General features: G+C 67.2%; 49 protein-coding genes (1 of these 49 only partly in view). 28 read left to right on the forward strand and 21 right to left on the reverse strand.

Annotated elements, in window-relative coordinates; genetic code table 11:
* Positions 1–71: 71 nt before the first annotated feature.
* Positions 72–1,877, reverse strand: coding sequence for a DUF885 domain-containing protein (locus tag XaplCFBP3123_RS11440; protein ID WP_104534256.1), 1,806 nt, complete (start codon positions 1,875–1,877; stop codon positions 72–74).
* A gap of 97 nt (positions 1,878–1,974) precedes the next feature.
* On the opposite strand from XaplCFBP3123_RS11440, the gene XaplCFBP3123_RS11445 reads away from it, so the two are divergent.
* A complete protein-coding gene (locus XaplCFBP3123_RS11445; protein ID WP_104534135.1) occupies positions 1,975–2,331 on the forward strand; it encodes an aldehyde-activating protein in 357 nt (118 codons plus the stop codon).
* On the forward strand, positions 2,328–3,125 hold the full coding sequence (locus XaplCFBP3123_RS11450; protein WP_104534136.1) for a DUF4349 domain-containing protein: 798 nt from the start codon (positions 2,328–2,330) through the stop codon (positions 3,123–3,125). Before XaplCFBP3123_RS11445 ends, XaplCFBP3123_RS11450 begins: the two co-directional genes overlap by 4 nt.
* A 200-nt stretch (positions 3,126–3,325) precedes the next feature.
* Here the strand turns inward: XaplCFBP3123_RS11450 and XaplCFBP3123_RS11455 are convergent, their stop codons facing one another.
* The gene (locus tag XaplCFBP3123_RS11455; RefSeq protein ID WP_104534137.1) at positions 3,326–3,619 is read right to left on the reverse strand and encodes a hypothetical protein; all 294 of its coding nucleotides are present in this window, start codon (positions 3,617–3,619) and stop codon (positions 3,326–3,328) included.
* 462 nt (positions 3,620–4,081) lie between these two features.
* Complete coding sequence (locus XaplCFBP3123_RS11460; protein WP_104534138.1) at positions 4,082–5,074, reverse strand: LysR substrate-binding domain-containing protein; 993 nt, start codon at positions 5,072–5,074, stop codon at positions 4,082–4,084.
* A gap of 170 nt (positions 5,075–5,244) precedes the next feature.
* Between XaplCFBP3123_RS11460 and XaplCFBP3123_RS11465 the strand changes: the two genes are divergently transcribed.
* Positions 5,245–6,132, forward strand: a complete 888-nt coding sequence (locus XaplCFBP3123_RS11465) for a DMT family transporter (RefSeq protein ID WP_104534139.1) — start codon at positions 5,245–5,247, stop codon at positions 6,130–6,132.
* 52 nt (positions 6,133–6,184) lie between these two features.
* Here the strand turns inward: XaplCFBP3123_RS11465 and XaplCFBP3123_RS11470 are convergent, their stop codons facing one another.
* The 3 genes from XaplCFBP3123_RS11470 to trxA form a co-directional block, all read right to left on the reverse strand.
* A complete protein-coding gene (locus XaplCFBP3123_RS11470) occupies positions 6,185–7,090 on the reverse strand; it encodes a peptidylprolyl isomerase (protein WP_104534257.1) in 906 nt (301 codons plus the stop codon).
* Between the two features lie 180 nt (positions 7,091–7,270).
* Positions 7,271–7,720: a DUF4442 domain-containing protein gene (locus XaplCFBP3123_RS11475; protein ID WP_104534258.1), complete on the reverse strand. Its 450-nt coding sequence runs from the start codon at positions 7,718–7,720 to the stop codon at positions 7,271–7,273.
* Between the two features lie 99 nt (positions 7,721–7,819).
* Positions 7,820–8,677, reverse strand: coding sequence for a thioredoxin (gene trxA / locus XaplCFBP3123_RS11480; protein WP_104534140.1), 858 nt, complete (start codon positions 8,675–8,677; stop codon positions 7,820–7,822).
* Between the two features lie 190 nt (positions 8,678–8,867).
* Between trxA and XaplCFBP3123_RS11485 the strand changes: the two genes are divergently transcribed.
* The 7 genes from XaplCFBP3123_RS11485 to XaplCFBP3123_RS11515 all read left to right on the forward strand — a co-directional run bounded on the left by XaplCFBP3123_RS11485 (position 8,868) and on the right by XaplCFBP3123_RS11515 (position 16,941).
* A complete protein-coding gene (locus XaplCFBP3123_RS11485; RefSeq protein WP_104534141.1) occupies positions 8,868–9,479 on the forward strand; it encodes a DUF998 domain-containing protein in 612 nt (203 codons plus the stop codon).
* A gap of 72 nt (positions 9,480–9,551) precedes the next feature.
* Positions 9,552–12,194, forward strand: a complete 2,643-nt coding sequence (gene leuS, locus XaplCFBP3123_RS11490) for a leucine--tRNA ligase (RefSeq protein WP_104534142.1) — start codon at positions 9,552–9,554, stop codon at positions 12,192–12,194.
* A 412-nt stretch (positions 12,195–12,606) separates the two neighbouring features.
* Positions 12,607–13,248: an LPS assembly lipoprotein LptE gene (lptE, locus tag XaplCFBP3123_RS11495; RefSeq protein WP_104534143.1), complete on the forward strand. Its 642-nt coding sequence runs from the start codon at positions 12,607–12,609 to the stop codon at positions 13,246–13,248.
* Positions 13,249–13,433: 185 nt separating this feature from the next.
* Complete coding sequence (gene holA, locus XaplCFBP3123_RS11500) at positions 13,434–14,462, forward strand: DNA polymerase III subunit delta (RefSeq protein ID WP_104534144.1); 1,029 nt, start codon at positions 13,434–13,436, stop codon at positions 14,460–14,462.
* A complete protein-coding gene (nadD, locus tag XaplCFBP3123_RS11505) occupies positions 14,459–15,346 on the forward strand; it encodes a nicotinate-nucleotide adenylyltransferase (RefSeq protein ID WP_172453209.1) in 888 nt (295 codons plus the stop codon). The genes holA and nadD overlap by 4 nt, the downstream gene beginning before the upstream one ends.
* A gap of 57 nt (positions 15,347–15,403) precedes the next feature.
* A complete protein-coding gene (gene rsfS / locus XaplCFBP3123_RS11510) occupies positions 15,404–15,814 on the forward strand; it encodes a ribosome silencing factor (protein ID WP_024939731.1) in 411 nt (136 codons plus the stop codon).
* 11 nt (positions 15,815–15,825) lie between these two features.
* Positions 15,826–16,941, forward strand: a complete 1,116-nt coding sequence (locus tag XaplCFBP3123_RS11515; RefSeq protein ID WP_104534145.1) for a J domain-containing protein — start codon at positions 15,826–15,828, stop codon at positions 16,939–16,941.
* A 219-nt stretch (positions 16,942–17,160) separates the two neighbouring features.
* Here the strand turns inward: XaplCFBP3123_RS11515 and XaplCFBP3123_RS11520 are convergent, their stop codons facing one another.
* A complete protein-coding gene (locus XaplCFBP3123_RS11520) occupies positions 17,161–18,702 on the reverse strand; it encodes an alkaline phosphatase PhoX (protein ID WP_104534146.1) in 1,542 nt (513 codons plus the stop codon).
* A 121-nt stretch (positions 18,703–18,823) separates the two neighbouring features.
* Here XaplCFBP3123_RS11520 and rlmH point away from each other — a divergent pair, with 121 nt between their 5' ends.
* Entirely contained in the window at positions 18,824–19,294 is a 471-nt protein-coding gene (gene rlmH, locus XaplCFBP3123_RS11525) for a 23S rRNA (pseudouridine(1915)-N(3))-methyltransferase RlmH (RefSeq protein WP_104534260.1), read from the forward strand.
* A gap of 237 nt (positions 19,295–19,531) precedes the next feature.
* On the opposite strand, the gene XaplCFBP3123_RS11530 is transcribed toward rlmH, so the two are convergent.
* Complete coding sequence (locus XaplCFBP3123_RS11530) at positions 19,532–20,140, reverse strand: energy transducer TonB (RefSeq protein ID WP_429001626.1); 609 nt, start codon at positions 20,138–20,140, stop codon at positions 19,532–19,534.
* Between XaplCFBP3123_RS11530 and XaplCFBP3123_RS21695 the strand changes: the two genes are divergently transcribed.
* Positions 20,028–20,267, forward strand: a complete 240-nt coding sequence (locus XaplCFBP3123_RS21695) for a hypothetical protein (RefSeq protein ID WP_253254194.1) — start codon at positions 20,028–20,030, stop codon at positions 20,265–20,267. The genes XaplCFBP3123_RS11530 and XaplCFBP3123_RS21695 overlap by 113 nt on opposite strands.
* Positions 20,268–20,504: 237 nt before the next feature.
* Here XaplCFBP3123_RS21695 and XaplCFBP3123_RS11535 read toward each other — a convergent pair whose 3' ends face one another.
* On the reverse strand, positions 20,505–21,239 hold the full coding sequence (locus XaplCFBP3123_RS11535; RefSeq protein WP_104534261.1) for an SIMPL domain-containing protein: 735 nt from the start codon (positions 21,237–21,239) through the stop codon (positions 20,505–20,507).
* A 122-nt stretch (positions 21,240–21,361) separates the two neighbouring features.
* Here XaplCFBP3123_RS11535 and XaplCFBP3123_RS11540 point away from each other — a divergent pair, with 122 nt between their 5' ends.
* The 3 genes from XaplCFBP3123_RS11540 (at position 21,362) to XaplCFBP3123_RS11550 (ending at position 27,529) form a co-directional block, all read left to right on the forward strand.
* Positions 21,362–21,934: a Maf-like protein gene (locus tag XaplCFBP3123_RS11540; protein WP_104534148.1), complete on the forward strand. Its 573-nt coding sequence runs from the start codon at positions 21,362–21,364 to the stop codon at positions 21,932–21,934.
* On the forward strand, positions 21,934–23,433 hold the full coding sequence (gene rng, locus XaplCFBP3123_RS11545) for a ribonuclease G (protein WP_104534149.1): 1,500 nt from the start codon (positions 21,934–21,936) through the stop codon (positions 23,431–23,433). Before XaplCFBP3123_RS11540 ends, rng begins: the two co-directional genes overlap by 1 nt.
* Before the next feature lie 169 nt (positions 23,434–23,602).
* The gene (locus XaplCFBP3123_RS11550) at positions 23,603–27,529 is read left to right on the forward strand and encodes a YhdP family protein (protein ID WP_104534150.1); all 3,927 of its coding nucleotides are present in this window, start codon (positions 23,603–23,605) and stop codon (positions 27,527–27,529) included.
* Positions 27,530–27,640: 111 nt separating this feature from the next.
* On the opposite strand, the gene XaplCFBP3123_RS11555 is transcribed toward XaplCFBP3123_RS11550, so the two are convergent.
* Positions 27,641–28,396 (reverse strand): DUF6065 family protein, encoded by a 756-nt coding sequence (locus XaplCFBP3123_RS11555; protein WP_104534151.1) that lies wholly within the window; start codon positions 28,394–28,396, stop codon positions 27,641–27,643.
* A 99-nt stretch (positions 28,397–28,495) separates the two neighbouring features.
* On the opposite strand from XaplCFBP3123_RS11555, the gene tldD reads away from it, so the two are divergent.
* Positions 28,496–29,941 (forward strand): metalloprotease TldD, encoded by a 1,446-nt coding sequence (tldD, locus tag XaplCFBP3123_RS11560; protein WP_104534152.1) that lies wholly within the window; start codon positions 28,496–28,498, stop codon positions 29,939–29,941.
* 151 nt (positions 29,942–30,092) lie between these two features.
* Here the strand turns inward: tldD and yjgA are convergent, their stop codons facing one another.
* Positions 30,093–30,674, reverse strand: a complete 582-nt coding sequence (yjgA, locus tag XaplCFBP3123_RS11565; RefSeq protein WP_104534153.1) for a ribosome biogenesis factor YjgA — start codon at positions 30,672–30,674, stop codon at positions 30,093–30,095.
* A gap of 107 nt (positions 30,675–30,781) precedes the next feature.
* On the opposite strand from yjgA, the gene pmbA reads away from it, so the two are divergent.
* Together pmbA and XaplCFBP3123_RS11575 are read left to right on the forward strand one after the other, a co-directional pair.
* Complete coding sequence (gene pmbA / locus XaplCFBP3123_RS11570; protein WP_104534154.1) at positions 30,782–32,149, forward strand: metalloprotease PmbA; 1,368 nt, start codon at positions 30,782–30,784, stop codon at positions 32,147–32,149.
* A gap of 90 nt (positions 32,150–32,239) precedes the next feature.
* Complete coding sequence (locus XaplCFBP3123_RS11575) at positions 32,240–32,704, forward strand: DUF4870 domain-containing protein (RefSeq protein WP_172453210.1); 465 nt, start codon at positions 32,240–32,242, stop codon at positions 32,702–32,704.
* A gap of 70 nt (positions 32,705–32,774) precedes the next feature.
* Here XaplCFBP3123_RS11575 and XaplCFBP3123_RS11580 read toward each other — a convergent pair whose 3' ends face one another.
* The 5 genes from XaplCFBP3123_RS11580 to XaplCFBP3123_RS11600 all read right to left on the reverse strand — a co-directional run bounded on the left by XaplCFBP3123_RS11580 (position 32,775) and on the right by XaplCFBP3123_RS11600 (position 38,795).
* Positions 32,775–33,863 carry a M35 family metallo-endopeptidase gene (locus XaplCFBP3123_RS11580; RefSeq protein WP_104534155.1) on the reverse strand — a complete coding sequence of 363 codons (1,089 nt, stop codon included), beginning with the start codon at positions 33,861–33,863 and terminating at the stop codon, positions 32,775–32,777.
* A gap of 663 nt (positions 33,864–34,526) precedes the next feature.
* Positions 34,527–35,402, reverse strand: a complete 876-nt coding sequence (locus XaplCFBP3123_RS11585; RefSeq protein WP_104534156.1) for a polyprenyl synthetase family protein — start codon at positions 35,400–35,402, stop codon at positions 34,527–34,529.
* A gap of 1 nt (position 35,403) precedes the next feature.
* Positions 35,404–35,667: an exodeoxyribonuclease VII small subunit gene (locus tag XaplCFBP3123_RS11590; protein WP_104534157.1), complete on the reverse strand. Its 264-nt coding sequence runs from the start codon at positions 35,665–35,667 to the stop codon at positions 35,404–35,406.
* Between the two features lie 31 nt (positions 35,668–35,698).
* Positions 35,699–36,994: a tRNA lysidine(34) synthetase TilS gene (tilS, locus tag XaplCFBP3123_RS11595; RefSeq protein WP_104534158.1), complete on the reverse strand. Its 1,296-nt coding sequence runs from the start codon at positions 36,992–36,994 to the stop codon at positions 35,699–35,701.
* Between the two features lie 94 nt (positions 36,995–37,088).
* Positions 37,089–38,795 (reverse strand): alkaline phosphatase, encoded by a 1,707-nt coding sequence (locus XaplCFBP3123_RS11600; RefSeq protein ID WP_104534159.1) that lies wholly within the window; start codon positions 38,793–38,795, stop codon positions 37,089–37,091.
* A 141-nt stretch (positions 38,796–38,936) separates the two neighbouring features.
* Between XaplCFBP3123_RS11600 and XaplCFBP3123_RS11605 the strand changes: the two genes are divergently transcribed.
* From XaplCFBP3123_RS11605 to XaplCFBP3123_RS11615, 3 genes are all read left to right on the forward strand, one after another.
* Positions 38,937–40,277, forward strand: a complete 1,341-nt coding sequence (locus XaplCFBP3123_RS11605) for a dicarboxylate/amino acid:cation symporter (RefSeq protein ID WP_104534160.1) — start codon at positions 38,937–38,939, stop codon at positions 40,275–40,277.
* A 9-nt stretch (positions 40,278–40,286) separates the two neighbouring features.
* Entirely contained in the window at positions 40,287–41,123 is an 837-nt protein-coding gene (locus tag XaplCFBP3123_RS11610; RefSeq protein WP_104534161.1) for a class I SAM-dependent methyltransferase, read from the forward strand.
* Positions 41,124–41,229: 106 nt separating this feature from the next.
* Entirely contained in the window at positions 41,230–41,721 is a 492-nt protein-coding gene (locus XaplCFBP3123_RS11615; protein ID WP_104534162.1) for an acyl-CoA thioesterase, read from the forward strand.
* Between the two features lie 225 nt (positions 41,722–41,946).
* Here the strand turns inward: XaplCFBP3123_RS11615 and XaplCFBP3123_RS11620 are convergent, their stop codons facing one another.
* Both XaplCFBP3123_RS11620 and XaplCFBP3123_RS11625 read right to left on the reverse strand, forming a co-directional pair.
* Positions 41,947–42,696: a C40 family peptidase gene (locus XaplCFBP3123_RS11620; RefSeq protein WP_104534163.1), complete on the reverse strand. Its 750-nt coding sequence runs from the start codon at positions 42,694–42,696 to the stop codon at positions 41,947–41,949.
* Positions 42,697–42,805: 109 nt separating this feature from the next.
* Positions 42,806–43,387 carry a C40 family peptidase gene (locus XaplCFBP3123_RS11625; protein WP_104534263.1) on the reverse strand — a complete coding sequence of 194 codons (582 nt, stop codon included), beginning with the start codon at positions 43,385–43,387 and terminating at the stop codon, positions 42,806–42,808.
* A 73-nt stretch (positions 43,388–43,460) separates the two neighbouring features.
* Between XaplCFBP3123_RS11625 and XaplCFBP3123_RS11630 the strand changes: the two genes are divergently transcribed.
* The 6 genes from XaplCFBP3123_RS11630 to XaplCFBP3123_RS11655 all read left to right on the forward strand — a co-directional run bounded on the left by XaplCFBP3123_RS11630 (position 43,461) and on the right by XaplCFBP3123_RS11655 (position 49,654).
* On the forward strand, positions 43,461–43,940 hold the full coding sequence (locus XaplCFBP3123_RS11630; protein ID WP_104534164.1) for an FKBP-type peptidyl-prolyl cis-trans isomerase: 480 nt from the start codon (positions 43,461–43,463) through the stop codon (positions 43,938–43,940).
* Between the two features lie 207 nt (positions 43,941–44,147).
* A complete protein-coding gene (locus XaplCFBP3123_RS11635) occupies positions 44,148–45,392 on the forward strand; it encodes a DUF418 domain-containing protein (RefSeq protein WP_104534165.1) in 1,245 nt (414 codons plus the stop codon).
* Between the two features lie 7 nt (positions 45,393–45,399).
* Positions 45,400–46,650 carry an NAD(P)/FAD-dependent oxidoreductase gene (locus tag XaplCFBP3123_RS11640; RefSeq protein ID WP_104534166.1) on the forward strand — a complete coding sequence of 417 codons (1,251 nt, stop codon included), beginning with the start codon at positions 45,400–45,402 and terminating at the stop codon, positions 46,648–46,650.
* Positions 46,647–48,017, forward strand: a complete 1,371-nt coding sequence (gene gorA, locus XaplCFBP3123_RS11645; protein ID WP_104534167.1) for a glutathione-disulfide reductase — start codon at positions 46,647–46,649, stop codon at positions 48,015–48,017. The genes XaplCFBP3123_RS11640 and gorA overlap by 4 nt, the downstream gene beginning before the upstream one ends.
* Before the next feature lie 490 nt (positions 48,018–48,507).
* Complete coding sequence (locus XaplCFBP3123_RS11650; RefSeq protein ID WP_104534168.1) at positions 48,508–48,915, forward strand: MGMT family protein; 408 nt, start codon at positions 48,508–48,510, stop codon at positions 48,913–48,915.
* A gap of 40 nt (positions 48,916–48,955) precedes the next feature.
* Positions 48,956–49,654: a rhomboid family intramembrane serine protease gene (locus tag XaplCFBP3123_RS11655; RefSeq protein ID WP_104534264.1), complete on the forward strand. Its 699-nt coding sequence runs from the start codon at positions 48,956–48,958 to the stop codon at positions 49,652–49,654.
* Positions 49,655–49,877: 223 nt separating this feature from the next.
* Here XaplCFBP3123_RS11655 and XaplCFBP3123_RS11660 read toward each other — a convergent pair whose 3' ends face one another.
* Together XaplCFBP3123_RS11660 and XaplCFBP3123_RS11665 are read right to left on the reverse strand one after the other, a co-directional pair.
* The gene (locus XaplCFBP3123_RS11660) at positions 49,878–51,890 is read right to left on the reverse strand and encodes a M13 family metallopeptidase (protein ID WP_104534169.1); all 2,013 of its coding nucleotides are present in this window, start codon (positions 51,888–51,890) and stop codon (positions 49,878–49,880) included.
* Between the two features lie 335 nt (positions 51,891–52,225).
* Entirely contained in the window at positions 52,226–54,328 is a 2,103-nt protein-coding gene (locus XaplCFBP3123_RS11665) for a M13 family metallopeptidase (protein WP_172453212.1), read from the reverse strand.
* Between the two features lie 353 nt (positions 54,329–54,681).
* Between XaplCFBP3123_RS11665 and XaplCFBP3123_RS11670 the strand changes: the two genes are divergently transcribed.
* The gene (locus tag XaplCFBP3123_RS11670; protein ID WP_104534170.1) at positions 54,682–56,277 is read left to right on the forward strand and encodes a phytoene desaturase family protein; all 1,596 of its coding nucleotides are present in this window, start codon (positions 54,682–54,684) and stop codon (positions 56,275–56,277) included.
* 108 nt (positions 56,278–56,385) lie between these two features.
* Here the strand turns inward: XaplCFBP3123_RS11670 and XaplCFBP3123_RS11675 are convergent, their stop codons facing one another.
* On the reverse strand, positions 56,386–56,670 hold the 3' portion of the coding sequence (locus XaplCFBP3123_RS11675; protein WP_104534171.1) for a TonB-dependent receptor. Its footprint extends 2,790 nt past the window's final position; the window shows 285 of its 3,075 coding nt (coding positions 2,791–3,075); its start codon lies beyond the right edge, outside the window; its stop codon occupies positions 56,386–56,388.

Raw genomic sequence — 56,670 nt, forward strand, 5'->3', positions numbered from 1 at the left:
ATCCGCCCCTGCGGGGCACCTTCTCCCGAGGGGAGAAGGGTCACTCGTTCTCCCGCTAGGAGAAGGATCAATCACTCGATCGGCTGGTCCAGCATCAGCTCGCGCGCAAAGCGTACCGGTGGGGCGCCGTAGGACAGCATCTGGTCGTGGTACGCCTTCAGGTTGAACGTGTCGCCCAGTTTGTCCTGCACCGCCTTGCGCGTATCCAGATGCTCCTGCACGCCGACGAAGTAGGTCGGCAGCTGCGCGGACGACAGCTGCGCACGCACCCACTTGCCCGCCGCTTCGCTTTCCTGCTGGAAGGTGTCGTGGGTCATCAGGTGCATCGCCTTGTCGCGTTCCCAGCCATCCACATGCACGCCTTGATCGAGGATGGCGTTGGCGATGGTGCGCAGGTAGAACTTGAGCTGCACCAGGTGGAACAGCGGGTCGTTATCCAGATAGCCCTGTTCCTGCATCATGCGTTCGGTGTACACCGCCCAGCCTTCGGCGAACATGCCCGAGCGCAGCACCGCGCGCAGCGTGGAGGGGAACTTGGCCGAATGCCAGCCTTCCAGGTAATGGCCCGGGGTGCCTTCGTGGATGCTGAGCAGGTGGATCATGCGGCTGTTGTATTCGCGCAGGAACGAATCGACCTGCTGCTCGTTCCAGTCGTCGGGAATCGGCGAGACCGCATAGAAGGTCTTGAGATTCTTGTCGAGCGGGCCGGGCGAATCGCAGTACGCCACCGCCACGCCGCGCTGGAATTCCGGCATCAGGATGATGTCCACCGGCGAATCGGGCAGCGTCATCAGATCCTTCTGGCGCACGAACTCGGTGGACTGCGCCAGTGCGGCCTTGGCGTTATCGACGACCTTGTCGCGTGCCGGCTTGTCTGCATAGGCCAGTTCCAGCGCCGCCTCGATGGCGGCCTGCTGCTGGTCGTCGTTGGGCGTCTCGGGCAGTTTGGGTGCGCCGGGCTTGTCCTTGAGCACCGTGCGGGCAATGCCGTACATCTCGCTGCGGACGCGCTTGAGCTCGGACTCGGCGCGCTGTTTGATCTCGGCGCGCGACAGCGACGACAGCAGCGCGAATTTCAGCTTCTGATCGTAAATCTGCGCACCGACGCGGAAATCGCCCTTGGCATTGGGCACCAGCACGGTATCCAGCCAGGTCTGCTGCTCGGCCACGGCCTTGCGCAGATTGTCGATGGCGGCCTGCGCGCGGGCCGCTTCGATCGGGCCGAGCTGGCCGATGTTCGGCGCGATGAAGGTGTCGACGATGCTGAGGATGCCCTTGTTCTGCTTGGCCACCGTTTCGGCATGGATCTTGGGCACGCGGGCCGGGTCCAGGTTTTCGCGCGCCTGCGCGAAGATGCCGGGAATCTTCTCCATGCGCTGCGTGGCCGAGGTCAGGCGCTCGGGCAGCGGCGCGAAGTCGCGCGCCATCAGGCCATACAGCGCGCTGCCGGCCAGGCCGTTGTAGACCTGCGGGTCCCAGGCCCAGCTCTGCAGCACTTCGGTGTTCCAGATTTCCGATTGCAGCTGGTTGCGCAAAATGGCCGCATCGACCTGGTTCTCGCGCGACAGCTTGGCCACCTCGATGGCGTCCAGGTCGGACAGCAATGCCTTGCCGGCCTCCAGGCTGCGCTGGCGGCCGGCGCTGCTCAGATCGTCGATCTGCGTGTCGAAGCGGTGATCGCCGGTCTGGGTGGCGGTGACCGGTGACAGCTGCATCCAGGTGTCGAGCGCGCGCTTGGACAGCGCCGCAAAGCGCGCATCCGGCGTCTGCGCATCCTGCGTCGCGGCATCAGGGGTGCCGGCGCGCGGCGATTGGGGCTGTTGCTGGCAAGCGCCGAGGCCGGCGAGCAGGGCGAGGACAAGCAGACGTTGACGCATGGTGGATTCCGATGGAAGCAATCGGCCAGCATAGGCATGTGCGCGCTTGTCCGCATCCGCCATTGGTTTAGAGTGGCCGCTTCCAAGGAGGATCACCATGCACGACGCCGGTAGCTGTCATTGCGGACGCATTGCGTTCGACCTGGAGAGCGATGCGCCAATCACCGAGGCGTACGACTACGATTGTGGGTCATGCCGTCGCCGTGGCGGCCTGCGGCGGTTCGGCATGCGTGCCCAATTGCGCACGCCGGCTGAGCCCGACGCGCTGGGAATCTACCGCCTCAATCGACAGCATATCGATCACCATCACTGCCCGCAGTGCGGCAGTGCGCCCCTCGGCGAGAGTCTGAATCCCGACACTGGCGAGGCCGGCATGGCGGTCAGCTCGCGCTGTGTGCCGGGGCTGGATCTGGCCGCGCTAAGCGTGCACGCGGTCGCTGGAGCCAGCCGATGAGGCGCGGGATGCAGCGGTACGCGGCCGGATTGCTGCTGAGCTGGGCGCTGAGCGGATGTGCCAGGCCGTCGGCGGAGATGGCGGCAGACGGCGGCGCGCCGGCGCCACCCGTCGCGCAGGGCAACGCCCTGGCGTATGAGCACGATGTGCGCATCGTGCTGCCGGCCGATCAGATCGGTCAACGCATTGCGGCGGTGCGCACTGCCTGCCAGTCGGCGCAATTCGGCGACTGCGCGCTGCTGGCGGTCGAGCAGACCGGTGGGCGCGACCCCAGTGGCAGCGTCAGCGTGCGTGTGGTGCCCGACGGCATCGAGCCGCTGGTGCAATTGGCCGGCCAGCAGGGCGATGTCGCCGCGCGCAGTACGCGTGCCGAGGATCTGGCACAGCAGATCGCCGACACCGGCCTGGCGCGGGCGCGCCTGCAGAAAGAACACGCACGCCTGCTCGAACTGCAGCAACGCCGCGACCTGGCCGTGACCGATCTGCTCGCCCTGTCCAAGCGGCTGGCCGAGATCGAAGCCGAAGCGCAACAGGCCCAGCAGGACGCCGCGCAGCAGCAACGGCGCGTGCGCACGCAGCTGCTGACGCTCAATTTCCGTGGGACCGGGGGCGAGCAGGGCAGGGGCGAGATTGCCGGGGCGGCGGCCGAGTTCGGCCAGGTCTTCGCGTCCAGCGTGGCCTTCGTGATCCGCGCAGTGGCGGCGTTGCTGCCGGTGGCGGTGGTGGGTCTGATCGTCGGCTGGCTGCTGCTGCAGGCATGGCGCTGGCGTGCGCGGCGGCGCCGGATGTCCTGATCGACCGCGCGGCTGGTCGGCGATGCCGCACCAGCCGCGCGTGTTTTGGAAAGGCGCTTACGTCAGGCAGTTACTGGATGCGTTGCGGGGGCGTACGTCGCGATAAGTTACGCCGTTCGTATGCGATGGCAGTGCAGCGCGTCGCGTGCAACATCTCCAGACACCGACTGCACGGGCAGCGCAGTCGGTAAGAAGCGCGTTCAACCTTCGTCGAGTTCGTACTCGACAAACACGTCCAGCTGCAGGGCCAGTTCCTGCACGGCGTCGCGCACCTTCTGGGCAGTGGCGTCGTTGCCGGCTTCCACTTCGAATTCGTGGCTGCCCGGACCTTCATCGTCGGACAGGCCGGCCGAGCTGGAATCGTCGTCGTCCAAATGCGGCATCAGATCGTCGACTTCTTCCACGTGCTCGATGCCTTCGATGCTCTGCAGCAGGTTGGCGATGGCACGCGCGTCGTCGTCGGTGCCGGTGATACGCATGCGAAGAGTGGGCATGGGAACGTCCTGGGGATTGGGGAGCTAAAGCCTAGGCACCGACAGGACAACACGAGGTGATGGTGTACGTTAGATGCTCCATCGAGTATGTAACCCCTCGAGCGCTTTTGCCGCTCGAGCTAAAGCCCCTTTCCTGTGGGGTGCCAAGGCAACGCGTGCGCGCCACTGACGCGCGCGTCTTCAGATCCCCCCCCCCGGCGCAACCAAAAACCCCTCTCCAGCGGGAGAGGGGTGGAGGGTACGAGGCGAAGCGACACGTGCACTCAAACTCCGCCAGGCTTCGCTCGTACCCTCATCCGCCCCTTCGGGGTCCCTTCTCCCGGAGGGAGAAGGGACAGCCGCTCCAGGCTTTGCTGCTCCCTTCGGATACCTTCTCCCCGTGAAGGGGACAATGTCCCGGAGGCAGAAACGCAGAAGTAATGCGCGCGCAGGGGTGTATGCAAGGATGATTCCTGCGCAACCTCATTCCGTTGCCGACGCCTTGCGCGATCGTGGACGCACACGCGGTTCACGCAATGTCTCGCTCGCCGGCAACGCCACCAGCTCCGCCGGCAGTGCCGGCATCGGGGTGCGCTCGTCCAGGGCCTCGCGCTTGAGCCAGTCGATAAACGCCGTTGCCGCAGGTCCAGGGACGCGGTGGCTGGGGTGCACGATGTAGTAGGCGTAGCGTGCCTTGAGGGTGGGGCCTGGCAGGCGCACCAGCTCGTAACGCTGCAGATACGGTTGGGCGATGTGCTTGCGCGCCAGGACCGCGCCCAGGCCATAGACCGCCGCGCGCATCGCGTCGGTGCTGTCGTTGAAGGTGTGCATCGGCGGCAGCGTGGTGCCGCGTACCTGCGCGGCGCGGAACCAGTCGCGCCAGCCCTGCGGCGACATGTCGGTCAGCAACGGCAATTGTGCGATCTGCGCCGGCGTGCGCAGCGCGGCGACCTCCGGCAGCGACGGCGAGGCCACCGGAAACAGTTCGTCGTCCATCAGATGATGCGAGGTCAATCCGGGCCAGGCGCCCTGACCATAGCGGATGCCGAGATCCGGGCCGCCTTCTTCGAAGCGCGAAAATGCCGCATCCGATTGCAGATCCATGCGGATATGCGGGTGCGCGCGACAGAAGCGCGGCAGCCGCGGCAACAGCCAGCAATACGACAGCGAGCGCAAGGTGGTCACGCGCAGCGGGATGGCGTCTTCGCGCGGATGCAGGTTGCCGGCCACGGAGGCGATGTCGGCCAACGCTGCGGTGGCGGCATCGGCGAGCTGGCGGCCCTCGGCGGTGAGCTTGACCCCGCGCGGCAAGCGCTGGAACAGGGGCACGCCAAGCAGCGCTTCGAGCTTGCGCACATGGTGGCTGACCGCACTGGCGGTCAGATGCAGTTCTTCGGCGGCATGCGCGAAGTTCTGGTGACGCGCGGCGGCGGCGAACACGCCCAGCGCGGGTAACAGGGTGGGGCGCAGGTTCATCGAGGCATGAGTGAGATTTGTGGCTCGCCTCGATACTACGCGCTTGTCGCGCCTGCGGTTGCAATCGATGCTGCGGTACCCCATCGCGATGATCGTGCCATGTCCGTCTGCCTGCCTGATGTTGTCTTTAGCGGTCTCAGCACATCGCGGCAGCTTGCGCAGGTGGGCCGATGAGCGTGCAACCGGCGACGCAGCCGGCGGTTACGACACGCGAATGGCGCACCCCACTGGAGCTGGGGTTTCTCGGCATCGTCTGGGGCTGCTCGTTCCTGTTCATGCGCGTAGCTGCACCCAGGTTCGGCACCGTGGCGCTGGTGGAGATCCGCCTGGCGCTCGGGGCGTTGGTGCTGTTGCCGTTCCTGTGGCTGGCGCGTGAGCGCTTCCCCCTGCGTCGCTGGCCGATGCTGGCAGCGATCGGCGTGCTCAATTCCGCGTTGCCGTTCCTGCTGTTCGCCTGGGGCGCGCAACACGCGCCGGCCGCGATCGGTGCGATCTGCAATGCGATGACCGTGTTGTTCACCGCATTGATCGCCTTCCTGTTCTTTGGCGAGAAGATCGGCACGCGTCGCGCGCTGGCCTTACTGATCGGTTTCATCGGCGTGCTGGTGCTGGCCACCGGCAAGTCGGCAGGGTTGAGCGTGGGACCGGCGGCACTGGCGGGCGCCACCGCGTCGCTGCTGTACGGCATCGGCTACAACCTGGTGAAGCGCCACATGGGCGATTTGCCACCGGCTGCATCGGCGGCGTCCACGCTGGGCTGCAGCGCGCTGCTGCTGGCACCGCTGGCCTGGTGGCAGTGGCCGACCGCGCCGGTACCGGCAGTGGCCTGGGTCTGCGCCACCGCGTTGGGCGTGGTGTGCACCGGATTGGCGTTCCTGATGTACTACCGCCTGATCCAGCGCATCGGCCCGGCGCGCGCCTCCACGGTGACCTATCTGGTGCCGGTGTTCGGTGCATTGCTGGCCTGGTCGCTGCTGGGCGAACCGTTGACCTGGACCATGCTGGTGGCCGCGGTGCTGATCCTGGGCAGCGTCGCCTTCAGCCAGCGCGCCCGCTAAGCCAGCGCGCCCCGCTTTTACGATTCCCGATTCCCGATTCCCGATTCCCGATTCAGCCCGCCGGCGGCGCCCGCACCGGCAACGGCACATTGCACAGATCGATATGCCCGGCCGGGCGCTTGTAGAAATCGTCCTTGCGATTGCGGCGCGCTTCGGCCACATCGCGGAAGGTCCGGCTGTCGGTACGCAGCAACTGCAGTGGCGTGCGTTCGGGCGAGGGCACTTCGCTGGCCAGGCGAATGGCGCGGATCGGCGAGCGCTGCGCGGGGTCTTCGTAGAAACCCATCGGGTCCGGGCCACGCGGGATCACGCTGAGCAACTCCATGCCCTTGACCACGCGGCCGACCACGGTGATGTTGCGGTCAAGCTGGCGCGGCGATTGCCCGGTGACCACATACAGCTCGGCGCCGATGCTGCTGTCTTCGTCGTTGTTGCGGCCGGCGCCCAGGGTGCCGTAGCAATGCGCCAGCCAGGTCTTGCCGCTGGCGCTGTCGCGCCCGACCGGGAAGCCGTCGACAAAGCCCACCTGCGCTGCCCAGCCATCGCTGTCGGGCAGGCGCTGGAAGTCCAGCCCCTGCGATGGGCGTTCAAATTCGGCCGGCAGGTGCGTCTTCGCCGAGCCCAGCGACTTGGCCTTGGCCGCCGTCTCGCCATCCGGGTCGCCGAACTGCACCACGAAGTTGTCCTGCGAGCGATAGATGCTGAGCCCGTCCCAGAAGCGTTCGTGTGCCAGCGTGCGGATATTGCCCACGTGCGCCGGCGTAAACTGCGGCGCCAGCTCGATGATGACCCGTCCGCCATCCAGCTCCAGGTACAGCGTGCGCTCGGGGTCGAGCACGCGCCATGCGCTGGCCGGCGAGGCGTCCAGGATCTGTTGCGGGCTGCGATAGGCCGCGTTGGCGGCAATCGGTAACACCAGGGCAAGCAGGCAGGCGGAAGCAACAGTGCGCAGCAGCATGAAGGCAGCCAGTCGGGAAGAAGCCTGATTCTTGACCAATGCGCGCAGGGGCGCAAAGCGTGGGTTCGCAACGCGCGGCATCGACGACGTATGCGCCGTGAATGCCGGCCGACCCATGCCTGCCCACAGAAGTCAGTGCCCAGCATGCGCCGGCGCTGCAATCGCGCGCCGGTCTGCCGGTCAGCGCGCCGGCTTGCGTTTGACGTAGAGCTGTTTGCGCACGCGTGCCACCACCTCGCCATCGCGGTTGTGCACGCTGTTTTCGAACCAACGCAGGTACTTCTCGCCAGTGGCGGTGGCATCGCGCAACTCGTTCAGCACGCTATCGTCGATGACGAAATCCGCGCTCACCGTGCCGCGCCCGGGTTTGACGAACTCGATGCTGCCGGCCTTGTCCCACACGTAGTAGTCGCGCCCCAGATTCTGCATGGTCAGCAGCATCCAGAACGGGTCGGTCATCGCGAACAGGCTGCCGCCGAAATGGGTGCCGACGTAATTGCGATTCCACGGCCGCTGGCGCAGCTCCACGCGGGCATGGCGATAGTCGGCCGACAACGCGGTGACGTGGATCCCGGCGAACAGGTACGGCGGCCACAGGTTGAGACCGAGCGTGAACAGGGAAGCGCGCATGCGGCCAGGGTCCATGTCAGGGCGGGTCTGCAGCATGCCATTTGCATACGTATGGTGGTTGTTGCGGTGCCGGCAGACCGGGGGCCGTGCCGGCCGCGCTTAAAACACCAGCGACGACATCTTGCGGCGGTAGCGGCCGACCAGGTCTTCGTCTTCGATCACCCGAAACGCATCGATCAGGCTACGTCGCGGCAGGTTGTCGTCGAAGGCACGGTCCTGCCGCAGCATTTCCAGGAACTGCTCCAGCGCGGCCTCGTCGTGGCCGTCGAGCAGGTGGCGCACGCCAAGCAGATGGCGCGCGCGCAGGTCGGCGCCGCTGGCGGCAACGGCGGCCTGCAGGGCGTCGGCATCCGGCGCATCCTTGAGCACATTGGCAAAGCTCAGCCGGGCCTTGGCGCGCACCGCACGGTCGTCGGTGGCCAGGTTGGCGGGCAGCGCGTCGATCAACTGCTCGGCCTCGGCGGTGTCGCCGGTCTTGAGCAGCGCCAGCGCCAGATCCAGCTTGAGCTCGTCCTTGTCCGGCTCGGCGGCGATCGCCTCACGCAGCGCGGCGACCTGGTCCTGCGGCTCGAGCGGGGCCGGCGGCAGTTCTTCGGCGACCTGCGGCTCGGCCGGCAGCACACCGTGCTGGGTCAGGAATTCGCGCACCTGGCCTTCCGGCATCGCGCCCGGGAAGCCGTCGACCAGCTCGCCGCCCTTGACCAGGAATACCGTCGGCACCGAGCGGATCTGGAACGCGGCGGCGATCTGCTGCTCCTTGTCCACATCGACCTTGGCCAGCTCGAAGGCGCCGTTGTAGTCGGCGGCGAGCTTTTCCAGGATCGGCGTCAACGACTTGCAGGGGCCGCACCAGGTGGCCCAGAAGTCCACCAGCACCGGTGTCGTCAACGATTTCTGCAGGACCTCGGTCTCGAAGGTGTCGGTGGTGGCATCGAATACGTGCGGCTTGTCGGACATGGGCTTCCAGAAGTGATGGCGGCAACAGTGGGAGGTAATGGTGGCAAACCGGGCCGACACAAGGCTGGCCAGGCCAGGCGCACCGGCGTGCGGTCGGCTGCCATGCCGGAAGGGGTTCACGTCACGCGCGCCCGGCACGACAATGCCGCGTCCTGGCGGCGCAGCCTGCGCCCGGCGTTGGAGCAAGGCAATGACAAGCATCGATGGCACCCAGCGCTACCTGGGCCTGGTCGCCGCAACCGTGTTCGTGCTGGCGGTGGCCGGCTTCGGCGTGGCCCTGCCCGGTTACCTGCAGGCCAGCCATCCTGTTGCGCTGCTGGGTGCCAACGGGGTGCCGCATGCGTTGGGCTTCAACCTGCTGGCGTTCGTGCTGGTCGGTGCGCTCGGAATGGCCACCGGGGTCAGCCTGTTGGCGCGCATGCCGCCCAGGGCGAGTTGGAGCCTGCGCGTGGGCGGCCAGCTGGTCGTGCTGGCCGGCCTGGCCTTCGTCGGCATGGGCATGCTGCCGCTGGACCCCACCGACCTGGATGGCCGCGCCAGCCAGGCCCATGCCACTGCCTGGCTGTTGTGGGCGGTGGCGTTCGTACCCGGCATGTTGTTGCTCGCCGCCGCGCTGCTCAACCAGCCCGGCGCCCGCGCACTGGCGTGGCTGAGCCTGGGCGCGGGGCTGCTGGTGGCGGTGCTGGCGTTCGGCCCGCCTGGCCTGCTGCGGCAGGCGATCGCCCAGCGCCTGGCGTTCCTGGCCTGGGTCGGCTGGCTCGCCGTGGCGGCCTGGCGCTGGCCGGCCAGACCCGCCAGCTGAGGCCAGCGTTTGGAGCACCTGCTGCACTGCGGTACCCTGTGCCGCTTTGCACCGCCCGAGCATCCGCTCCCAATGTCCACCGTCGAACCGAACGCCTACGACCCGCAGCAGGTCGAAACCTCCGCCCAGCAGTTCTGGGATGCCGCCCGCGCCTTTCAGGTCGACGAAACTTCGGACAAACCGAAGTTCTATTGCCTGTCGATGCTGCCGTACCCGTCCGGTGCGCTGCACATGGGCCATGTGCGCAACTACACCATCTCCGATGTGGTCAGCCGCTACAAGCGCATGACCGGCCACAACGTGCTGCAGCCGATGGGCTGGGATGCGTTCGGATTGCCGGCGGAAAACGCGGCGATCAAGAACAAGACCGCGCCGGCCAAGTGGACCTACGCCAACATCGACCACATGCGCGGCCAGCTCAAATCGCTGGGCTATGCGATCGACTGGTCGCGCGAGTTCGCCACCTGCACGCCCGAGTACTACGTGCACGAGCAGCGCATGTTCACCCGGCTGATGCGCAAGGGCCTGGCCTATCGCCGCAACGCGGTGGTGAACTGGGACCCGATCGATCAGACCGTGCTGGCCAACGAGCAGGTCATCGACGGCCGCGGCTGGCGCTCCGGCGCGCTGGTGGAAAAACGCGAGATCCCGCAGTGGTTCCTGCGCATTACCGACTATGCGCAGGAACTGCTCGACGGCCTGGACCAGCTGGACGGCTGGCCGGACTCGGTCAAGACCATGCAGCGCAACTGGATCGGCCGCTCGGAAGGGCTGGAGATCCAGTTCGACGTGCGCGATACCGACGGTGCTGCGCTGGACCCGCTGCGCGTGTTCACCACCCGGCCGGATACGCTGATGGGCGTGACCTTCGTATCGATCGCCGCCGAGCATCCGCTGGCGTTGCATGCGGCCAGGTCCAACCCCGAGCTGGCGGCGCTGCTGGAAACGCTCAAGCACGGCGGCGTCTCCGAAGCCGAGCTGGAAACCCAGGAAAAACGCGGCATGGCCACCGGCCTGACCGCGGTGCATCCGATCAGCGGCGAGCAGGTGCCGGTGTGGGTGGCCAACTTCGTGCTGATGGGCTACGGCACCGGCGCGGTGATGGCGGTGCCCGGCCACGACCAGCGCGATTTCGAGTTCGCCAACAAGTACACGCTGCCGATCGTGCAGGTGGTCAAGCTGCGCGAGCCGCGCAACGACGACGAGCAGAGCTGGGACGCCACCCAATGGCGCGACTGGTACATCGACAAGAGCCGCCCGCTGGAGCTGATCAATTCGGCCGAGTTCGACGGCCTGGATTTCGGTGGCGCCTTCGAGGCATTGGCCGAGCGCTTCGAGCGCAAGGGCCAGGGCCAGCGCCGGGTCAACTACCGCCTGCGCGACTGGGGCGTCAGCCGCCAGCGCTACTGGGGCTGCCCGATCCCGGTGATCTATTGCGCCAAGTGCGGCGCGGTGCCGGTGCCGGAAGACCAGCTGCCGGTGGTGCTGCCGGAGAACGTGGAATTTGCCGGCACCGGTTCGCCGATCAAGACCGACCCGACCTGGCGCCAGACCACCTGCCCGGACTGCGGCGGCGCGGCCGAGCGCGAGACCGACACCTTCGACACCTTCATGGAGTCGAGCTGGTACGTGGCGCGCTACACCAGCCCCAACGCACGCGACATGGTCGACCGCCGCGCCAACTACTGGATGCCGGCCGACCTGTACGTGGGCGGCATCGAGCACGCGATCCTGCACCTGATGTACTTCCGCTTCTATCACAAGCTCATGCGCGACGCGCGGCTGGTGGACAGCGACGAGCCGGTGACCAACCTGCTCACCCAGGGCATGGTCATCGCCGACACCTTCTATCGCGATGCCGACAACGGCGGCAAGGACTGGATCAACCCGGCCGATGTCGAGATCCAGCGCGACGAGCGCGGCCGCGTCACCGGCGCGGTGCTGATCGCCGATGGCCAGCCGGTGCACATCGGCGGCACCGAGAAGATGTCCAAGTCCAAGAACAACGGCGTGGACCCGCAGTCGATGGTGGCCAAGTACGGCGCCGACACGGTGCGGCTGTTCTCGATGTTCGCCGCACCGCCGGAGCAGTCGCTGGAATGGAACGAGGCCGGCGTCGATGGCATGGCGCGCTTCATGCGCCGGCTGTGGGTGCAGGTGCACAAGCATGTGGGCGAGGGCGCTGCCGCCGCACTGGATGCCGCCGCGCTGAGCGCCGAGCAGAAGGCGATCCGCCGCAAGACCCACGAAACCATCGGCAAGGTCAGCGACGACTACGGCCGCCGCCACAGCTTCAACACCGCGATTGCCGCGGTGATGGAGCTGTCCAACGCGCTGGCCAAGTTCGACGATGCCAGCGCCCAGGGCCGTGCGGTGCGCCAGGAAGCCCTGGAAGCGATGGTGCTGCTGCTCAACCCGATCACCCCGCACGCCAGCCACGCCTTGTGGCAGGTGCTGGGCCGCGGCGAGACGCTGCTGGAAGATGTCGCGTTTCCGCAGGTGGATGCCGCCGCGCTGGTGCGCGACGCGCTGACCCTGGCGGTGCAGATCAACGGCAAGCTGCGCGGCACCATCGAGGTCGCTGCCGATGTCGGGCGCGAGCAGATCGAAGCGCTGGCCCAGGCCGAGCCGAACGCGGCCAAGTTCCTGGACGGCCTGAGCGTGCGCAAGATCATCATCGTGCCCGGCAAGATCGTGAATATCGTGGCGGGCTGATCGTTGCTGAGCGGTCGGGTCGCCATTGCCGATCCGGGCAGGTTCCCGGAGCGGCGTGGCCACCCGGTGCAAGCTCGCTGCGGCGGTTTTGGCACTGTGTGGCATTGGCGCGTGGTGCTGCGCCGGTAGGGTTGCCGCAGCGGTGTTTGGCAAATCACTACATCGGCGCAGCGCGACGCGCGGGTGAGGTTTCCGCGATGGTTCCTGGCAGTTCATTGCAATGGCGCATGGCGATGCGCAGGTGAGATTGCCGGGGTGGCTTGTGGTCATTCATTTCACTGGCGCGTGGCGACGCGTTTGTCATTCCTGGGCGCCGCGTTTTTTCGCGGCGCCCTCTCAAGCCCCGTTCACGCGGCGTCGGGCAGGCTAGCCGCCTGTTGCCGCCGCCGGGGCGCTCATCCAGACTGTGCCCATGATTCGATTTCCTACTGCCTTCGCTGCGTCCCTCGTGCTCGTCTCGAGCCTCACCGCCTGCGGCTTCCATCTGCGCAACTCGCTGGCGCTGCCGCCGGATACGCCTGCGGTGAAGGTGCAGTCCGCGGTGCAGTACAGCGAGCTGGCCAAGTTGCTGCGGCGTGGCCTCAAGGCCGCCGGCGCCACCCTGGCCGACGAAGATGCCAAGACCGGCTTTGCGCAGGTGCAGGTGTTGTCCGAGCGTTGGGGCGATCTGCCGATCGCCATCGACAGCCAGGGCCGCGCGCAGGAATACAGCCTGCGCTATGCCGCCATCTTCACCGTCACCACCGCCAACGGCTCGGTGCTGGTGCCGCAGCAGGTGATCGAGCTGTCGCGCGACTACGTGTCGCCACCGGTGGATGCCACCGGTACTGCCACCGAGCGCGAGATCCTCGCCAACGAATTGCGCAAGGACATGTCGGCCTCGATCCTGCGGCGCATCGACAGCGTCGTGCGTGCGCGTGTGGAGCGGGGCGAGACGCTGGAAAGCACGCCCAGCGCGCCGCTGCAGCCGGCTCCCACACCGCCGGTGCAGCCGTCCACGCCGGAATCGAGCGTGCCGGCGGCGCTGCCGCCCGCTTCTTCGTCGAATAACTGAGCAGCTGGTGATCAGCCCGTCCGCGTATCTGCCGGGCAACCGCGCCCGGTGTCCGGAATTGGCTTGCGCCAGGCGCATGTCGCGCTTGCTGCGCGGTGACCATGCCCCGACGATCGCTGCCGACGCTGTCTTGTGCGTGACGGTGCAGTGGCGCGTGCCTTCGTAGTCATGGAACTTACGTAGTCATGGAACTTCGCCCAGAACAGCTCGCCGGCCAGTCCAACCAGCCGCTGCAGCCTGTCTACCTGATCGCCGGTCCGGAGACCTTGCGCGTGCTGGAAGCAGCCGATGCGGTGCGCGCACGCGCGCGTGCCGAAGGCATCAGCGAGCGCGAGGTCTTCGATGCCGATGGGCGGGAGTTCGACTGGAACCAGCTGGATGCGACCTTCAACGCGCCCAGTCTGTTCAGTCCGCGCCGGCTGGTGGAAGTGCGCCTGCCCAGCGGCAAGCCGGGCAAGGACGGCGCCGAGGTCATCACCCGCTTCTGCGCCAACCCGCCGCCGGATGTGGTGCTGCTGATCACCGCCAACGACTGGAGCAAGGCGCACCAGGGCAAATGGGCCGATGCGATCGGCCGCATCGGCACCATTTCGGTGGCCTGGGCGATCAAGCCACACGAGCTCTCCGACTGGATCGAGCGCCGCCTGCGTAGCCACGGCCTGCGTGCCGACGCTGCGGCGGTGCAGCGCCTGAGCGAGCGGGTGGAAGGCAACCTGCTGGCCGCCGCGCAGGAAATCGACAAGCTGGTGCTGCTGGCCGATGGCAAGGTGCTGGACCTGGAGGCGATGGAGTCGCTGGTCGCCGATGCCGCGCGCTACGACGTGTTCCGCCTGGCCGAAACCACCTTTTCCGGGCAGCCGGCCGCAGCGATCCGCATGCTCGCCGGCCTGCGCGCCGAAGGCGAGGCGGTGGCTGCGCTGATGCCGATCCTGATCAAGGAACTGCTGCGCACCGCGTCCCTGGCCAAAGTGCAGGCCAACGGCGGCAACCTCGCTGCCGAAATGAAGGCGCAAGGCCTGTGGGAATCGCGCCAGGCGCCGTTCAAGCGCGCGCTGCAACGGCATCCCGAACCACGCCGCTGGGAGCGCTTCGTCGCCGAAGCCTCGCGGGTCGATCGCATGGCCAAGGGCCGCGCCGACGGCGACCCCTGGGTCGGCCTGGAACGCCTGCTGGTGGCCGTGGCCGAAGCCCGCGCGGTGAGATTGCTGGCGTGAACGCCGGCGATGCCGCCACCGCAGACCGCGCCTATGCCAACAGCGACGCGCGCTCCCTTTCCCGACATACCGCAACACCCGGCCAGGCCGCAGATGCGGCCATCCCCGGCAGCGCGGCTCCCACCTCGCCGCCCCCCGATCCCCGGCCCGCCGCGCCAGACCCTCGCTCTTCCGATTCCCGATTCCCGATTCCCGATTCCCGGCCTCACCCCGATTCCCAGCTCCATCTCTACTACGGCGGCACCTTCGATCCGATCCACCTGGGCCACCTCGCCATCGCCTGCGCCGCGCGCGACGAACTGGGCGCGCGGGTGCATCTGGTACCGGCCGCCGACCCACCGCACCGCCCCGCGCCCGGCGCCACCGCCGCGCAGCGCGCGCGCATGCTGGAGCTGGCGCTGGCCGACACGCCCGGGCTGGCGCTGGACACCCGCGAACTGCGCCGCGCCGGCCAGGGGCGCGCGCCGTCCTACACCGTCGATACCTTGCGCGAACTACGCGCCGAACTCGGCCCCACGACACCGATCGCCTGGCTGCTCGGTGCCGATGCCTTCGTCGGGCTGAGCAGCTGGCATCACTGGCAGGTCTTGTTCGAGTTGGCGCATTTCGTCATCGCCGCACGTTCGGGCACGACGCTGGACCTGGCCGCCGCGCCGCAGCTCGCCGCAGCGGTGCAGGACCGCTGGGCCGCCAAGGCGGGCGACCTGGCTATCTCGCCAGCAGGCCGCCTGTGGTCGCTGCAGCAGCCATTGCGCGGCGAATCGGCCAGCGCCGTGCGTGCGCGCATCGCCGGCGGCGGCGACTGGCAGGCGCTGGTGCCGGCGTCGGTGGCGGCCTTCATCGTGCACGAAGGCCTGTACGGCGATGCGCTGCCGACTCGCTGAACACGCAGCCGGCCGGACCGGCCTATAATTCACGCCAATTCCATCGAGTTACCCGCTTTGACCACCCAAGCCCAAGTCATCAAGACCTCCATCCCGAATCCGCCGCCGTCCGTGCCGGCCCTGCTGGCCACCGTGCGCGAGGCCGTGGAGGAGCTGAAAGCCAAGGACGTGGTCGAGATCGATGTGCGCGGCAAGTCCAGCGTCTGCGATTACATGGTGGTCGCCTCGGGTACCTCGACCCGCCACGTGAAGTCGATCGCCGAAGAAGTGGTCAAGTTCGCCAAGCGTCTTGATGTCATGCCGCTGGGCGTGGAAGGCGAGCGCGAGGCCGAGTGGGTGCTGGTGGACCTGGGCGATGTGGTGGTGCATGTGATGCTGCCGCGCGTGCGTGAGTTCTATGCACTGGAGCGCCTGTGGACAGTGGGCGACCAGCGTCCGGACGACGCGGACGCCGACCCCGAAGAGTGAGTGAGCCGGGCATGCCGCGCAATGCCCGACCCCCGACCGATGCGCCTGCCGCGCAGGCGCTGCAACAGCTGCGCAGCCAGGCCGGGCAACCGTCCGGCGCGCCGCTGTCGCCGGCACGCAAGCGCTTCGACCGCCTGCTGCGCGACCTGGAACGGCATCGCGCCGACCTGCAGGCCTGGCACCTCGCACGTTCGCAATGGCGCGAGCGTTACCACGCCCAATTGCAGCCCTTGCTCGAGCAGCGCCGCGCGGCCGACATTGCGCTGGTCGAAGCGCTCGACCGCGCGCATGCCACGGTCAAGTTGGGCAAAATCGATCGCGCCTTCCTGTCCGAGTTGCTGTGCGATATCGCCGCCCCGCTGATCGAGGCCGGCCACGAGGCACTACGCCCGATTTACGATCGCCACAGCGCCGTCGGTTACGACCAGGAAGTGGCCGAATCCGATGCGCTGATGAAGCAGATCCTCGGCCAGGCCTATGGCCTGGATGCCGATGAACTGGACGGCATCGATTCGCCCGAAGAACTCTTCGAACGCGTCAGCGAGCGGCTCGAGCAGGAGCGCGTGCAACAACAGCAACGCCACACGCAACGGCGCAAGCGTGCCGAGCAAAAGGCGGTGGTGGAAAATGCCGAGCCGCCTCCGTTGCGCGAGCTGTATCGCAAGCTGGCCGGTAATCTGCATCCGGACCGCGCCACGGACGCCGACGACCACGCTGCGCGCACCATCCTGATGCAGCGGCTCAACGCGGCCTACAAGGCCGGCGATCTGCTGGGCCTGCTCGAACTGCAGGCCGAGATCGGCCTGATGGACGCACGAGGCGTGGATGCGATGAGCGCCGCGCGCCTGCAGGACTATAACCGCGAGCTGGGCAGGCAGTGCAGGCAGTTGCAGCAGCAGCTACAGCAGCAGTCGGACGAGTTTTGCGCCGAATACGGGCTGGAGCTGCCGTCGCGCCCCAAGCCGGAGCGACTGGGCCGGTTGATGGCCCAGCTCAAGCGCGAGCTCGAAGACGACCTGATGGAGGCGCACCGGGGCTTGCGTGAGCTGGAAGATCCGCAATCGCTCAAGCGCTGGTTGAAGCTGCAGCGCGCCATGTCGGGCGCGCACGACGCCACCTGGTTCTGATCACGGTCTGAGCGTCGTTGTCAGCTTGCACACGCGACATTGCGGGTGCGCGCGCGTGCTTTGCGCAGTCTCGGTTGGACACGTTGCCAGTCGTGCAATCGAGACGCATGCACGCACGGCGTTCGCTAGCGGCAGGGCAACACTGCCGAACGGATGCCGGTCCGTTCGACAGCAGTGGCCGTGGCCCTTTTTTATAACGGCCAGCTTATAGTCGCAGGCTCACAACGGCCCACGCTCCCACGGCCCGGTGATCGCCAGCGTGATGCCCGGCGTCTGGATGTTGACGAACAAGGTGCGCGCCAGCGGGTCCCAGCAGGCGCCGCAGAACTCGCTATCGCGGTAATCGCCCTCGGCAATGGTCTTGCCGGCATCGGCGATCTGCTGTGAGGTGAGCTGCACGTTGTTCTTGGCCAGATAGAACGATTCGCCGGCGCGCGTCAGTCCGAGCAGTCGCGCGCCGGGGCCGTAGTCGTCCGGACTCTCGCCGCCGTCTTCGCACAGCACCAAGCCGCCGCGCGCGCTGACGGTGACGTTGTCCGGGTTGTGCGCGGCCAGCTGATTGCCGCTGACGAACAGCGCGCTCAGGCGCTGCGTGAACAGGTCCAGCACCCACACCGAGCCATTGCCGTAACCACGGCGGCCCTGCGCATCCACGCCGGTGCTGGTGTCGACGATGAAGAGTTTGCCGTAGCTGTACCAGATGCCTTCGCCACGGCTCATGCGCAGCGCGCCGTCTGCCCAGGCCTGCGCAAACGGCCCGCTCAGGGTGTCGTTGGCGCCGATGTCCGGGAATCCGGTCGGTGCCGCAATGCTGTCCAGATCGGGCTCGGCAATGTCCACCCATTCCAGCTGGAACTGCTGGCCGATGCTGGCGACGGTGAGATCGGCATTGCGCCGCCCGCGCACGCGTGCGGCCTGCAGCCGGCCACCGTTTTCCAGCGAGCCATTACGGCCACGGCGGTCGTTGGGAATGAAGCGATACAGCCCGGCCTTGTTGCGATCGTCTTCGGTGAGATAGACGATGCCGGTGCGCGGATCGATCGCCACCGCCTCATGGCTGAAGCGGCCCAGTCCGACCAGCGGCCGGCCGGTGGTGCGCTGGCTGTCCGGGTCCACTTCGAACACGTAGCCGTGCTTGCGGCCGGTGCTGGACACCGCGTTGGTCTTGATCTCCTCGCAACTCAACCAGGTGCCCCACGGCGTCGGGCCGCCGGCGCAGTTGACCAGCGTGCCGCCCAGGCTGGGCTCCAGGCTGCCCCAGCCGCGGCGGCCGTAACTTAAAGTGGTGGTGCCGCCCCCGGCTGGTTGGGTGCCGCTGACGATGCCGGTGTCGTACATCGCCGGCGCGCGGAACGGCGTGGCCGCACCGCGTTCGTGGTTGCGGATCAGCACATAGTCCAGGCCGCGCAGCGGATCGCTGCCCGGACGCCAGTCGGGCCGACGCAGGCCGACCACGGCCATGCCGTCATGGCGGTCGGGGCAGGGCTGCCCATCGTCCATGCGATCGCCGCTCCAGCCGAACGAGCGGTAGCTGAAACCGCGCGGCAACTGCAGCAACGGCAGCCCGGTGCTCTGGTCGGCGACCGGCGCGAGCGGACCATACCGGCTGGGGACCGGGGCAAGCTGCAGCGGCGGCGAGGCGCTGTTGGCGGCCTGGGCCTGGCGCGATTGCAGTGCGCTCAAACTGCCAAGCGCACCGGCGGCCATCACGGCGGCGCTGCCCTTGAGCACCTGGCGGCGGGCGGGATCGAAAATCGGCATCGAACGACTCCTGCGGGCTGGGTAGTGCGCCGACGCTAGAAGCCCGCTGTAACCGCACCATGACACCGGTGCGATCGACCCGGTTCCGATGCCCAAGCTGTGACGCGGATATCATATGGTCATGAAATGCCGACTTATCGCTACCGGCGAGCGCGCACCGGCCTGGGTGGCGCAGGGCTTTGCCGAATATCAGAAACGTCTGTCGCACTGGATGCCGCTGGAGCTGGTCGAGATCGAGCCCGGCTTGCGCGGCAAAGGGCGCGACGCGCAACGTGCGATCGACGACGAAGGCCGCCGCGTGCTTGCCGCGTTGCCCAAGAACGCCTACGTGGTTGCGCTGGATATCCCGGGCCGCCCGCTCAGTTCGGAACAGCTGGCCCAACGCATGGAGCACTGGCGCGGGCAGGGCCGCGATCTGGCGTTTTTGATCGGCGGCCCCGAAGGTCACGCCGCCAATGTGTTGAAAACCGCCAGCGAAAGCTGGTCGATCGGCCCGCTGACCCTGCCGCACATGCTGGTGCGCCTGATCGTCGCCGAGCAGCTGTATCGCGCTGCGGCGATGCTGGCCAATCATCCGTATCACCGCGCGTAAGTGGCATGCGCGATTGCAGTGATCCGCGCGTAGCCGCTGCGCTTTCGAGATGGGTGTGCGGGCAAGTAGCCGGGCGCACCCTCAACCCAATCCGCGAGACCGCACGTCGTCGTGTGCACGCAAGGCGCAATGCATTGCTGCGCATGCAACAGCTGAAACCGTGGCCTCGCAGTAGCCGGCTGCGCGACGCTCGACGCTGCGGCGCCCGGGCATCCGGGTCGCCGCAGGGACGACGCATCAGTTCAACGAAAAACTCACCGGCACCAGGCCATATGCCTGCACGGCCTGGCCGTTCTGCATCGCCGGCTGGAAGCGCCAGTTGCGCAGCACCTGGCTGCGTGCCGCCAGATCGAGCGCACGATGACCGCTGCTGGTCTGCACGCTCACCTCGGCCGGGCGGCCATCGGTGCCGACCAGCACGCGCAGCACCACCGTGCCCTGCTGTCCGGCACGCAATGCCGCCACCGGGTAACTCGGCGCCGGCGAGCTCAGATACTGCAGCTGGCCTGCCTCGACCGGGCCGCTGGGTGCGGCCATCGCCGGCGCGCTGTCAGACACCGTATCCGAGACCGCGGGTAAGGCGAGTGGTGCGTTGTCGACCACGGCCGGCTGACTGACCACCGGGGTCTGTACCTGCACCGGCACGGTGGTCGGTGGTGTGTGCGTTGTCTGCGGCGTGAACTCCACCACAATCGGGAACACCGGTGGCGGCGGTGTCTCGATGGTGATGGGCATGACCCAGCGTTCTTTCGGTGCGGGCTGTTGCGGAATTGCTCGGTACGAGAGCGGTATCAACAACAGCCCGCCGGCCAGCAAGTGCAAGGCCACCGCCGTGCTCATCGCCAGAACGCGCGAGGTGTCGATGCCTGTGGATCGGGAAGAAACCTGCGATTGCGTGCGAACCATCATCCACCTCCTCAACGGAACTGCGGAAAGGAACTGCGCGGCCCGGACGCGCGACACCATCCGGTAGCGTAGGTTTACCGCGACCTTTGCACCGACACAAGTGATTTCGATGCGCGGGAGGTCGGCTGGCGGACTCGCCCCGCTCGCATCGATCCGCACACATTGGTCGGCGTGGCAGGCTCGTGTGCGGAAGGGGGGGGAAGCTGTCATCGCAAGGCGAGGCACCAGAACGTCGGTTGCCCAACAAAAAACTGCCCTCGAAGAGGGCAGTCTGGAGAGCAAACCCGACGCGATCGCGATCCGGTCAGCGACCCAACTCGAACGTCACATCCAGGTTGATCGACAAGGTGCTCTCGCCCGGGGCGACCTGGGTGTCCATTTCGGCCTTGGCCGAGCGCATCGAGGCGGCCATCATCATCGGGCGCGCGCCGCCGCCGCTGCGGCCTTCGGAGATGCTGACGATGCGACGCACCTTCAGGCCCAGCGACTTGGCGTAGGTGTCGGCGCGGGCCTGGGCCTTCTTCAAGGCGGCCACGCGGGCTTCGTCATACGCGGGTTCGGGCTGGTCGACTGAGAAGCTGGGGCCGTTGATGTCGTTGGCGCCCTGGGCGACCAGCGCGTCCAGTACCTTGCCCAGGCGCGAGATGTCGCGGACCTTGAGGCTGACCGTGTTGCTGGCCTGGTAGCCATTGATCCTGGGCGCTTCGTTTTCTTTGTAGGTGTACTGCGGGCTGAGGTTGATGCCGGTGGTCTGCACGTCCTTGTCGGCGATGCCGGCGGCCTTGATCGCGGTCATGACCTTGCTCATCTGCTCGGCATTCTGGCGCATGGCGGCGTTGCCGTCGGCAGCCTGGGTGACCACGCCGGCCGACAGCGTGGCGATGTCCGGGATGCGCTTGGCGTCCGCCTCGGCCGACACGTGGAGCAGGGTGCCGTCGTTGGGAATGGTGTAGCTCGGAGCGGTCTGGGCGTGGGCGGTCATGGCGGTTCCGGCAGCGATGGACAGGGCCAGCAACAACGGTGTGAGGGTGGTACGCATGAGATCTCCTTGTCTGTACTGCGAGCGTGTTGCGGGTTCGATGAACATGTTGTGAGTCGGACGCGACCACTGCCGCCCGGATCGGCAAGCGGGCGGGGAGGAGCAACAGGTATGCTGGAGGGATGCTCTATCTCGCCTCCCGGTCGCCGCGCCGACAAGAACTGCTGCAACGCCTGGATGTGCCTTTCCAGACCCTGCAACTGGACGTGCCCGAACTGCGCACCGCCGACGAATCGCCTGCGCAGTACGTGCAGCGCGTGGCGCTGGACAAGGCGCGTGCCGGCCTGGCGCAGGTGCAGGCCGGCGACCCCGATGCGATCGTGCTTGGCTCCGATACCGAGGTGGTGCTGGGCGAGCGGGTATTCGGCAAGCCGGTCGATGCGCACGATGCGATCGCCATGCTGAGCCTGCTGTCCGGGCGTACCCACCAGGTACTCACGGCCGTGGTTCTAGTCTGCGCACACCGCGCGCCGGTGCAGGCCTTGGTGGTGTCGGAGGTGACCTTCGCCACGCTCGATGCTGCGCAGATCGCCGCTTACGTGGCGTGCGGCGAGCCGATGGGCAAGGCCGGTGCCTATGCGATTCAAGGCCGCGCCGAACGTTTCATCAGCCATCTGTCCGGCAGCTATTCCGGCGTGATGGGATTGCCGCTGTTTCACACCTCGCAGTTGCTCACAGCCCTCGGAGCGCATTGATGTCGGAAGAGATCCTGGTCAACGTCACCCCACGCGAAACCCGCGTCGCGGTGATCGAGAACGGCATGCTGCAGGAGCTGCATATCGAGCGCGGCTGGCGTCGGGGCGTGGTCGGAAACATCTACAAGGGCAAGGTGCAGCGGGTGATGCCGGGCATGCAGGCGGCCTTTGTCGAGCTGGGTCTGGAGCGCGCCGCGTTCCTGCACGCCAACGACGTGGTGCGTCCGGCGCCGGCACCGGCCAGCGTGGTCGATACCGAAGAGACGCCGATTCCGCCGCCGCCGGCGGCCTCGGTGCCGATCGTGGAGCTGCTGCGCGACGGCCAGGACATCGTGGTGCAGGTGGTCAAGGACCCGATCGGCACCAAGGGCGCGCGGCTGACCACGCAGATCAGCATCCCTTCGCGCTACCTGGTGCTGCTGCCGCAATCCAAGATCGTCGGGGTGTCGGCGCGGATCGAGGACGAGGCCGAGCGGCTGCGCCTGAAGACCATCGTCAGCGAGGTCTCGGCCCAGCACGGCGGCTTCGGCTACATCATCCGCACCAACGCCGAAGGCCAGCCGGCCGAGGCGCTGGCCGAGGACATCGCCTACCTGTCGCGGGTCTGGAACGTGGTCGAGCGACGCGGCCGCGAGGCGCCGCCGTGCAGCATCATCTACGAGGACCTGAGCCTGCCGTTGCGTGCGGTGCGCGATCTGATCCGCCGCGACGTGGAAAAGGTCAAGGTCGACTCCAACGAGACCTTCGTGCAGCTGCAGGCATTCGTGGCCAAGTACATGCCGGTGCTGGCCGAGCGGCTGGAGCTGTACACCGGCGACCGGCCGATCTTCGACCTGTACGGGGTCGAGGACGAGATCGGGCGCGCGTTGAACAAGCAGGTGCCGCTCAAGTCCGGCGGCTATCTGGTGATCGACCAGACCGAGGCGATGACCACCATCGACGTCAACACCGGTTCGTTCGTCGGCCAGCGCAATCTCGAGGAAACCGTGTTCCGCACCAACCTGGAAGCTGCGCAGGCGGTGGCGCGGCAGCTGCGGCTGCGCAACCTGGGCGGCATCATCATCATCGACTTCATCGACATGGACGACGCCGAACACCGCCGCCAGGTGCTGCGCACGCTGGAAAAGGCACTGGCGCGCGATCATGCCAAGACCACCGTGTACGAATTCTCGCCGCTGGGCCTGGTGGAGATGACCCGCAAGCGCACTGTCGAAAGCCTGGAGCGGCAGTTGTCGGAAACCTGCGGCCAGTGCAGCGGGCGCGGCACCATCAAGACCGCCGAGACGGTGACCTACGAGATCTTCCGCGAGATCACCCGCGCGGTACGCCAGTTCGATGCCGCGCGGCTGCTGGTGATCGCCTCGTCGAAGGTCGTCGCCCGCATCACCGATGAAGAATCGGCGGCCGTGGCCGAGCTGGAGGAATTCCTCGGCAAGAGCATCCGCTTCCAGTCCGACGACCAGTATCTGCAGGAGCAGTTCGATGTGGTGCTGCTGTGAGGCGGGGAATGGAGCGTCGGGAATCGGGAATGGGGGTGGAGCGAAAGGCGCTCTGCGGGGTGCCGGTGACATCTTTAGAATGGCGGCGCGCGCGGATGGATGATCGTGCGCGCGGCGCGGTTTGTGCTCCTGCGATTCCCTATTCCCTATTCACCATTCCCCGCCGTTAATGCCCACCCCGCTGCGCCGCCGTCTCCGCCTGTTTCGCCGCTATGCGATCACCGCCACTGCGCTTGCGCTGGTGGCGATCGCGTTGTTGGTGGGGGCGGCCAGCCAGGCGTTGCCGTTGGCCGAGCAGCGGCCGCAGCAGATCGCTGCGTGGCTGAGCCAGCGCGCCGGCCAACCGATCGCCTTCGATCGCCTGCAGACCGAATGGACCCGGCGCGGCCCGCTGTTGCGGCTGGATGGCTTGCGGATTGGCCCGCATGGCGAGGTGCGCGTGGGCCAGGCCGAAATCCTGCTGGCGATGTACGCCGGCCTGTTGCCGGGCCACTCGCTGACCGAGGTGCGTCTGCGTGGCCTGGCGCTGACGCTGCAACGTAGCGACGATGGCGTGTGGTCGGTGCAGGGCCTGCCTGCCGGGCGGCATTCGGACCCGTTGGAATCGCTGCGCCGCCTCGGCGAGATCCAGGTGGCAGAGGCGCGCCTGCGCGTGGCCGCACCGTCGATCGGCGTGGATACCAGGCTGCCGCGCATCGACCTGCGCCTGCGCGTCAACGGCTCGACGGTGAACGTCGGCAGCCGCGCCTGGATCGACCTGCAGCGCGCACCGTTGACCACGGTGATCACGTTCGATCGCGACAGCGGCGACGGCAGCGCATACGCGCAAGCCGACCCGGCCGATCTGGCCGCATGGGCGTCGTTGCTGCAGTTCGGCGGCATGCGCGTGGACGGCGGTGGCGGACGCCTGCAGGCCTGGGCGCAACTGCGCGCGCGCCGGATCACCGCGGTCACCGTGGATGCCGATCTGCAGCAACTGCGATTGTCCGGCGCGGCATTGCCCGACGAAGCCGCACGCCGCACGTTGGTGTGGGAGCGGCTGCAGGCGCGCGCGCGCTGGCAGACCATCGACGGCGGTTGGCGGATGGATGCGCCGCTGCTGCGGTTGGGCCAGGCGGCCCGGCTGCAGCGGCTGGACGGGCTGAGCATTGCCGGCGGGCGGCGTTATGCGGTGGTGGGCAAACAGGTCGATGTTTCCGGCCTGATCGCGGCGGCGGCATTGAGCGAGCAACTATCGCCTGGCTTGCGGCGCTGGCTGAGCCTGTCCAGACCGCAGTTGCGCCTGGCCGATCTGCAGATCGCAGGCGAGCAGGGCGGGGCGGTGCGGGCGCAGGGCCGGATCGAGGAGCTGGGCTTTCTTCCGGTGGGCAACGCGCCAGGCATCAGCGGCCTGCGTGGCCGGATCGATGGCGATGCGCAGGCGATTGAGCTCGACCCCGCACCGGATGCCACGCTGCGCTTCGACTGGCCGAGCGGTTTCGGAGTGGTGCACGAGCTGCAGCTGGCCGGCGGGATCGTGGGCTGGCGCGATGGCGCCGGCTGGCAGGTCGCCACGCCGGCGCTGCGCGTGCAGGCCAAGGACTACGGCGCCACTGTGCGCGGCGGGCTGTGGTTCCAGAACGATGGCAGCCGCCCGCGCATCCAGCTGGCCACGCAACTGGACGATGTCGCCCTGCCGGTGGCGCGCAAGTTCTGGATCCGCTCCAAGATGAGCAAGGCGGCCATCGACTGGCTGGACACGGCGGTCGCCGGCGGCGTGATCACCGGCGGCACCGGCCTGGTCAGCGGCGATCTGGACGACTGGCCGTTCGACAACAACGACGGCCGGTTCGAAGCGTTCGGCCAGATCCGCGACGGCGTGATCCCGTTCAATCCGGACTGGCCGGCGATGGAGCAGGTACAGGCCGATCTACGCTTCATCGGCAACGGATTTTCCCTTAAGGGCAAGGGCGAGCTGGCCGGTGCGCCGATCGCGCGCCTGGAGGCCGGCATTCCCAGCTTCGCCACCTCCGAGCTCTACGTGCGCGCCTCCACCCAGGCCGACGCTGCGCAGCTGTTGGGCATGCTGCGCAAGAGCCCGCTGGAGCAGCGCTATGGCGATACCTTGCGCAACCTCGTGGTGTCCGGCCCGGCAGCGGTGACTTTCGATCTGCTGCGCCCGCTACGCAGCAAGGGCGTGGGCGGGCATCTGCAAGGCACGGTGGCGCTGCAGGGCGCCAGGCTGGCCGATGCGCGCTGGGACCTGGCCTTCGACCAGGTCAGCGGGCAGGCCGAATACCGCGACACCGGTTTTGCCGCCGAGCGCTTGAGCGTGCAGCACCAGGGCCGTAGCGGCGAGTTGTCCTTGCGTGCCGGTGGCTTCGTGCAGGACCCCACGCAGGCATTGGAGGCGCGCTTCGGCGCCACCCTGGATGCCAAGGAACTGTTCGATCGTGCGCCGCAGATGGAATGGCTGCGCCCCTACGTGCATGGCAGCGCACCCTGGCAGGTGGGCGTGGATGTACCGCTGCCGACGCCCGGGCAAGCCGACCCGCAGGCGCTGTTGACGCTGCGCTCGCAGCTGGTCGGCACCACCCTGGATCTGCCCGCGCCGTTGGACAAGGCGGCAACCCAGCCGCTGGATACGCAGGTCAAGGTGGCCTTGCCGGTGGGCGATGGCGATATCGATGTGGCCTTCGGCAAGCTGGTCGCGCTCAAGGCCAGCAGCCAGGGCGACCAGACCGGCGTGCGCGTGGTGATGGGCACCGACACGGTCACAGAGCGTCCGCCGGCCAACGGCCTGGTGGTCACCGGCCGCACCGCCTCGCTGGATGCGATCGACTGGATCAGCCTGGCGCGCGGCAGCAGCGCGCCGGACACGCCGCCACTGCCGGGCCAGCCGGCAACGCCGAAGAAGGACGCGGTGCCGCTGCAACAGGTGGATGTGCAGGCCGACAGGTTGCTGATGATCGGCGGCGTATTTCCGCAGACGCGCCTGCGCCTGCGGCCGACCCGCGACGCGGTGGCGGTGACCCTGGACGGCCCATCGCTGGCCGGCCAGCTCAGCGTGCCCAATGCCGATGGCGCCGCCGTGCAGGGCAAGCTGAGCACGGTGCACTGGCAGCCGGTGGCCGCACCGCCCGAACCGGTTGTGCCCGAGCCGGGCGATCCGCTGGCCGGTGCGTTGCCGGAGCCGGCGCGCCGCGCGGTGGCCGAATTCGACCCGGTCTCGATCCCGCCGCTGTCGCTGGACATCGACGACCTGCAGGTCGGCAAGATGACCCTGGGCGCGGCCACCCTGCGCAGCAGCCGGTTGACCGACGGCATGCAGGTGGATCAGCTGCAACTGCGCTCCAACGACCAGAACATCGGCCTGACCGGTGCCTGGCGCGGCAAGGGCGATTCCGCCAGCACCCGGCTGTCGGCGCGGGTGAACAGCCGCAATCTCGGCAACCTGCTGCAGAACCTCACCCTGGGCGGCCAGCTGCGCGGCGGCGAAGGCCAGCTGGAACTCAATGCCGGCTGGCAGGGCTCGCCGACCGGGTTTGCGCTCGGTTCGCTGGATGGCGATCTCAAGATCGACGTGCGCAACGGCCAGCTGCTGGAAGTGGACCCTGGCGCCGGCCGCGTGCTCGGCCTGCTCAGCGTGGCGCAGCTGCCACGCCGGCTGATGTTCGACTTCCGCGATTTCTTCTCCAAGGGGCTGGCCTTCAACAAGCTGGACGGCCAGGTGCGCTTCGGCGACGGCTTCGCACGCACCGATGCGATCCGCATCGAAGGCCCGGCCGCCGACATCGCCATCCGTGGGCAGACCGACCTGCGCGCGCAGACCTTCGACCAGACCGTGGACGTGAACCCCAAGGCCGGCAATCTGCTCACGGTGGTTGGCGCGGTGGCCGGCGGTCCGGTCGGTGCGGCGGTGGGCGCGGCCGCCAATGCGGTGCTCGGCAAACCGTTGGGCGCGATCGGCGCCAAGACCTATCACGTCACCGGGCCGTGGAAGGATCCCCAGGTGGACGTGGTGGAACGCGACGTGCGCGAACGTGCGCCCAGCGCGCCGCCTGCAGCGGGCGCGCCAACGGCGGCTTCAGGCACGCCCGGCCGGTCGCCACGCTGACGCGCTCAATTGCGTGCGCGCTACCGGGTATTGGTGCCGAGTCGTCTCGGGGCTCTCAAGCCTTGCGGCGAGTCGATCGAACCCGGCACGCGCGCCGACGCATTCATGCACTCAGTCGACCGGACTGTCGCCGTCGCCATCGGCGCGCGCGAACATCGGCAGACGCAGGCGCGAGCGGTGCTCCTGCACCGGCGCCTGGTTGGCGCCGGCGACGCCGCGGAAATAGCCGCGCTGCCATTTCTCGCGCGCCGCGGCCGATTGCGCATCCGGCAGTTCCTGCAGAAACTGCGTGCGGCTGCGCGTCCACTCGGCATGCTGCCGGGCCAGTTGCGGCGCCTCGGACAAGGGCTTCCACTGCGGCTGCACCTGTTCGATCAGCTGTCGCGGCAGCGGGAACAGATGGCAGAACGGCTCACCGGCCGCGAAGCGCACCCGCCCGGGCCGGGTGAACTTCCAGTTCATGGTGAAGGTGTACGGGCTCCAGTCGGTTTCGACCATCCCGCTCAGGGCGCCGATGCCGTCCTTGGGCCGGTTCAGCGGCCCGGTGACGAATAGATCCATGCCGGTATCGGTACGAAACAGGCAGGGCACGTGGAAGGTCAGCACGCCGTAGCCGAAGTGGCTGATCGCCGGTGATGCGGTGCCTGCATCGGCGCCGATCCGGATCGCGTCCAGGTCGTCGCGCCCGTCCCAGCTGGCCTCGAAACCGGCCTGGCACAGCAGCTCCCAGCCATGCGCATTGGCGATCGCCAGCGGCAGGCAGCGGTAGGCATAACGCTGGTCGGTGGCGTCCATCCAGTCGCGCTCGTGCGGGGCGGGGCGGATGTCCAGCGTATGGCCATCCAGGACGTGGGCAGTGAGCTTCATGCGCGGGCCTCGGCGTGGCGATGGGCCCGCGATGATAGCCGTGCCGCATGTTCAGCCGAACGACTTGTCTCCCCGGCGCGCGGGCCCCATCCTGACCGCATGACCGATAACGCTCTCACTCTGGCCGAAACCCGGCTGTTGCTTCCTTCCGGCCTGGACACCGGCCATCTCGACCGCACCTTCGGCGCCCTGCTGGGCCCGGGCATCGACTTCGGCGACCTGTACTTCCAGCATTCGCGACGCGAGAGCTGGAGCGTGGAAGACGGCATCGTCAAGGACGGTGCGCATTCCATCGAACAAGGCGTGGGCGTGCGCGCGATTGCCGGCGAGAAGACCGGCTTCGCGTATTCCGACGATATCCAGCGCGACGCCTTGCTGGAGGCGGCGCAGTCCGCACGCGCGATCTCGCGCGAGGGCGGCGCGCAATCCACCCGTTCGCTGGTGCGCGGCAACGGCCGCGCGCTGTACCCGGCCACCGACCCGATCGACGACATGGACAGCGCGACCAAGGTCGAGTTGTTGCGCCGTATCGACCAATACGTGCGCGCGGCCGACCCGCGCGTCAAGCAGGTGATGGTGAGCCTGTCCGGCGGTGTGGACACGGTGCTGATCGCGCGCAGCGACGGCGTGCTGGCCGCCGACGTGCGCCCGCTGGTGCGCTTGAACGTGCAGGTGATCGTCGAACAGGGCGGACGCCGCGAGTCCGGCTACTCCGGCGGCGGCGGCCGTTACGGCTATGCCGAACTGTTCGCCGATGGCCGCCCGGAAGGCTTCGCCCGCGAAGCGCTGCGTCAGGCGCTGGTCAATCTGGATGCGATTCCGGCACCGGCCGGCGTGATGCCGGTGGTGCTCGGCCCGGGCTGGCCCGGCGTGCTGCTGCACGAAGCGGTGGGGCATGGCCTGGAAGGCGACTTCAATCGCAAGGGCACCAGCGTCTACGCCGGCCGCATCGGCGAGCGCGTGGCCTCGCCGGGCGTGACCATCGTCGATGACGGCACCCTGGATGGCCGTCGCGGCTCGCTCAATATCGACGACGAGGGCACGTCCACCCAGTGCACCACGCTGATCGAAGACGGCGTGCTGGTCGGCTACATGCAGGACACCCACAACGCGCGCCTGATGGGCGTGGCGCCGACCGGCAACGGCCGGCGCGAATCGTTCGCGCACCTGACCATGCCGCGCATGACCAACACCTACATGCGCGCCGGGCAGCACGATCCGCAGGAGATGATCCGCTCGGTGAAAAAGGGCATCTATGCGGTCAACTTCGGCGGCGGCCAGGTCGACATCACCAGCGGCAAGTACGTGTTCTCGGCCACCGAGGCCTACCTGATCGAAGACGGCAAGGTCACCGCGCCGGTCAAGGGCGCCACGTTGATCGGCAACGGCCCGGAGACCATGCAGAAGGTGCGCATGATCGGCAATGACCTGGCGCTGGACGAAGGCGTGGGCGTGTGCGGCAAGGACGGGCAGAGCGTGCCGGTCGGCGTCGGTCAGCCGTCGCTGTTGATCGACGGCATCACCGTTGGCGGAACGCAGGCCTGAGATGCGGGGAATCGGGAATCGGGATTCGGGAATCGCAACAGCGGGATGCGCGGGGCGTGACGGGTTCCGCTTGGATGGATCCGGGAGCCGGGATTTGGGATTGGCAACGGCCGGGATGGCCGTTGCGGGGCTGGATGGACCAGTCAGGCCCTCATTCGTCGCTTTCCGAAGCCGGTTCGCCGTCTTCCAATCCCGAATCCCCACTCTCCAATCCCTGCTCCTGAGACAACTCGCGCAATACCTGGAACAGCTCGCGGTAGGCGCGCGGCGGCTTGTTCTTGGCTCGCTCGTGGATGGCGTTGCGCACCAGTTGACGCAATTGCTGGCGGTCGGCGGCCGGGTAGGCTTCCAACAGCTCGGCCAGCGCCACGTCGCCTTCGGCGAGCAGGCGTTCGCGCCAGCGCTCGATGCGGTGGATCGCGGCTACTTCGCGGCGCGCGGTGTCGCTGTTGGCATCCAGCGCATCGCGGATCGCGGCCAGCGTTTGGTCGTCTTCGCGGCGCATGTGCTTGGCCAGAAACGCCAGCTGGCGCTTGTGCGCGATATGCGAGGTGATGCGCTTGCTCTCTTCGATATGCGGGATCAGCGATTCGGGCACCGGCAGCTTGGCCAGCTGCGCCGGAGTGAGCGCCACCAGCTTTTCGCCCAGGTCGAAAATTTCCAGCGCCTCGCGTCGCTGCTGGCTGCGGCTGGCGCCGCGAAATTCACCGGTGTCTTCGTCGCGTCCGCGCATTGCCAATACATCCCAAAACAGACTGATTAAAAATTCTGGCCATGCCGGCCAGCTCTTGCGTAGGAACCTCCATCAGGTCACTCGCACCATGAGACTAGGATAAAGCATTGAACGCACTCTCCTCCGAAACACGTGTCCACGACGACAGCCTGCAGCGCCTGGACGCGCTCACCGACATCGCGCAGCGCCTGCTCGAGCGCGCCCGTGCGGCCGGCGCCACCCAGGCCGAAGTGAGCTGCAGCGAAGAGCGCGGCCTGGACGTCAATGTGCGCCTGGGCGATGTGGAGACGGTGGAATCCACCCGCGACCGCGGCATCGCGGTCACCGTGTACTTCGGCAAGCGCAAGGGCAGCGCCAGCACCGCCGATCTGCAGGATTCCAGCCTGGAATCGACCGTTGCCCAGGCCTGCGCGATCGCCCGTTATACCGAAGACGACGTCGCCGCCGGCCTGGCCGACCCGGAGCTGATGGCGCGCGACTTCCCCGAGCTTGACAGCTGGCACCCGTGGGCGCTGGACGCCGACACCGCGGTGGACCTGGCGTTGGCCTGCGAGACCGCCGGGCGCGATGCCGATGCGCGCATCAGCAACTCCGATGGCGCCTCGGCCAGCACCGGGCTCAGCCTGTCGGTGTATGCCAACTCGCATGGCTTCATCGGTCGCGAGCGCGGCACCCATCATTCGATCAGCTGCGCGCTGATCGCCGGCCAGGGCGACGGCATGCAGCGCGATGGCTGGTACAGCAGCGCGCTGGCGCGCGAGGACCTGGAGGCGCCGGAAGCGATCGGCCGCCACGCCGCCGAACGCACCCTGGCGCGGCTGCAGCCACGCTCGCTGCCGACCGGCCAGCTGCCGGTGCTGTTCGCGCCGGAGGTGGCGCGCTCGCTGGTCGGGCACCTGCTCGGCGCGGTCTCCGGCGGCGCGCTGTATCGCCGCGCCAGCTTCCTGCTCGACAGTGTCGGCAGCAAGCTGTTCCCGGACTGGTTCAACATCGAAGAGCTGCCGCATCTGCGGCGCGGCCTGCGCTCGGCCGCCTTCGATGGCGAAGGCGTGGCGACGCGGCGTTCGGCACTGATCAGCGACGGCGTGCTGCAGCGCTATGTGCTGGGCAGCTACTCGGCGCGCAAGCTGGGCCTGCAGACCACCGCCAACGCCGGTGGCGTGCACAACCTGCAGGTCACGGCAAACGCGGGCGACCTGGCCTCGCTGATTGCCGGCATGTCGCGCGGCCTGCTGGTCACCGAGCTGATGGGCAACGGCGTCAATCCGGTGACCGGCGACTATTCGCGCGGTGCCGGCGGCTTCTGGATCGAGAACGGTGTGATCGCCTATCCGGTGGATGGTCTGACCATCGCCGGCAATCTGCGCGAGATGTTCGCCGGCATCGAAGCGGTCGGCAACGACGTCGATCCGCGCTCGCACGTCAAGATCGGCTCGGTGCTGCTCAACCGCATGACGGTGGCAGGCGACAGCTGAGCGCGGGTAACCAACCTGCTGCGCTCGGCGCCCGGTGGCGGTGCGCTTTGCCGCTCTCGTTTGCGGCAGTCGCCGGGAGCCACCGAGACCATGTCTTCCCGCACTGGTGGCTGGCTGAATCGTTGCTATAGTCCGCCGCACCACAACCATGCATGGGGAGACATGATGAGCGAATTCGAGTCGCACGCCGTACCGCCACCGCCGCCGATCGGGACCAGCACGCCGTCGGAGGAGCGCACCCTGGCGCTGGCCGCGCATCTGCTCGGCATCCTCACCTCCTTCATTGGCGCGTTGGTGATCTGGCTGATCAGCAAGGACGCCAGCCCGTCCAAGCCGTTCGCCAGCGATCAGGCCAAGGAAGCGTTGAACTTCCAGATCACCGTGATCATCGCCTATGTGGCTGCGGTGATCCTGACCATCGTGTCGTTCGGCATCCTGTTCTTCGTGCCGACGCTGGTATGGATCGCCAATCTGGTGTTTTGCATCCTGGCCGCGGTCAAGGCCAACAACGGCGAGCATTACCGTTATCCGTTCACGCTGCGCCTGATCAAGTAATCCGGCGCGGTGCGAACGACAAAGGCCCGGCAGCGATGCCGGGCCTTCGTCGTTTTAGGCGATGGCGCGATCAGTTCTGCGCCGGGGTGTTCTCGGCGAAGTACTCGTGACTGTCGGCATTGGCGATTGCCTGGGCCGGGTTGCTCTGCGCCAGGCTGCGTGCATCGGACTGACCGTACGCGCGGTCCTGGGTGCCGGCTATCACGGTGAAGTGGCTCATCTCATGCACCAGCGTGCCGGCCTTGGAGTCGGTACCGCGCACCGGCGCGCCCCAGAACGCGTTGCAGACGTAGATCTCATACGGCGCATTCGCATAGACGTAGGCGTAGGAGCTGTCGGTGCAATCGCAATTGACCGTGATCTGGCCGTTGTTCTGGTCCAGCGCATTGTCGATGTTGACGAAGTTGGAGGTGACCCGGCTGTAGCGCGAGGCATTGTAGGCACCAAACCAGGTGGTGTAACGCGCACCGGTGCTGCCTCCGTTGAGGTAGGTTCGCGCGTTCTGCGAGTACGTGCGGGCGGCATCGACCGCCGTGGCGATCTGGTTGGTGCGTGTGGTGCTGCAATTGAGGTAGTTGATGCCGTTGACCACCGCGGTCGGGCCGACGGCCAACTGGCGCTGCACGCCGCGGTTGACGCCGTCCAGCCACACCGTCAACGGCGCGCTGCCGGCCACCGCCGTCTTGCCATCGGCGGTCTTCAGCAGGCTGCCATCGGCCAGCGAGGCGTACCGCAGCGGCGAGCTGACGCGGATGGTGTAGTTGCCGCTGGTGGACAGGTCGTAGGCTGCAGCCAGATCGACCACGCCCTGCACGGTCTGGCCCGGCTTGAGGATGGTGAAGTCGGCCGCCTTGGGCAGGCCGCGCTTGACCAGGCGTCCGGTGTAGGGCACCGGCGCGCCATCGCGGCTCACTTCCAGGATGCCGTTGTCCAGCGATTGCAGCGGCAGCTGATAGGTCGGTACACGGGCGATCTGGCTGCCGTTGTTGGTGACGGTCACCGCGATCTTGCCCTGGTGTCGTCCGGCCTGATCGGCGACCGGCGCCAGTTCGATGGTCAACGGGACCGGGCCGCGCACGGACTGCGCCTGCGCCGATCCGAGCACGCCGACAACGGCCAACGTACCTGCTGCAAACGATGCGAGAAAAACGTTCTTCACCAGTGACTCTCCATGTGGTCGGGGGATGTCCGCGGACGCGGGCAGGTCAACCTAGGCAGAGCGAGCAAACGCAACAAGACAACCGATTGATGCTGTTTTTGGCCCGCTTGTGGTCATCCGGTGACAAAGGCGGACACCGATGGCGACAATCCAGGCGCAAATTGAGCGGCAGTTCGCGTTTTTGGATCAATCTGTAGAAATTCTTTTGTGAAAAATTAGGGGAAGAGAATTTACGTTATGTGACACAGCGCATCGCCTGCGGAGCGATGCTCTACAAACACACCGTGCGCTGGCGCACGGTGTGCGCAACGAGCGGCGGGATCGCTTGATCGGAGCGGGTATCGAAGTGCACGAGAGGGTGCGGTGCGCGTCCGCCGGGAGCGCGGTAGAGCCTGTGTCCAGTCCAGCGGTTGTCTGGGACCTTGGTCGCCGCCGTGACCGCAGGCCGCTGGCGGGTCGTCCGTCGGTCGTGCGCGGACGCAGCCCGGGGGGGGCATCTGTTGTCGGCCGGCCGGGGCGATGATCGGCGCACGCATGTCATTGCCCATGCCGGCCGATCACTGCTCGTGCGGCAATGTCTGCGCATGTCTGGCGTCTGGCGCCGGTACGAGGCTCGGCGCGGTTGTACGGCTGTACGGCCGCTCGAACGAACGCGGCGGCGCCCTAGTGTGCGCGGTCCACCGCAAACCGGCCCAGCGTCGCCAGCGTGTCGCCGGGCGGGCCGTAGGGCTGCAGGATGTCGTGCATGCGGGTGGCCAGTTCGGCCAGTTTGGCCTTGGCGCCGTCCATTCCGAGCAGGGCCGGATAGGTGGACTTGGCCTGCGCGGCGTCCTTGCCGGCGGTCTTGCCCAGCTGCGCCGAGCTCGATTCCACATCCAGGATGTCGTCGCGAACCTGGAACGCCAGGCCCAGCGCATCGGCAAACGCATCCAGGCGCTGCTGATCGTCGGCTGCTGCGGCGCCGGTCAGCGCGCCCATGCGCACGGCGGCGCGGATCAGTGCGCCGGTCTTGAGGGCGTGCATGCGCTGGAGATCGCCCAGCGATTGCAACTGGCCGGTGGCGTCGATATCCAGCGCCTGGCCGCCGCACATGCCGGCAGCGCCTGCGGCGGTGGCCAGACTCTGCAGCCAGCCGACCCGCAGTTCCGCACTGACCGGGGCCGCAGCCAATCGCTCGAAGGCGCGCGTCTGCAGCGCGTCGCCAGCCAGGATCGCAGTGGCTTCGTCGAAGGCGATATGCACGGTGGGTTGGCCGCGACGCAACGCGTCGTCGTCCATTGCCGGCAAGTCGTCGTGCACCAGCGAATAGGCGTGGATCAGCTCCACCGCCACGGCGGGCGTGTCCAGGCTGTCCTCGTCGGCGCCGAACAGCGCGCCGGTCGCATACACCAGCAGCGGACGCATGCGCTTGCCGCCGCCCAGCACCGCGTGCCGCATTGCGGCGTGCAGCCGCTGCGGCGCCAGCGCTGGGCTTGGCAGACAGGCCTCCAGGCTGCGTTCGGTGCGGCCGATCCAGTGTTCGAACAACGCCGAACTCACCTCAGCCGCCGTCCTGCGACGGCGCCTGGAAGGCTTCGGCCAGATCGGGGCGCGCGGGGTCGGTCAGCATGCGCACGCGCAGTTCGGCCTGTTCCAGCGCCTTCTGGCAGTCGCGGTACAGACCGATGCCGCGCTCGTAGGCGGTGAGCGATTGCTCCAGGCTCTGGTCGCCGACTTCCATCTTCTGCACGAGTTGCTCGAGTTCTTCCAGCGACTGTTCGAAGCGGGCGACCGGGGAGGTTTCGTTCAAGGATTTTTTGACCATCGCCAAAGTGTGCGGCGCGCAGGCAGGCGGGTCAATTCGCGTTGGCGTGGTCGCGCCAGCGCAAGGATGCGCCGTTGGCCTGCAGCCAGTCGCTCAATGCAGCCGAGACGATGCGGTCGCCGGCTGCCAGCACCTGGTCGTCGGCCCACAGGATCGGCAGGCGCACGCGTTGCCAGGGCGGCAGATCCAGTTCCTGCAGCAGGTGCTTGAGCAGATGCGAATGCGCGCGCTGCGGCAATACGATGCGTTCGCCACCCTGGCGTGCGCGCACCAGCAGCGGTTGCGCGAAGCGCAGGCCGGGTGCGGCTTGCAGCTGCAGGCACGCGCCGTCCGGCAGTGGCAGCGGTGTCGCGCCATCCCAGCACGCCTGCCATGACGCCTGCCACGCGGCGTGCGGACGCAGCAGGTACAGACACTGGCGCCAGCGCCGCACCTGCACCTGTTGCCAGGCAAAGCGGGCTTGCCGATCCGGCGCGTCGTCGTCGATTTCCCGCTCCAGTGCGGCCACGCCGTGCGCAGGCAGCGGTGGCGCCTGCGCTGCAGTCACCCAGGCACGCAGCAGCCGCGGCCGGCGTGCTGCCGGCTGTGCACGCAAGCTTTGCAGATCCAGTGCACCGGTGGCGGTCAGCAGGGCGGGCAGTAGCGCGGTGTCCTCTTGCAACAGCAAGTCGCTGGCATCGGCGCTCAGCTGCGCGCTGCGCGCCAGTGCCTCGGCGGCCTGCGGCCAACGCTGCTGCAGCACCGGCATCAGCTGGGTACGCAGGAAGTTGCGGTCGTGGCGGGCATCGGCATTGCTGGGGTCTTCGATCCACTGCAGGCCATGTGCCTGCGCATAGGCCAGTACCTCGGCGCGCGCGCGCTCCAGCAAGGGACGCCACAGCATGCCGGCCGCGAATGGACGCTGTGCGCGCATCGCGGCCAGTCCGTCCGGGCCGGAAGCGCGCAGTGCGCGCAGCAGGAAGGTTTCGGCCTGATCGTCGCGATGGTGCGCCAGCGCCAACCATTCGCCGGGCGCCAGTGCCTGGGCAAACGCGGCGTGGCGTGCATGGCGTGCCGCCGCCTCCAGCCCCAGGCCGCTGTCGCGCGCGACCTGCACGTGCGCGACCTGCAAGGGGACTTGCAAGGCATCGCATTGGCGCCGGCAGTGCGCGGCCCAGGCGTCGGCATCGGCGTGCAGGCCATGATGCACATGCACCGCACGCAGCCCCAACTGGCGATAACGCGGCGTCGCTGCCAGCAGATGCAGCAAGACGCTCGAATCCACGCCGCCGCTGTAGGCGACCAGCACCGGGCCGGGCGACAACGCGGGGGGCAGCAACCCGGTCATCGATGCACGTGGCTTGCTGCGAGGCTGCATCCGGACCCGAGCGGCGACTGACGGCTCTCCGCCGCCGCCGCTCGCGCTGCGCGCAGCCGGCCCATCAGCGCTTGGTCGCAGTCTCGAACGTGGCCGACTTCGGCAACTCCACCGGCACGCCGGCGCTGTCGCAGGTGCCGGCCTTGCACAGGCGCTCGCGCAGGCGCGGGGTGGCCTGGACGATGACGTGGTAGATCACGTTCTCTTCCAGCGTGCCGCGGAACGCCGCGCTGCCCGGGCCGGTGGCCCAGATGCCGACGTCTTCGCCGCCATGGCTTTCGGACTTGGTCGGCACCAGCGATTCCTGCATGTAGCTGGGCGCCTCGGTGTCGACGTGGGTCAGGTCCGGGCGTCCGGCGGCCGGCTCGTTGCTGCTGGGTTCGTGCGGATACTTCTTGGGGCCGGCCGGCTGCGCGTTGCTGGCGCCGGTGTAGCCGGGGCCGTTGGCGTAGCTCAGCGTGGTGTAGGGCTGGCCGGCCAGGTCGGTCGCCAGCTGGGTACGGTCGCCTTCTTCGCCGCCGGTGCCGCGCACCTTGCCCAGGATCGGATTGCCGCGCACCGGGTAGCCGACGAAGTTGAGCGTATGCGAGTGGTCGGCGGTGACGATGATCAGCGTGTCCGGCGGCGCGGTCTGCACGGCGGTGCGCACCGCATCGGACAGCGACACGGTTTCGTCGAGCGCGCGGTAGGCATTGCCGGCATGGTTGGCGTGGTCGATACGGCCGCCTTCGACCATCAGCACGAAACCGTTCGGGTCGCGCGACAGCGACTGGATCGCAGTGCGGGTCATCTCGGTCAGGCTGGGCTCGCCTTGCGGGGTGCGATTGCGGTCGTGATCGAACTGCATGTGATCCGGCTCGAACAGGCCCAGCAGCGCGGGCGCGCCAGGGGCCGCTTTCAACTGCTGTTCGTTCCAGACATAGGCGCCCTGCGGGTGCGCCTGCTTCCATTCGGCGACCAGATCGCGGCCGTCCAGGCGCAGGCCGACCTTGTCGTCGTATTCCGGATCGCGTTCCTGCACGGTCTGGAACTGGCTGCGTCCGCCGCCCAGCACCACCTGCGGGCCACGCCCGAAACGCGCGGTGGACAGCAGTTGCTGGGCGATGTCCTGGCAGCCGGCAGCGCGAGCGGACTCGGGCAGGTCGGTGTCGTTTTCCCAGTTGCGGTCCGGCGAATGCGCATAGGTCGCCGCCGGGGTGGCGTGGGTGAGGCGGGTGGTGGTGACGATGCCGGTGGCCATGCCGGCGCTGTCGGCCAGTTGCAGCCAGCTCAGCAGGCCCTTGCCCCGGCTGTCGGTGCAGTCGTTGCGGTTGCCGCTGCTGACGCCGATCGCGCCCATATGCGTTTTCACCCCGGTGGTGATCGCGGTCATGGTGCCGGCCGAATCCGGCGTCTGCGAATCGGTGTTGTAGGTCTTGCTGAAGGCGGTCGCCGGGAACTGCTCCCACGACAGCAGGTTCTCCTCGCCCGGCCCGCCCTTGCGCTGGCCATCCAGGATGCGCGCTGCCGCCACGGTGGTCAGGCTCATGCCGTCGCCCAGGAACAGGATCACGTTGCGCGCCCGCCCGGCCATCGCGCCGTTGCCGGCTGCGCGCGCGGCGCCCGAGCGGTACCACCATTGCGGCGTCTCGCCGGCGGGATGCGCCACCTGCGGCACCTCCACGCGCACGGCGGCGGGCGCGGATGCGCTGGTGCCGACGCTGGAGGCGCAAGCGGCGACACACACGGTGGTCAGGGCGGCGAGGGCAGGCAGGCGGTAACGCATCGGCATCGAACTCGTGACTGAATCAGCACGCATTATGCCGGCATGCGTGGCGTCACACAGATGACACGCTGCTGTTCCAGTCGTGGCCTCGCCGGTGGCGCGGGCCTGGGCTATGGTGCATGCACTCTCCCCCGGATGATTCGACGCATGACATTGGTCTCGGCCTGGTTGCGCATTCCGTTCTGGCAACGCGTGGTGGCCGGCTTCGTGCTCGGCGCGCTGGCCGGCTGGGCCATGGGTCCGGCCGCCGACGTGTGGTTCGGCCCACTCGGCGATCTGTACGTCACCCTGATCAAGATGATCGCGATCCCGCTGGTGTTCTTTGCGGTGATCAATGCGATCTCCTCGTTGCACGGGCAAAAATCCGTCGCCGCGCTCGGTGGGCGCACCTTCCTGTGGTTCGTCGTCACCGCCGCGTTGGCGGTGGGCGTGGGCCTGGCAGTGGGCACGTTGATGCAACCCGGCGCCGGCCACTTCAGCCTGAGCGTGGATTCGGCCTGGAAACCGCGCGATGTGCCCAGCCCGATCAAGGTGCTGCTGGACGTGGTGCCCTCCAACCCGTTCTACGCATTGACCGGTATCGGCACCAAGACCAATGCGGCCGGCGAAACGGTGCTGGCTGCCGGGCGCGGATCGATCCTGCCGGTGATCTTCTTCGCCGCGCTGCTGGGCTTTGCGATGGTCAAGCTCGGCGAACGTGTGGCCGAGGCACGCAAGCTCACCGCGCAGCTGAGCGACATCATGATCCAGGTCACCCGCTTCGTGCTGGAGATGACCCCGCTGGGCACCTTCGGGCTGATTGCCAGCCTGGTCGGCAGCTACGGTTTCGAGAAACTGCTGCCATTCGGCAATTTCGTGCTGGCGCTGTATGTGGCCTGCGCGATCCACATCGTGGTGGTCTACAGCAGCCTGTTGTTGCTGCATGGATTGAATCCGTGGAAGTTCTTCCGCGGCGCGGCGCCGGGCATGCAGGTGGCATTCGTCAGTTCATCGAGCTTTGCCGCGATGCCGGTGGCGATGCGCGCGATCACGCATAACCTGGGCGTCAGCAAGGACTACGCCGCCTTCGCGGTGCCGCTGGGTGCCAGCATCAAGATGGATGGCTGCGGCGCGATCTTCCCGGCCTTGTGTGCGGTGTTCATCGCGCAATACACCGGTGTGCCGCTGACCGCAAACCAGTACTTCGTGGTGTTGATCGCCTCGGTGCTCGGCAGCTTCGGCACGGCCGGCGTGCCCGGCACCGCGGTGATCATGGCCACGGTGGTGCTGAGCGCGGCCAATCTGCCGCTGGAAGTGATCGGCTACCTGTACGCGATCGATCGCATCCTCGACATGATGCGCACCATGACCAACGTGACCGGGCAGATGCTGGTGCCGGTGCTGGTGGCCAAGGAAACCGGCCTGCTCGACAAGGCGGTCTACGAATCGGCATCGACCAATGTCGGGCTGGAAGATCCGCTGACCGATCGCGCTCCGACGCAGCGCTGACCGTCACCGATGCGCGTCGGATTTCCCATGCTGCGCGATCGCCTGCAGCAGGTGCCTGAGCTGCACAGCGTCGACGGCGTGTTCGTGCAGCGGTCGTTGGCCGACGACCCGTTCGAGCAGCAGTATCTGGAAATCCGGCGCAAGGAAGGCCGGCTCTACACCGATGCACAGGTGCGCAGCCTGCCGCGTCCCGGCGGCAAACTCGGCGCCAGTCTGGAATGGCAGGTGCGTGCGCTGTCCAGCGCATTGCTGGTCCAGCACCTGCGTGCGCAGGCCGGCGAGGGCGCCATTGCCGAACTGGGCTGCGGCAACGGCTGGTTGTCGCAGTTGCTGGCGCAGTCGCTGCAGCGCGACGTCTGCGGCATCGACGTCAATCGCACCGAACTGACCCAGGCCGCGCGCGTATTCGGTCACGACCAGCGCCTGAGCTTCATCGCCGCAGACATCCAGACCCTGGCGCTGCCGCGCGATCTCTTCGACGTCATCGTGATCCCGGCCTGCCTCCAGTATTTCGCCGACCCCGCCGCATTGGTCGTTCGTCTGCTCGCCCAACTGCGTGACGGCGGCGAATTGCATATCCTCGACAGCCCGCTGTATGCGGATGCGCAAGCCGCCAACGCAAGCGCCGCGCGCAGCCTGCGCTACTTCACCGACCTGGGCGTTCCGGCGCTGGCCGCGCACTACCACCAGCACACCTACGCCAGCTTCGATCGCTTTGCGGTGCAGCGACTGTTTGACCCGCGACGCCCGGGCGCGCGTCTGCGGCGGATGCTCAAGCTGCGGCAGCCGCACTTTCCCTGGCTGTGTCTGCGCAGGCAGGACAATCTGGACGCGTTACGTCCCTGATCGAAGCATCCGCCCTGCTGGACGATGCGCCAGGCGTTTCGGTTGTGCGTCCTGGCGTCCCACCCGCATGGCACACTGCCAGCTCATCCATTGACGGGGGCGGGCGGTGATTGGCCAACAGCGTGATCTGACATTTCGTTTTCTGGCCGAGCCCAGCGACGTCAACTTCGGCGGCAAGGTGCACGGCGGCGTGGTGATGAAGTGGATCGACCAGGTCGGCTTTGCGGCGGCCAGTGGCTGGAGCGGGCACTACTGCGTCACCGTGGCCGTGGGCGGCATCCGCTTCGTGGCGCCGGTGCGGATCGGCGATCTGGTCGCAGTATCGGCCAAGCTGGTCTACACCGGCCGCACCAGCATGCACTTCGCCATCGACGTGCGGGCACGCAGCCCGATGGGCGGCGACTCGCGGCTATGCACGCATTGCATCATCGTGTTCGTGGCGATGGACCCGGACGGCATCACCCCGGTGGAAGTGCCCTCCTGGCAGCCGGGCACGCCGGAAGACCAGCGCCTGGCCGAATACGCGCTCAAGGTGATGGAGCTGAGCAAGGGCATTGAGGACACCATGGCGCATTACCAGGCCGACACCGCGCGGTAACCTGCGACGCACGCAGCGCTGCGCCTTTGGCCCCCGCCATGCGTGAGGTGTTACAGGCAGCCTGACGTTCGCTGCCTGCCACTCAGCCCGGCGATGGATAGCACCCGCTGTCATGCAGCGGTCATAGGGCCTGCAGAACGCCCACGCGCGACGACGACGCAGCAAAAAGGCCGCGGGAGCGCCGCGGCCTCTGTCATGCAATCGACGCAGTGTCCACGCAGTGGGTCAAAGCACCCGACGTGCCTGGATGAACTTCTCGCTCCAGTAGCCGCTGGCCAGCGAATCCACCCGCACGTCCTTGCCGCGGCTGGGTGCATGCAGGAACTTGCCATCGCCGACAACCAGACCTACATGGTCGATGCGGCCACGCCTGCCGAAGAACACCAGATCGCCTGCCTTGAGCGCGTTGGGGTCCTTGATCAGCTCTGCGGACTCGTCGCGCGCGATGTCGCGCGAGACGCGCGGCAGGTCGATGCCCAGAGCGGTCTTGAACACGTAGCCGACCAGGCCGCTGCAGTCGAAACCTTCGGTGGACTCGCCGCCCCAGACGTACGGGGTGCCGAGCAGGGCCATGGCACGTTGCAGGATCACCTGGACACGGCTGTCGGCCACGGCATTCTGGGCGGCGTTGGCCGCACTCTGGGACACGTCGTAATTGGCCAGCAGGCGGCTGAGGTCACCGGCGAACATCGCCGAGCGGTCCATCAGCGGAATGGCGTCGTTGGCGGCCAGATGCGGAAGCAGGGCGGCCAGTGTTGCAGTGGCAGCGGCGTCGGCGCGGCTGCGGGTTGCGGCTTTCTCTGCGGCGACGGCGCTGTCGGGCGTGGTCGTCTGTGGAGCGGATGGGGTGCCGTTGGCGGTCTGGGCCAGGGCGGGAAGAGCTGCGAGCCAAAGAGCGGTGGCGCATAGCAGGCGGAGCGGTTTCCGGGGCGGAAGCGGTGCGGCGCCAGTGGTGATCTGTTCGTCGTTCGTCACGCGGGAATCACAATTCTGCTGTCGATGCGGGATGATGCCTTGGTGAAAGAATCGTTACGTTCAAAAAAGGTTAAATTTCCGTTTTATTAAATGTGATTCATGTCACATATCAGGGCAAAACCCGCTTTGAGCCTGAATAATGGTCACGCCAGTAGGCGCCATCCAGGAAATCCAAGCGGACGGTACCGCCGGTGGTGGGGGCATGCACGAAGCGGCCTTCACCGACATAAATGCCGACATGGGTCACGTTGCCACTGGAGCCGAAGAACACCAGGTCGCCGGTGGTCAGTTTCTCCTGCGGGATGCGCGGCCCCTGCACTGCAGCCAGTTCACGCGAGGTGCGTGGCAGCGACAGCGCCAACACATCCTTGTAGACATAGGTGACCAGCCCACTGCAGTCGAAGCCGGTCTCCGGCGTATTGCCGCCGAAGCGGTACGGCGTGCCGACCAGGCCCAGCGCACGCATCAGGATGTTGTTGGCGGCGGCCGGGTTGGACGGCGGCACCTGCGGCCATACGCGCGGCGCCGGTGGCGGGGCAGTGGCCGGTCGACGGACCGGCGCCTGTGCGCAACCGCCCAGCAGCACGAGCAGGCCCAGCAACGAACTGGCCGCGGCGCGGCGGGCGCGGACGGCGAAAACTGGCGTGATATGCATGGAGCCGGGATAATGGGCGGTTCGAAAGGTCGCCATGATGGCGGCGCACCCGGCGGCCGACAAGCCGTCCTCCACCGTCTGCCACCGGGCAGCCTATCCAGAGCCAGGCATGAAGATCGAAAAAGACAGCGTCGTCCGCTTCCACTACACCGTTTCGGAGATTGGCCAGGAGCCTATCGAGAGCTCCAAGGAACGTGACCCGTTGGCGATCATGATCGGCCACGGCAACATCATTCCGGGCCTGGAAGCGGCCATGATGGACAAGCAAGCCGGCGAGAGCTTCGGCGTGGACGTCAAGGCCACCGAAGCGTACGGCGAATACCGCGAAGGCCTGAGCCAGCGCGTGCCCAAGAAGCACTTCGGCGCCACCAAGCTGGTACCGGGCACCCAGGTGGTGCTGCAGACCAACTTCGGCCCGCGCGCAGTGACGGTGCAGAAGGTCGGCATGAGCGTGGTCGACGTCGATCTCAATCACCCGATGGCCGGCAAGGACCTGCACTTCGACGTGGAGATCATCGAGGTGCGTGAAGCCACCCAGGAAGAGCGCGACCACGGGCATGTGCATGGCGAAGGCGGCCATCACCACTGAGCGCAGTCGTCACACTGTCTGTGTGGCGGGCAGACCGATGCGGGCAATCTGCAAACCCGGCATGCACCGTACGGTGATGCCGAGTTGCATGCGCCGATCGTGCCCGTCCGACCAGCGTTCGCTGGATGAGTCTCTGCGGCCCGCCATTTCGGCGGGCTGTTTGCATGGTGCGCTCCGCGATCGCCGCGTCGCGCTGCCCGAGCCGAGATGACCCCGCGCGATCTTCTGCTGCCTGTTGCAACCAGCGAGCGCATGGTCGTGCTGGACGTGCTGCGCGGTGTTGCGCTGCTGGGCATCCTGCTGATGAATATCGAAGCCTTCGTCGGCCCGCTCGATCTGGCGGTCACCGGCGTGGAGCCGCATTGGCACGGTGCCGACCGGGTTGCCGATGCGCTGGTGTACCTGTTCGTGCAGGGCAAGTTCTACACGCTGTTCTCGCTGCTGTTCGGCATGGGGTTTGCGGTGATGGCGCAACGCGCCGCGCAGGCCGGGCGCGGGTTGTTCGGCCCCTATCTGCGTCGTACCGTCGGGCTGCTGGTGATCGGGCTGGCGCATGCGCTGCTGCTGTGGTCCGGCGATATTCTGGTGACCTACGCCTTGCTCGCCTTGTTGCTGCTGGCCACACGCTCGGTGCCGACGGTGACGCTGCCGTGGTTTGCCGCGCTGATCTACTGTTGCGCGCCCGGGTTGATGCTGCTGTACGGCGTCGCAGGCACCTTGACGCAGCTCGACCCGGCGTCTGCCGTGGAATGGAAGGCCGCGGTGGCCGATGCGGCGCAACAGGCGGCGGCGAACGTGCAGGCGCAGCGCGCCGCCTTCGGTAGCGGCAGCTATGTGCAGGCCACGCTGCAGCGCTGGCACGACCTGCAGCAGGCGATGACCGGGCTGAGCATCAACGGCCCGGCCATGCTCGGCATGTTCCTGCTGGGCAGCTGGTTCGTGCGCAGTGGCGCGATCGCCGCGCCCGAGCGCTTTCCGCGCCTGTTTCGGGCCTTGCGCTACGGCGCGCTGCCGCTCGGGCTGGGCGTGATGGGGGTGAGTTACGCGCTGGAGCCGTGGATCGATCCGGCGCGTCTGGATCTGCGCCTGTCGGGTGCATTCGCGTTGTCGCTGATTGCCGGCCCGCTGATGAGCCTGGGCTATGCGGCGTGGGTGGTACGCCTGGCGCCGCGTCTGGCATGGCTTGCGCCCGCCGGGCGCATGGCGCTGACCAACTACCTGATGCAGTCGTTGCTGTGCACGTGGATCTTCTACGGTTACGGACTGGGCTATTTCGAGCAACTGCCGCGCGTATGGCAGCTGCCGTTTGCGCTGGCGCTGTTTGCGCTGCAGGTGGTGCTGAGCCAGCTGTGGCTGCGCTGGTTCCGCTTCGGGCCGATGGAATGGCTATGGCGCAGCGTGACCTATCTGCGCCTGCCGCCGATGCGTCGCAGCAGCGCGCGCGTGGGGTAGTGCGCACATGAATGCTGCGCCTGTCGATGTGGTGGTCGTCGGTGCCGGCGCCATTGGCCTGGCGACTGCGCTGGCATTGGTCGACGCGGGCCGGCAGGTGCATGTGCTCGATGCCGGCGCGGTGGGTGCGGCGACGTCGTACGGCAACTGCGGCACCATCACGCCGAGCCATGCGCCACCACTGGCAGCGCCGGGCATGATCGCGCAGGCGCTGAAGTGGATGCTGACGCCGGATGCGCCGTTGTATGTCCGGCCACGCCTGGATCCGGCGCTGTGGCGCTGGTTGCTGCGGTTTGCGCAACGTTGCAATACGCGTCACTGGCAGGCCAGCGCGCAGGCGCGCGCGGCGTTGCTGGGCGATGCGCGGCAACGCTTCGACGACTGGGTCGAGCGCTACGCGCTGGACTGCGAATTTCGCAGCGATGGGCTGGACTACGTGTTTGCCGATGCGCGCCGCTTTGCGCAGTATCGCCACGAGTGCGGCGTGCTTGCACAGTGGGGCATCCAGGCCGAGATGATCGAGGGCGGCGACTACGTGCGCCAGGATCCGGCATTTCGCGCGGGCATTGCCGGTGCGATCCATTTCCCCGGCGATGCGCATCTGCGCCCGGAGCGTTACACCGCAGAACTGGCAAGAGTGCTGCGCGCGCGCGGTGCGGTGATCGATGCGCAGTGCCGCGTCGATGCGGTGGTGCCGGACGCACGCGGCGCGTGCGTGCACACCGAGCGTGGGCGACTGCAGGCGCGCGAGGTGGTCATCGCAACCGGCCCGTGGTCGCCGCTGCTGGCGGCGCAACTGGGGTTGCGCTTGCCGGTGCAAGCCGGCAAGGGCTATTCGATCACCTATACCGCACCGGCGCTGATGCCGCGTCGCCCGGTGGTGTTGAAAGACCGTTGGGTGTTCGTGGTGCCGTGGCGCGATCGTCTGCGCATCGGGAGCACGATGGAATTCTCCGGGCGCGACACCCACCTCAACCCCACGCGCCTGGCGGCGCTGGAGCGCGCAGCGGCCGATTATCTGCATGCACCGGCCGGCCCGGCCGTGATCGAGCGCTGGTATGGATGGCGGCCGATGACCTGGGACGACGTACCGGTGCTGGGCGCGGTGCCGGGCCGTCCTCACGTCTGGCTCGCAGCCGGACATGGCATGCTCGGCATCAGCATGAGCACTGCAAGCGGACAACTGATGGCCGACCTGATCACGGGCCGCGCACCTGCGCTGGACCCGCATCCTTACCGGGCGGAGCGATTCGCATGAGTGTCCGTTACGATTACGACGTGGTGATCCTGGGGGGGGGCTCCGGTGGATTGGCCACTGCGTTTCGCGCGGCAAAGCACGGCGCGCGCGTGGCGATGATGGAGCCGAACGCCTTGGGTGGCACCTGTGTCAATCTCGGCTGCGTGCCGAAAAAGGCGATGTGGTTGGCGGCCGATCTGGCCGGCAAGATCGAGCTTGCCGGGGCGCTGGGTTTCGATGTATCGCGACCGACATTGGCCTGGCAGGAACTTGTCACGCACCGGCAGGGCTACATCAACAACATCCATGCCAGTTATCGGCGTCGGCTCAATGAAGATGGTGTGGTCATGATTCCGCAGCGCGGCGTCCTGCAGGATCGCCATACCATCATGGGCGGGGATGGCGTGCCGGTCACCGCAGAGCACATCGTGATCGCAACCGGTGCGTATCCGTTGCGTCCGGACGTGGAGGGTGCCGAGCATGGGGAGGTCTCCGATGATTTCTTCAATCTCTGTGATGCGCCCGCGCAGGTTGCGATCATCGGCGGCGGCTATATCGCGGTGGAAATCGCCGGGTTGCTGCAGGCGCTGGGCAGCCGTGTGCATCTGTTCGTGCAGGGCGAGCGGCTGCTGGAGCGCTTTGATGCCGAGCTGACCTTGCAACTGGCCGACAACCTGCGGCATCTGGGCGTGCGCCTGCATTTCGGATTCTCTACCACCGGTCTGGAACGCGATGCACAAGCCAAGTTGCGCGTGCATGGCCACCCCGCACACACCAGCGAGCAGGGCAACGACGTCTTCGACAAGGTGTTCTTCGCCGTTGGCCGACGCGCCAACACGGCGGGGCTGGGTCTGGAAGCGGCCGGTGTGCGCCTGGGCGAAAAGGGCGAGGTGGTGGTGGACGCAGCGCAGACCACCAGCGTGCCGAACATCCATGCCATCGGCGATGTCGGCGGCAAGGTCGGACTGACCCCGGTGGCGATCACGGCGGGACGCAAGTTGATGGATCGCCTGTTCGGCAAGCAGCCGGATGCGCGCATGGACTACGAAGGCGTGCCGAGCGTGGTGTTCTCGCATCCGCCGCTCGGGCAGGTCGGACTGACCGAGGAGCAGGCGCGCGCGCGGCACGGCAACGCGGTACGCATCTACCGCAGCAACTTCCGCCCGATGTTGCACGCGCTGGCCGACGCGCCGCAGCGCAGCCTGTTCAAGCTGGTCTGCGTGGGCGAAGAAGAGCGCGTGGTCGGCGTGCATCTGCTGGGCGAAAGCGCAGACGAAATGCTGCAGGGCTTTGCAGTGGCAGTGAAGATGGGCGCAACCAAACGCGACTTCGACGAGACGGTCGCGATCCATCCCACCTCGTCGGAAGAGATCGTGTTGATGCATTGATGCATTGATGCATTGATGCATTGATGCAGCAGGCGTGGCAGGTGTGGCCGGGCGAACGAGGGCATCAGTCCCTGGCTCCAGCCAGGGACCGACGTCAGTTCCTGGCTGGATGCAAGACCGATGTCTGTCCCTGCGTTTCACAACTTGCGGTAGCCACGCGGCACGGCACGCCAGGTGTACGCTCGACGTAGTTGCGCTTGACATAGGCCAGGGCCCTGCAAGCGAACGGATCAGGCCCCTCTCCCCCGGGAGAGGGGGTGGGGTGAGGGTTCGGCGCAATCGACGCGTCAATCCACTGCCGATCCGACGTTCACAGCCGGCCATGTCTCATCCGGGGTCGCATGGAAGTTGACGCTCTGCTTGTCTGCTGTGCCTGGCTTCGCCCGTATCCTCACCCCAACCTCCGCTTCGCACTGTCGGCGCGCAAGCAACGCCTGCTCACCCCTAAGGAGGAGGGGCTTTGATTCCATAGCTCTGGCATCCTTGCCTGATGTCAAAGCCCCGCAACCCAACGCCCCCTCGATCTGCGAACCTGCCTGCGCGCGCCGCTTCCAACGGCGAGACGCTCTCCAGCGAACAGGCGCGACTGCGCATTCTCGCGGCGATTCGGGCAATTCCTTCCGGCCAGGTCGCCGGTTATGGCGACGTCGCGCTACGCGCCGGCCTGCCCGGGCGAGCGCGGCTGGTGGCCCGCGTGCTCAGTGGCAATGACGATCCGCACCTGCCCTGGCACCGGGTGCTGCGCAGCGATGGCCGGATCGCATTGCCGGACGGCTCGTCCGGCTACCGCGAGCAATGTCGCCGGCTGCGTGCCGAAGGCGTGGCGGTCGAGCAGGGCCGGGTGCGCCGCGCCAGTGCCGCGCAGCGGCTGGATGCCGCCGTGTGGGGACCTTCATAAGCCTGACGTTATGATGGTTGGCATTCCGAAGGATGCCGTCATGCCCCAACTGCCGCCCGTCACCAAAGCGTTGTTGATCGCCAATATCGGCTTGTTCCTGCTGCAATGGGCACTGGGCGACCTGGGCGCCGGCGTGCTGCCCTCCGATGCGGCGCTGTCGTCGTTGATGCTGTGGCCGATCTCCAACGGCTTCGATGCGTTCTCGCCTGGCGCCAGCTTCATGCCGTGGCAGTTGCTGACCTATGCGTTCCTGCATGGCGGCTTCAACCATCTGTTCTTCAACATGCTGGCGCTTTTCATGTTTGGCGCGGCACTGGAACAGACCTGGGGCCAGAAGCGTTTTCTGACCTATTACCTGGTGTGCGTGGCCGGTGCCGGCGTGTGCCAGTTGCTGATGGCCTGGTTCACCCAGAGCGGGGCGCCGGTGGTGGGGGCGTCCGGCGGTGTGTTCGGCCTGTTGCTGGCCTACGGCATGTTGTTTCCCAATCAGCGGGTGATGCTGCTGTTTCCGCCGATTCCGATGAAGGCGCGCACCTTCGTGATCGTATTCGGTGCGATCGAGCTGTTCCTGGGGGCGACCGGCTGGCAGCCGGGCGTGGCCCACTTCGCGCATCTGGGCGGCATGCTGTTCGGCTGGCTGATGATCCGTTACTGGCGCGGCCAGTCGCCGTTTGGCGGCAGCGGCGGCGGGAAGGGCGGTAGCAAGGGGCGCAAGCCGCCGCTGCGCGTTGTGCGCTGACTGAGGTCGGGCAACGCATCGATTCGTAGGAGCGGACCTGGCCGCGATGGGGGGTTACAGGTAAAGCCTCTCGTCGCGGCCAGGTCCGCTCCTACGCAGAGCGCGTCTGAGACAGGTTGCCAGGTAGCTAAACGCCGGAAACGAAAAAAGAGCGCGGATTCCGCGCTCTTTTTTCGTTTCCGGCCGCTGCGTGTTGTTTGCAGGTGACTTCCTGGCGCTCGAATCAGCGCCAGATCTTCAACTGCTCGGCATCCACGCGCTGCATCGGCTGGCCGGCCTTGCAGCTGAACGCCGCACCGAACTCCGGCAGGTTGGACAGCGGGCCGTTGGTGCGCCACTGGCCCGGCGCCCGGATGTCGGCGCTGGCGCGCTGCACCGCTTCGTTTGGCGACAGCTGCTGGGCCCACAGGCCGGCCCAGGCGGTGAAGAAGGCCTGCTTGTCGGCCTCGGTGGCTGCGGGCTGTGCCTTGCTGAAGGCCTGCCAGGCCAGTTCGACGCCGGCCAGGTCGGCCAGGTTTTCTTCGGCGGTCTGTGCGCCGTTGACCTTGACGTTGGGCACGCCCGGATACGGATAGGTACCAAACTGCTCGGCCACCTTGCCGGTCAGCAGGGTCCAGCTGGTCTTCTCGGCAGGCGTCCACCAGCTGCGCAACTCGCCCTTGGCATCCACCAGCGAGCCCTTGGCGTCGATGGCACGGGTGATTTCGTGGGCGACCAGCGCGCCGTAAGCGCCGTACTGCGCGGCTGGCGTGCTGCCGGCGGTGAGCACCGGCGGCTGCAGCACGGCGGCAGTGATGATCAGGCGGTTCTGCGCGATGTCGTAAGCCACTGCCGGCTGCTGCGGCAGCACGTCCCAGCGACGGTCGGCGTTGCCCTTGCCGATGCGCTTCATCTCTTCGCGGTGACGCCAGGTCGAGGCGATCAGCATGTTGCCGCCGAAGCTGCCGCGGCCCATCGGCTGCACGGTGTAATCCAGATCGCGACGCGGTGCGCCGACTTCGATCTTCATCGCCGACAGCTTGGCCCTGGCTTCGGCGATCACCTCACCGTTGCCCCAGCCGGTGCGCTCCAGCGCGGCCAGCTGTGCGTCGCGCAGCTGGTCGGCGATGGCTTCGGCCTGGCGGCGCGTATCGCTGCTCAGATAGCGCGCCACGTGTTCGCGACCGAGCATCGGGCCGGCGGCGATATTGATCGCGTCCAGCACCTGCTGCCAGCGCTGTGGCGGCAGGGCATCGCCACGCAGCAGACGGCCGCGGAACTGGTATTCGGCATCGTGGAAGCTCTTGGACAGGTACGGCGCCATCGCATCGCCCACGCGCCAGCGCAGATAGGCCTTCCACTGTTCCGGCTTGATGCTGACGATCATGCTGTCGAGCTGCTTGAACATGGCCGGGTCGGCCATCGACACCAGGTCGTCCTTGACGCCCTGCGCTTCCAGGAAGTCGGCCAGACGCAGATTCTTGTACTGCTTGGTCAGCTCCTTGGTGGCGATCGGAGCGTAGTTGTTGAACGGATTGTTGATGCCCTGCACCGACTGCGCGCTGCGCGCCAACGCGGTCTCGATCTGCAGCACCGAGGCGGCATCGGCGTCGAGCCTGTCGGCCGGGGTGCCGGTCAGCGCCAGGATTTGCTTGACGTAGGCGCGGTAGCGGCCCATCAGCGCCTGGGTGTCGGCGTCGGTGCGGGTGTAGAACGCCGGATCCGGCAGGCCCATGCCGCCCTGCATGAAATACCCGATATGGCGATCGAGCGCCTTCAGGTCCACGTCCGGGCCGAAGTTGAAGCCTACCGGGATGCCGACCTGATGCAGCGCGGCGATGGAAGCGGGCACATCCTTGGCCTTCTTGATCGCATCGATGCGCGACAGCAAGGGGGCGATGGGATTGGAGCCGTCCTTTTCGACGGAGGCTTCGTCCAGGCCGCTGGCCCAGAAGTCGCCGAGCAGTTTCTGCACATTGCCCTGCGGCGCTTTCATCGATGCATCCAGCAACTCGCGTTGCTGCTGCAGCGCGCGCTCGGACAACTGGCCCAGTGCGGTGACGGCACCGGACTGCGGCACCGGGTTGCTCTTGAGCCAGCCGGCATTGGCGTAATCGTAGAAATTGGTGCAGGCCGCCGAGACGGCCGGGGCCTTGGGAGCAGCCTTCTTCTTGCGAGCGGCGTCGGCGTCGGGGGCGGACAGCAGCGTGATCAGGCTGAAGCCAAGAGCGAGGGCAAGCGGACGAATGGTGGGCATCGAGAAGACGGGTGGCCAGATTGAAGTCGGCGGAGTTTAGCAAGGCTGCGCCTCGTGCAGGCCGCGCGAGCTGCCGTTTGTCGTCGGTGCCGGCCGCTTGCATGAACGCGACAGGCCCGCGAGTGCGGGCCTGTGCGTCTTGCCGACCATACTGCGTGCCGTGCGCCGCGTGCCGCGATGGCGGCTTGAAGCGGTTGGTTGCACTGACTTAGCTGGAAATGAGTGCGGCTGGCCCGCGTGATTCGCCCCTATCACGCAGCAGAGAAATCGAGGGAACAAAAAAACGGGCGACGATCTTTCGATCGCCGCCCGCCTGATTTACAGCGATTGCGCAATTACCAGATCACGACCTGCTTGTCGCCCTGACGCACCATCGCATCGCCGGCCTTGCACGAGAACGCTGCGGCGAACGCCGGCATGTTCGACGGCGCGCCGATGGCGCGGAAGTTGGCCGGTGCGTGCGGATCGGTCTTCAGGCGCACCACCAGTTCTTCCGGGGTGAAATTGCGGCGCCACACTGTGGCCCAGTTGAGGAAGAAGCGCTGGTCGCGCGTGATGCCGTCGGTCTTGGGATCGTTCTTGCCGGCGGTGGCGGTCTTCATCGCGTCGTAGGCGGTGTTGAGGCCGCCCAGGTCGGCGATGTTTTCGCCCAGGGTCAGGTCGCCCTTGACCTTGTCGCCGGCCGGGGTGCGGTAGCCATCGAACTGCGCGACCAGCTTGCCGGTGCGCGCCTTGAACGCGCCCAGGTCCTTCTGCGTCCACCAACCCGGATCGGCGATGAAGTTGCCGTCGGCACCGAAGCGGCTGCCCTGGTCGTCGTAGCCGTGGGTCATCTCATGCCCGATCACCGCACCGATGCCGCCGTAGTTCATTTCCTCCGGCGCGTTCGGGTCGAAGAACGGCGGCTGCAGGATGGCGGCCGGGAACACGATCTCGTTCTGCAGCGGGTTGTAGTAGGCGTTGACCGTCTGCGGGCTCATGCCCCATTCGGTCTTGTCCACCGGCTTGCCGATCTTGGACAGGTTCCACTTGTAGTTGTACTCGGACGCGGCCATCACGTTGCCCAGGTAGCTGTCGCGGCTGGTGTTCAAGCCGTTCCACTCGCGCCACTTTTCCGGGTAGCCAATCTTGGGCGTGAAGCTCTCCCACTTGGCGATCGCCTTGGTCTTGGTCTCCGGGCTCATCCAGTCCAGCTTTTCGATGCGGGCCTTCAGCGCGGTGCGCAGATTGGTCACCAGGGTTTCCATCTTGGCCTTGGAATCGGCCGGGAACGCGACCTTGACGTACATCTGGCCCAGCGCTTCGCCGGTCTGGCCATTGATGGTCGCCAGCACGCGTTTCCAGCGCGGCTTGATTTCCTTCTGCCCGCGCAGGGCCTTGTTGTAGAACGCGAAGTTCTCATCGACGAACGGCTGGCTCAGGAACGGCGCAGCGCCATCGACGGTGTGGAAGCGCAGGTAGGCGCGCCAGATCGCCGGATCGGTGTCGGCGATCATCTTGCTCACTTCCTGGTGGAAGGCCGGGATCGCCAGCGAGAACATCTCCGGCGTGGTGACGCCCTGCGACTTGAAGAACTCCGTCCACGACCAGTTGGGCGTCAGCTTGTCGGCATCGGCGGGCGAGATCGGGTTGTAGGCCAGCGAGGCATCGCGCGACATCTGGGTGCTGGTCTTGGAGACCTTGGCCAGACGGGTCTCGAACGCGACCACCTGCTTGGCTTGCGCGGCGGCATCGGCCGCGGCCACGCCGGACAGTTCCAACACCTTGGCGACATGGGCCTGGTAGGCCTCCAGCTTGGCCGTGTTGGAAGCGCTGGTGTAGTACTCCGGATCCGGCAGACCCAGACCGCCCTGCATGGCGTAGGCGATGTTCTGGCTGGACTTCTTGAAGTCTGCCTCGGCGCCGAAGCTGAACAGGTCGTTGTTGCCCTTGGCCGCGCTGCTGCGCAGATAGTCGACCAGCTTGGCCTGGTCGCCGATGGCGTCGATCGCGGCCAGTTCCGGCTTCAGCGGCTCGATGCCCTGGGCGTTGATCTTGGCCTCGTCCATGCCGGTGGACCACAGGTCGCCGACGATCTTTTCCACGCCGGTGGCGCTGGTGTCGGCCGCAGCCTGTTCGACCAGCTGCTGCTGGATCGCATTGGAGCGCTCGTCGAGCATCTCGAACGCGCCCCAGCTGGTGCGATCGCTCGGCACCGGATTGGCGGCCAGGAACTTGGCGTTGGCGTACGCATTCAAATCCGTGCAGGCGTTGCCGTTGGTGTCCAGATCGGCGGCGGTGAACTGGTTCACGGCCGGCAGCTTGCTCTGGTCCAGGGTCAGCGCCTTGGGAGCCGCCGGGGTGGTTGCGGCGGTATCGGCCGCGGGCGCGGCCGGCGCGGCGTCTTCGGATTTCTTGCAACCGCTCAACGCGGCGGCCACGGCCAGGGACAGGGTCAACAAATGAGGTGCACGAATCACAAAGGGCTCCAGGAGCAGATGTGGGAAGCCCCGTCGCCGGGGCAGTGGCCGGCACTCTACGCCTCGCCAGCCGGGTGGCATGGTGTCGAAGGTCATGGGTGCGGGGTGTGTAGATGGGCTAGCCCGAGGTTGCCCGGATCGGCGACAGTGCTGCGCAGGGGCTGTGCGCAGCGGCAGGCGGGCGTTTCGCGTTCCTGATGTGCCGATTCCGCGGCGTATGCCTGGTCGGCTGGCCTGCCCGTCGATGTCGCTGGCCAGCGGGCAGACAGAGATCGAAATGGCCACTGCTGCCCGAATGGCCTAGCTGCGCGGGCAGTGCTATATACAAACGCATGCCTGCCGCCTCCGAACCGTTGGACGCACTGATCATCGGCGCCGGCCACAACGGCTTGGTCTGCGCCGCCTATCTGGCCAAGGCAGGCAAGCGCGTATTGGTGCTGGAAGCGCGAGACGTGGTTGGCGGCGCAGCGGTCACCGAGGAATTCCATCCGGGGTTTCGCAACTCGGTGGCGGCGTACACGGTGTCGTTGCTGCAGCCCAAGGTCATCGCAGACCTTGCCCTGGAGCAACATGGCCTGCGCGTGGTCGCGCGCCGCCTCAACAACTTCCTGCCGCTGCCCAATGGCGAGTACCTGCTGGCCGGCGCGGGGCGCACGGCTGTGGAAGTCGGCAAGTTCTCTGCACGTGATGCCGCCGCACTGCCTGCCTATGAAGCGCGCCTGGAGCAACTGGCCGATGTCCTGCGTGCGCTGGCATTGCAACCACCGCCGGATGTCAGCGATGGTGGGTGGTTGCGCGCGTTGCCGCAGCTATGGCGCGCAGGCAAGCTCGGGCTGCAACTGCAGGGATTGCCGCTCGCGTTGCGGCAGGAGCCGCTCGACCTGTTCACCATCTCGGCCGCCGAGTATCTGGATCGCTGGTTCGATAGTGCGCCGATCAAGGCACTTTTCGGCTTCGACGGCATCGTCGGCAATTACGCCAGCCCCTACACGCCGGGCACGGCCTATGTGTTGCTGCACCATGTATTCGGGCAAAGCAACGGCGTCAAAGGTGCCTGGGGCCACGCCATCGGCGGCATGGGTGCCATCACCCAGGCGATGGCCGCCAGTGCGCGCGCATCTGGCGCGAGCATTCGTACCGGCTGCGCGGTGGGACGTGTGCTGGTGGAGCGGGGATGTGCGGTCGGTGTCATCACCACGCACGCAGAGACGATACGTGCACGTGCAGTGGTCGCCAACGTCAATCCGAAACTGCTGTATCAACGCTTGATGCAGCCAGAAGATGTCCCTGCGGCAACACGGGAACGCATGGCGCATTACCGCTGCGGATCGGGCACGTTCCGCATGAATGTCGCGCTCTCGAGGCTACCGGATTTCACTGCGTTGCCGGGTACGGGCGATCATTTGACTGCCGGCATCATCCTGGCGCCGAGCCTGGATTACATGGACCGTGCCTGGCAGGACGCGCGCGCTTCGGGATGGTCACGCGAACCGGTGGTCGAGTTGCTGATTCCCAGCACCCTGGACGACACGCTGGCACCGCCCGGACAACATGTGGCCAGCCTGTTTTGCCAGCACGTGGCACCGCAACTGCCGGATGGCCGGCACTGGGACGATCATCGCGAAGAGGTCGCCGACCTGATGATCGCTACGGTCGAGCGCTACGCACCCGGGTTCGCGGCCTCGGTACTGGGCCGGCAGATCCTCAGCCCGCTCGATCTGGAACGCATCTTCGGGTTGATCGGCGGCGACATCTTCCACGGCGCCCTCAGCCTCAACCAACTCTTCAGCGCACGCCCGATGCTGGGGCAGGGCGCCTATCGCGGCGCGATTCCCGGGCTGTATCTATGCGGGTCCGGCACGCATCCGGGTGGCGGGGTGACCGGAGCGCCCGGGCATAATGCGGCGCGGGTGATAGTGCAAGGCTGACTCAGACGGCGCGATGGCCCTCAGAAAAATCTCCGGAGGGACCGTAGCGACAGTGCATTTGAACGAGGTGTCGAAGGCGCGGTGGAGACGCCTTCGACACCCATGCGATCAAAAATCGTATGACGCAGTCAGACGCATGTAGCGGGGCTGGTTGTAGCTCCAGGCTTCGGTGCCTAGCCCATAGGTGTTGGACACGGTCCGGCGGGTGGTTTCGTTGGTGGCGGACACACGATTGACAGAGCGGTCGTTCAGTACATTGAACACGTTAAGCGAAAACGCCAGCTTGTGATCGGCGAAGGCTGGACGGTAGGTGACGCCTAAATCCAGATTCTTGATCCAAGGGGTCTCACCAGCGCCGCCCGCAGAAACCGGCTGTCCGTAGCAGTAGTGATA

The sequence above is a fragment of the Xanthomonas arboricola pv. populi genome, assembly GCF_002939945.1.
Lineage (GTDB): Bacteria > Pseudomonadota > Gammaproteobacteria > Xanthomonadales > Xanthomonadaceae > Xanthomonas > Xanthomonas arboricola_A.

Bases quoted from the DNA above. Each gene is read 5' to 3' on its own strand.
- holA (WP_104534144.1), top strand. From the start codon at position 13,434: ATGGAACTTCGCCCAGAACAGCTCGCCGGCCAGTCCAACCAGCCGCTG.
- leuS (WP_104534142.1), top strand. From the start codon at position 9,552: ATGTCCACCGTCGAACCGAACGCCTACGACCCGCAGCAGGTCGAAACC.
- XaplCFBP3123_RS11540 (WP_104534148.1), top strand. From the start codon at position 21,362: ATGCTCTATCTCGCCTCCCGGTCGCCGCGCCGACAAGAACTGCTGCAA.
- XaplCFBP3123_RS11445 (WP_104534135.1), top strand. From the start codon at position 1,975: ATGCACGACGCCGGTAGCTGTCATTGCGGACGCATTGCGTTCGACCTG.
- tldD (WP_104534152.1), top strand. From the start codon at position 28,496: ATGACCGATAACGCTCTCACTCTGGCCGAAACCCGGCTGTTGCTTCCT.
- XaplCFBP3123_RS11520 (WP_104534146.1), bottom strand. From the start codon at position 18,702: ATGCCGATTTTCGATCCCGCCCGCCGCCAGGTGCTCAAGGGCAGCGCC.
- gorA (WP_104534167.1), top strand. From the start codon at position 46,647: ATGAGTGTCCGTTACGATTACGACGTGGTGATCCTGGGGGGGGGCTCC.
- XaplCFBP3123_RS11550 (WP_104534150.1), top strand. From the start codon at position 23,603: ATGCCCACCCCGCTGCGCCGCCGTCTCCGCCTGTTTCGCCGCTATGCG.
- XaplCFBP3123_RS11475 (WP_104534258.1), bottom strand. From the start codon at position 7,720: ATGCGCGCTTCCCTGTTCACGCTCGGTCTCAACCTGTGGCCGCCGTAC.
- XaplCFBP3123_RS11460 (WP_104534138.1), bottom strand. From the start codon at position 5,074: ATGAACCTGCGCCCCACCCTGTTACCCGCGCTGGGCGTGTTCGCCGCC.
- XaplCFBP3123_RS11650 (WP_104534168.1), top strand. From the start codon at position 48,508: ATGTCAAAGCCCCGCAACCCAACGCCCCCTCGATCTGCGAACCTGCCT.
- XaplCFBP3123_RS11635 (WP_104534165.1), top strand. From the start codon at position 44,148: ATGACCCCGCGCGATCTTCTGCTGCCTGTTGCAACCAGCGAGCGCATG.
- XaplCFBP3123_RS11515 (WP_104534145.1), top strand. From the start codon at position 15,826: ATGCCGCGCAATGCCCGACCCCCGACCGATGCGCCTGCCGCGCAGGCG.
- XaplCFBP3123_RS11610 (WP_104534161.1), top strand. From the start codon at position 40,287: ATGCGCGTCGGATTTCCCATGCTGCGCGATCGCCTGCAGCAGGTGCCT.
- rlmH (WP_104534260.1), top strand. From the start codon at position 18,824: ATGAAATGCCGACTTATCGCTACCGGCGAGCGCGCACCGGCCTGGGTG.
- tilS (WP_104534158.1), bottom strand. From the start codon at position 36,994: ATGACCGGGTTGCTGCCCCCCGCGTTGTCGCCCGGCCCGGTGCTGGTC.
- XaplCFBP3123_RS11600 (WP_104534159.1), bottom strand. From the start codon at position 38,795: ATGCCGATGCGTTACCGCCTGCCTGCCCTCGCCGCCCTGACCACCGTG.
- XaplCFBP3123_RS11455 (WP_104534137.1), bottom strand. From the start codon at position 3,619: ATGCCCACTCTTCGCATGCGTATCACCGGCACCGACGACGACGCGCGT.
- XaplCFBP3123_RS11655 (WP_104534264.1), top strand. From the start codon at position 48,956: ATGCCCCAACTGCCGCCCGTCACCAAAGCGTTGTTGATCGCCAATATC.
- XaplCFBP3123_RS11440 (WP_104534256.1), bottom strand. From the start codon at position 1,877: ATGCGTCAACGTCTGCTTGTCCTCGCCCTGCTCGCCGGCCTCGGCGCT.
- XaplCFBP3123_RS11625 (WP_104534263.1), bottom strand. From the start codon at position 43,387: ATGGCGACCTTTCGAACCGCCCATTATCCCGGCTCCATGCATATCACG.
- XaplCFBP3123_RS11590 (WP_104534157.1), bottom strand. From the start codon at position 35,667: ATGGTCAAAAAATCCTTGAACGAAACCTCCCCGGTCGCCCGCTTCGAA.
- yjgA (WP_104534153.1), bottom strand. From the start codon at position 30,674: ATGCGCGGACGCGACGAAGACACCGGTGAATTTCGCGGCGCCAGCCGC.
- XaplCFBP3123_RS11670 (WP_104534170.1), top strand. From the start codon at position 54,682: ATGCCTGCCGCCTCCGAACCGTTGGACGCACTGATCATCGGCGCCGGC.
- XaplCFBP3123_RS21695 (WP_253254194.1), top strand. From the start codon at position 20,028: ATGACCCAGCGTTCTTTCGGTGCGGGCTGTTGCGGAATTGCTCGGTAC.
- XaplCFBP3123_RS11640 (WP_104534166.1), top strand. From the start codon at position 45,400: ATGAATGCTGCGCCTGTCGATGTGGTGGTCGTCGGTGCCGGCGCCATT.
- XaplCFBP3123_RS11660 (WP_104534169.1), bottom strand. From the start codon at position 51,890: ATGCCCACCATTCGTCCGCTTGCCCTCGCTCTTGGCTTCAGCCTGATC.
- rng (WP_104534149.1), top strand. From the start codon at position 21,934: ATGTCGGAAGAGATCCTGGTCAACGTCACCCCACGCGAAACCCGCGTC.
- XaplCFBP3123_RS11450 (WP_104534136.1), top strand. From the start codon at position 2,328: ATGAGGCGCGGGATGCAGCGGTACGCGGCCGGATTGCTGCTGAGCTGG.
- XaplCFBP3123_RS11555 (WP_104534151.1), bottom strand. From the start codon at position 28,396: ATGAAGCTCACTGCCCACGTCCTGGATGGCCATACGCTGGACATCCGC.
- lptE (WP_104534143.1), top strand. From the start codon at position 12,607: ATGATTCGATTTCCTACTGCCTTCGCTGCGTCCCTCGTGCTCGTCTCG.
- XaplCFBP3123_RS11575 (WP_172453210.1), top strand. From the start codon at position 32,240: ATGTCTTCCCGCACTGGTGGCTGGCTGAATCGTTGCTATAGTCCGCCG.
- XaplCFBP3123_RS11535 (WP_104534261.1), bottom strand. From the start codon at position 21,239: ATGCGTACCACCCTCACACCGTTGTTGCTGGCCCTGTCCATCGCTGCC.
- XaplCFBP3123_RS11630 (WP_104534164.1), top strand. From the start codon at position 43,461: ATGAAGATCGAAAAAGACAGCGTCGTCCGCTTCCACTACACCGTTTCG.
- XaplCFBP3123_RS11465 (WP_104534139.1), top strand. From the start codon at position 5,245: ATGAGCGTGCAACCGGCGACGCAGCCGGCGGTTACGACACGCGAATGG.
- XaplCFBP3123_RS11605 (WP_104534160.1), top strand. From the start codon at position 38,937: ATGACATTGGTCTCGGCCTGGTTGCGCATTCCGTTCTGGCAACGCGTG.
- XaplCFBP3123_RS11470 (WP_104534257.1), bottom strand. From the start codon at position 7,090: ATGCTGCTGCGCACTGTTGCTTCCGCCTGCCTGCTTGCCCTGGTGTTA.
- XaplCFBP3123_RS11485 (WP_104534141.1), top strand. From the start codon at position 8,868: ATGACAAGCATCGATGGCACCCAGCGCTACCTGGGCCTGGTCGCCGCA.
- trxA (WP_104534140.1), bottom strand. From the start codon at position 8,677: ATGTCCGACAAGCCGCACGTATTCGATGCCACCACCGACACCTTCGAG.